Source organism: Streptomyces sp. NPDC053069, from assembly GCF_044546895.1.
GTDB lineage: Bacteria > Actinomycetota > Actinomycetes > Streptomycetales > Streptomycetaceae > Streptomyces.
Window position 1 is genome coordinate 109,863 of sequence record NZ_JBITZN010000020.1, and the last position, 55,956, is coordinate 165,818.

Consider the following 55,956-nt stretch of genomic DNA (forward strand, 5'->3'; position numbering starts at 1 on the left):
GCGCGGTGGCGGCACTGGTGGCATCCCCGGCCTTGCCTGTCCAGTAGGCGAGGCTGTGCCGGGCCGCGAGCACCTCAGGGTGGTCACGCCCCAGAACCCGAATCCGATCCAGCAGGAGTGTGGTGAGGGCGGCTGCAGCGTCAGACGGATGCCCCGTTTCTCCTTGCCAGCGTGCGAGATCGTGGCGGGTGTTCAGGGTGTGGGGGTGGTCGGGTCCCAGGATTCGGACACGGTCGGGTAGGAGCTGGGCGAGCGCGGTGGCGGCACTGGTGGCATCCCCGGCCTTGCCTGTCCAGTAGGCGAGGCTGTGCCGGGCCGCAAGGACGTCAGGATGGTCTTGGCCCAGATACCGGCTGATGGTATCCGCCAGGTGCTTGAAGTAGGCGGTAGCAGCGGCGACCTGTCCCGTGCCGCCTAGACTATGTCCGGCTCGGAACAGCACTGGGTGAGCATCGGGTTGGTGGAGAGCATCCTCTGCGCGGTTGATCAGCGCAGTGGTGTTAGCGCGCAGTGCCGCAGCCAGAACGGTGTCGCGCTCGGGTTCGGGCCATGCGGCGAGGAGCCCGTCGGCGGCAGCACGCGCCGCTTGCTCCGTTTCAGCTGCTGTGAGGGTGTCGCGGACGGCACGCTGGATCAGCTGGTGGACGCGCACCTCCTGATGGGAGTTGCTCAAACTGATCTCGATCAGGCTCAACCGGCGCAGTGCGCTCAGGGCAAGGCTCACATGCTCCGCTGTGAGGGCACCGGATCCGGTGATAGCCGTGAGGTGGGCCACGGCGGGCGCGCTGGTGAGGACCGTCTTCGGGATGCCATCAGCGGCGAGGAGGGCGGCGAGTTGCAGCAATGGGCGGGCCAGGCCGGAAGTACGGAGGGTGTCGGCGCGGTCGATGGAAAGGCTCCAGGCGGCGGCGACGGTGTGAGGCTGGTCGTCGGGGAGGCTCTCAGGGGCAGCGTCGGCGAGAGTGCGGGTACGGTCGGCCAGGAGATTCCGGTAGGCGGCGCAGCCGATACCGGTGTCGATCAAGTACGCGGCGGCCTGGGAGAGAGCGAGGGGCAGGTGTCCGAGGTCGTCGGCGAGAGCGGCAAGCTGGTCCTCGGGTTCGGTCAGGTGGTGGGCGGCCAGGGCGCGTGTGAGGTAGGCCAGTGCTTGGTCGGGGGTAAATAGGCCGACCGTGATCAGCCGCCGGCCATCGCCGGTCAGGGCGGCGTCCTTGCGGCGGGTGGTGGCCAGCGTGGTCCCGGTGCGGCTGGCCGGCGGCCACCATCCCGTCATGTCGGCGGGGTCGGCGACGTCGTCCAGCACGATCAGCCACCTGCACCGCTGCTTGTCCGGCTTCGGTTCCAGCCAGGCCAAAAACTCCCGTGCGGCGGTCTCGGCGTCGTTCGCGTCGCAGGCGAGGAGTTCGGCGGCGGCCTGGGCGTAGCCGGCGACGACCGCGCTGCGGGAATTGGCGGTGACCCACACCAGTACGTCTAGCTCGCCTTTACTCCAGGCGGTACGGGCGTGGGCGGCCGCGAGTTGGGTCTTGCCGACTCCGCCCATCCCCGCCAGCACCCCGCCCGCCGGGGCAGGCTGGGCGGATTCCACCACGACGGTCCCGCCGCCGGCTACAAACCCGGCCAGCCGCGTCGTCTCCGTCCGGTCCTGGAACCACTGCGCGCGTGGCGGGATCACCCCGACCTGATGCGGCCAAGAGGCTTTCACCCGTGGGGCAGCGTAGAAGCGGACCTCATCGGCGTGACCGACGGCAATACTGCCGCGGTCAGCGGAGACACCCCCAGCCGTGGGTGGGGATGCGTGTGTATCCGGGCAGGGGATGCCGGGCCCGCTCAGCTCCGCTGCGGGCCCGGCTGCTGAGGGCCCGGCGGCGTCCCGAAAGCCACATCGCCCATGGTCCACGCCGCCGCCGAACTACGGTCTGCGCGAATGGAGACGCTGCCACCGACCGCGCTCGCCCCGCCCCTGGCGGCCGCGCCGCCCTGCTGCTTGAGTTCTTCCAGCCGGTCGACAACGTTCTGCAGGACCTGGGCGAAGTCGGGGTCGTCATCGGCAGCGTCCTCAAGGGCGAGTCGGACACGCTGGCGGGCCCGCTCCGAGGTCTCCCCGGACTGGCCCTCCAGGGCCATCCGCTCCAGCGCGGGATCGCCGCCGAGCTTGCCCGCTACCACCTCATGGAGGCGGTTCATACCCGCATCCAGTACCTGGTCGACCTCCTCGTCGGCCCGGCCAGCCACCCGGCGGCCCTTACGCACTGCCCATGCGGCCAAGTACCCAACCACCAGCTCGATCCCCGTCACACGCCCCCCTCGAACCCGCACTGGCCCTGCAACAAACCGTAGCGCCCCCCACCACGTCGCAGAAGGAGAATAAGAAGCCCCACACGACGGCAGATCCGTGACTGGTAAGTGGAGGACGCCGACGCCTCGTCGGCACGGCCGTCGGGATGCGCGGGCCGTTGACCGGTAACCACCTTGGTCAAGGTGACAGATGGGCCGACCAACGCGAGCGAGTGCCAACGATGATGACCACACGGTGCCAACTATCGCGACCGCCACGGCGCATCCTGCCTGTCCGGCCTGCTCCGTCGGTGCCACGGAGCAGGTCAGGGACCAGGAGAGCGCCGAAGCCTTGGCGCCATGGAGCTCCCCGTCCGTAGCACACGAGAGGCTACGGTGCTCATTGGCCCGGATGCCCCATCCCCCGTGTGTGGCATCCGGCTTCGCAGACTGTGCCGGGGCGGTCACCGTCGTCCGCGAGCGGTGTTTTCGCAGCGTCCCGATGGTGCGTTCGGAGATCATGGTCCTGGCCAGGGTTCCGGTGCCCTTGGTACCTCTGGGGTTCGTCGTGCCGAGGCGGCGATGGATACGGGGGATCGGGAGCGTCCCGATGGTGCAGAGTTCCACGCAGACCACGCTTCTGTGGTTACTCCTGTCGTTCGTCTGCAGCTCTCTGGTGGTTTTTCCGGCGAAGGCCGTGGGGCTGAAGGCCGTCGGCCGGAGCGCGCGTGCGTGCGCGAGGACCAGGCTGCCGACGGCGAGGACTCCGCTGCTGAGCGGACGTTGCCGGTGGCGGAGGTTGGCCCGCTCCGCGGGGAAAAGCCTGGCAAGTCCGCGGTCGATGAGCAGTGTGGGCAGCGTGCTGCCGGGGCCCGGGCCGGTGGCCGGCCGAAGGCCGTGCGGGGTGGAAAGACGCGGCAGCAGGGGAGGGTGGACCTTCCCGATGATCTTCGTCTGCGGGTGGCGCTGGGGCCGGTCGCGTGGCTGTGGGCGAGGCTGAACCGTTGGCAGCAGAACCACGTCGCGGGCCGGAGGCAGAGCTGGAGCGGCTGAAAAGCCTGCTGATGGAGCCGGAGCGCGCGCCGCGGCTGCTGGCCAACCGGCTCGCTGACCGCCTTGAGGAGGTCGGCGGCGAGGCTCGGGTCAACAGCCCGTTCGGCTGGATTACGCCGGCGAGGTCTGGTGCAGCGGCCGGCCTGCTCGGCCCTGCGCTGCGACGACGGGATCCGGCTGGACACCTGCGGCAACGTGATCCACCTCCGTCGTGCCCTGCGAGCGCGGATCGCGGCCGACATCGACCGGGAGCTGCCCGGGCTCGGTGCGGCGCGGCGCCGCCAGGTCCTCGAGGAGCGGCTGCGCGAGTACGCCGTAGCCGAGGCAGAGGACTTCGTGGCGCGCCGTGAGCAGGCCCGTGCGGAGCAGGCCCGGCGGGATGAGGCCCGTGCGGCGGCCCGGAAGCGGGCGGAGCGCGAGCGCCAGGAAGCGGCGGACGCCGATGCGGTGCGGCAGGCACTGCCGTGCGAGGACTGCGGGCAGCAGCGGTCGGCCGGGCTGTGCGAGGCGTGCGGTTTTAGGCGTCGGACCGAGGCGGCGATCACGGAGGGCGGGCTGCTCGCGGCCACCTGGGCAGCCGACCTGACCGACCCGGGCGATGTCGCCGCCGTCACCGCTCACGTCCGCACGACGCTGGGAGCCGACATCGAGGCCGCCCACCAGCATTTCCTGGAGCTGATGGAGCCGGGCGAGCTGGAGGCGAATCCGGTCGCTGCGGCGTCCGTGCTGGCCTTCAACGCCCTCCAGGTCGTGCAGCAGGCACTGTCGGAGTACCGCAGCAGCGCTCTCGGGCGGCTGGGCCGAACTCCGGAGGCCGACGCGGAAGCCCGCCGGGCGTACAAGGCCGAGCAGAACCGCCGGTGGTTCCGCGCGAACCCCACCGGCGCGGACGCGGTCGCCGCCGCGACGAAGGCCGCCTACGCCGCCCCGGGAGCGCACAGCCGAGTACCTGCTCAAGGTGCGGCTGGAGCAGCTGCGCGAGCAGACAGCGGACCGCACCGAGACGGCCGCGCCCGCGCGGTGGTCTGCCCGGCTGTCCGAGCTCTCGGCCCGGCCCCTGGATGGTGACCAGGCCGGGGTGGTGATTGCGTGAGCAGCGAGCTGAGCGGGGTCGACCTCGCCCGCCAGGCCCCGGACGCGGCTCGGGAGGCGGCGAAGAAGAACGGCGGCCGCCGCCAGGAGAAGCCGAAGCGGACCCGGACACAGATAGTGCGACGCGACGGCCGCGAGCCGCTCGGGCTCGGCACGGCGATCAAGCTGCAACAAGCACGAGAGCGATCGCAACCTGGATCTGGTCCTGGCCGAGTTCCGCAACTACCAGCAGGGCATCCTGCCGGCCGGCCCGGGAGCTCGGAGCCTCACCGAGTTCTTCGCCAGCATCGACGAGAAGCTCTACCCGGCAGCAGCGTCGGCGCCCAAGACGCAGCGCAGTGACCGCGACGTGCTCAACCTGCTGACCAAACGCGCCAAGGTCCTCCACCTCGGACCGGCGAACTACTGCTGGTCACCGACCCCGCCCGGGCGCTCTGCCTCAGGCTCGCCGGCACCCCGCCGCGGACCGGCCGCTGATCGGGATGTGTGACTCCGCCCGCTGTCCGCAGGCCACCCACCACCCCCGCCACCGGCCCGTCTGGGCCGAGCACGCCGACAGAACAAAGATCTTCATCGGCCAGCTCGGCACCGCTCGCAAGACCGAACGCACCCGGCTCCAGGCCGACTTCGACCGGGCCCGCCGTGTCGTCGCCGAGATTGAAGCCACCAGCGCGACCAAGGACGAGGAGTCCGCATGAGAATCTCCCAAGCCCAGCGCACCGAGAACGAGAACCGCATCCGGGCCGCCATGGACCGGATCCTACGCGGCGAGATCCCACCCGGCGGAAGGTGCGACATCAAGACCCTCGCCCGCGAAGCGGGCGTCGACCGCACCGCCTTCTATGGCAACCGCCCCTACGCGCACCTTCGCGCCGAGTTCGAGCGGCGCCTTCAGGCTCTGCAGCAGGCTGGAGAGATCCCCGACCCCCGCGAAGCCCAGATCAGCCGACTCAAGACGGAGATCACCAAACTCAAGGAACGGCTGGCCCGGTCCGAGCAGACGATCGACGAGTTCACGGACTTCCGCGCCCAGGCCCTGGCCCGGCTCGCCGCACAGCACGAGGAGATCGCCCGGCTCCGCGAAGCCGCCGCCGGAACAACACGGGTCAGCCGCCTTCCCGCACCGCGAACCACCGTGATCGGGACCTGCAGCTGACCTGGGCAGAGGCAGAGAGGATGCAGCCGTGGTCTTGCCAGGCGCCGTTGTGGAGGACGAGTAGATAGCACCAGAACAGCAATGCGAATGCTGCATCCGGGCAGCAGCACCGCGGCCTCCCAGTGGATCTCAAGCAGGGGCATGGCCGAACGAATCGCCCCCCTGTCCCCCAGGAACAACTTACCCTGACTGGGACTTCAGTCCTCTGGGCGAGAGCGGGACGATCCCTGATGGTGGTAGGCCCCGAAGCAACAGTCGTCGCCAAGGCAGCAGGAAGCGTGCTGCAAAAGGTGTCAGATCGAGCCACGAGCACACCGACATGGCCGAACATGCACGAAGCGCTGCTGGAGTTGCACGAGATCCTGAGCGACTGGTGCGAGGCCGCGAGGAAGACCGGTGAGGCCCTTGAACGCCTCAGATCCCAGCACCTCACCCGCGTCACAGTGACAAGGGACATCGCGTCGGTGAGCAACGCCGCACCGCCCAGAAGGAAAGTGCTCGGGATCCCGTTGAAGCCGGGATACATTGAGTTGGCGCAGCGGGACATTGATGCGGTCATGGCCCCATCCGTCCCCCTGGTCCAGCGTTGGAGCGTCACAAAACGCCGTCAGGCAGCACGTCGCACGTTGCGCGGCCTGATGCGCATCTACTGTGCCGACCTACTTGATGAGTTCGAGACCGCCGTGGAGGCTCGTGTCGAGTGGGTCACAGGTCATCGTGACAAGATCGACCACGCTCTCAAGCAGGGGATCGACGCCCGGGAGCTGCAGGTCATGATCCAGGAGACGACCGACACCACCTCCCAGTTGGACACGGTACGGGAGAGCCTGAATCGTCTGATTCAAGAGCGCTACCCAATGGGCAGCCGTGATGGACAGGCCGGGTGATACGCGTCACAGTGTCGTCGCCAGAATGCAACACGCGCTGCTCTCTCCGTCGCAAACGCGGCGTCGAGAGTGGCCCAGCTCAATGACCACGCGAACCCAACCGCACACGGTCTCTGCGAACACAAGCCATACCTACGCCACCTGGCTGCTCCGCAAAGGTGCCGGCATGGAGAGCGTGAAGGAACTCCTCGGACATGTCTCGATCACCGCCACGATCGACACGTACGGGCACCTCACCGTCGAGGACGCCCGCCAGACACGGGAAGCAGCGGGCTGGTTCACCGGCCGGGAGGTACGGCTGTGACCGTCACACCCCTGCCCACGGGCCCGCTCGGCCGGTCCGGGCTGCTGGAGAAACTGCTGGCCGCGATCCGTCCGGAGTTCCGCGTCGATGTCCTGGTCCCCGACGCCGACGACCCGGTGCTGGGCTGGAAGTGCTGCCCGGTCCTGGGCTGCAACCGCGCCGCTCACGAACAGGGCATGTGCACCGGCCATGCCCAGCGCTGGCGCCGGGTCGGGCGCCCTGACCTCTCGGTGTTCCTCACCGATCCCGGCCCTCCGCTCCGGGGCCTGGGCGAGCTCACGCACTGCACCGTCCCCAGCTGCCGCTTCGGCGCCGCCGGCAAGGGATTGTGCTCGCGGCACCGCGACAAGTGGTCCCGCTCCGACAGTGGCTCCGGCGTGCGCGCCCGCGCCGCTGATACGGCGGGTGGCGGTCGAGGGCTGGGGACGGCCGCGCTGGTCGCGGTGGTGGTCGGCTCCGGTAATCAGGCTACCGAGCTGGCCCGCGACGTCGGTATGCACCTGCTGGCCAACTCTCTGGCCACCCTGTTCGGTCTCGGCGTGCTGATCGCCCTGCTCGACCCGGTGTCCGGGGCGCACTTCAACCCTGCGGTCACCCTCGCTGCCTGCTTCACTGGCCGCCGCACCGGGGGAGGCCTGGCCCTGCGCGACGTCGCCGCGTACGTGCCCGCTCAGGTTGCTGGCGCGATCGCCAGCGCGGTGCTTAGCCTCGTAGTCCCTTGCGCTACTGACAGGACTAGCAAGGCGTGGGCGGCCCCACGCCTCGCGCTCTGGTCAAGGGGCCGCCCCTCGCCTCAGCTCCATCGCGGCCGGCTTTGTCAACTCGACACGGAGCCAACAGGGCGGTTGGCAGCGGGGCAGTGGGAGAGTGGCTGCATGTGCGGTCGATACGTCTCCACCCGCAGACCCCAGGACCTCGTACAGCTCTTCCACGTCACCGACTGGCGTGCCGAAGAGAGCCTCGCGCCGAACTGGAATGTGGCCCCGACCAACGATGTGTGGGCCGTTCTCCAGCGCCCCCCGCGCGAGCGCGACGACGCCGGGGAGGTGGGCAGGCAGCTGCGGCCGTTGCGCTGGGGCCTGGTGCCGTCGTGGGCGAAGGACCTCAAGATCGGCGGACGGATGATCAACGCGCGGGTAGAGACCGTGCACGAAAAACCCGCCTTCCGCCGCGCGTTCCTCAAGCGTCGCTGCCTGCTGCCGGCCGACGGCTTCTACGAGTGGCAGCAGGCCAAGGACCCCGCAACAGGCAAGAGCCGCAAGCAGCCGTACTTCATCCACCCCGAGGACGACCAGGGGATGGCGCTCGCCGGGCTGTACGAGTACTGGCGCAACCCAGAGGTCAAACACGACGACGACCCCACGGCCTGGCTGATGACCTGCACCATCATCACCACCGAGGCCACCGACGCCGCCGGCCGCGTGCACCCCCGCATGCCGCTCGCACTCACCCCCGACCACTACAACACCTGGCTCGACCCCGGCCACCAGGACCCCGACGACCTGCGCTCCAGGCTCGATCAGCCCGCAGGGGGCGACCTGGACGCCTGGCCCGTTTCCGCGGCCTTCAACAACGTCCGCAACTACGGCCCCCAGCTACTCGAAGAGGTCACTCAAAAGCGAACACCGAACGGCCATGCCGATTCACGGGACGAGCCGACGGCTCACGCCCGACGGCGTGTGGCCCGCCCGGGACGACGTGCGATGGGTCCCGGACAGGCTCCGCTCCCACTCTGCAGGGAAAAGCGTCTCGGCGCTCGGAGGTGCGTTCATGTGGCGTAGCTGTGCCGGCGGGCGTCGCGCGGTCCGACCCCGCTCGACGACTCGAGGCCAAGCAACTGTTGGGGCTGTTGTGCTCGGCCTGCGCAAGGGCGCCGCCGAGCGGCTGGAAGCGGTCCCCAGCGAGATCTGCGGTACCAAGCGGCACCGTGAGCGGCTGCACCGCTGGATGTGGCGGTGTGGCACGAGCCGCGCATCCACACCGACAAGGAGCTGCGCGACGCGGTCCGGTTGCTGAAGTCGCACCGGGACCCGCTGCACGGGGCGCCCGCGGGCCGCGGCGGACTGGAGGACCGCGCCGCGTAGCCCGCGGAAGCCGGCCGTAGTGCCCGAGAAGCGGTCTCCTGAGGCCGAATCACCTGCCGGGCAAACAGGCGAGTGCTGCTGGGACACACCGACGAGGAATGACCGGGCCTGGGCGCCGAGGCCTACGACTGGTCGGACACCGGAGCCCGATTCCGTCAGCACCGGGCCGCACCGCCCGGTTGGCCTGACCGGCTCCGCAGGGCCGGCCAGGCCGTAGCGCCTCGCCAGGCAAGTACTGCGGCTCTCCGGTCAGATCGTGCAGTGACCGCAGTCGGCCGGTGCCATCTGGCCGGCGTCGTGCACCATCCACAGGCCCGGCCCCCAGGCGGTCGCGTGCCCGGTGGCGCTGCCGTGTGCCGTGGTGGTCACCGCCGTGACCGGCAGTCCTACGGCCAGCGCCGCCGCGCCGACGGCCAGCGCCACACGCGCCCACCCTGCGGTCAGGTGCTTCCTCATGATTTCTCCTCGTGTGCAGGCCGGCTCCGCTGGACGCCGGGTCCGTGGTCCATCGGGCCCGGCCGCCGCATTCCGGCGGTCTGGATCGTTCGCCGTCGACCAGGACGGTGCCCGGCAATCCTGGGCCTCGGGCCGCCCCAGCCGCCACGACCGTGCGTGAATCCGGGACGCTGGAACGGCAACGGGGGCGGCGGCTCACATGGCCGCACTCGACCCCCCGGTGGCGGTGCTGCTCGCCGCCTGGCTGGAGACCACAGCGTCGCTGGAGGACCGGGCAGAGGAGCTCGGAGACATCAAGGGTGCGGCACCACTCGTCAATCCGGCGACCCGCTTCGCCCAGTCCTACCTGCGTGCTCCGGAGACGTAGCCCACGACAACGGGGTCTCGGCCCACCGACCACGTCAACAGCCTCGCCTGAGCATCACAGACGGCTACTTTGCGGCCGGTGTCTGAGCTAGGACACCGGGGCCGTACGGTCCGCGACAACGGCCGCCGCGAGCGCGTCGTCTTGCTCGGTTACCCGGTGGTCAACGGGCACGGCACCGCCTAATTACCCTTGCGGGGTGTAAGTCACCTTGATCACGCCTGGCCAGCCCTTCATCCCGGAGGTGGCGGTAACTTGCCCCGTTTGCTGCCCGCCGATGGCGCCGGCCCCGTGGCCCCCATGGCGCCGCGGCCGCCGTAGTCGTCCCAGTCATCGGGGTTCAGTTTCCCGCCGTAGCCGCCCCGTCCGTAGTTGTTGCGGAAGCCCTCACCGCCGGGATCACCGTTTACCGAAGGTCGGGAAGGGAGGGTCGTGGCGTAGGCGGCGCAGGCGGCGGCGCTGCCGGGCACGGCTGTGCCAGCTGCGCCGCCGTAGCTGGAGCTGAAGAAGCCTGAGCCTTCCCCTGCGCCTCCGCCGCTCGCGGTAGCGAAGTCATGGCCGCCATAGCGGACGGCGCTGCGGGTGCCGGGCTGGCCTTGTCCGCCGTTGGCCTTGGTGCCCCCGCCGGTTCCGCCGGCGCCGCCCTCGCCGACAGTGAGGGTGAGCTGCTCCATGGGGCGGACCGAGAAGGCGCAGGTGACCTCGCTGCCGCTGGCGCCGCCGCCTCCGCCGGTGAGTGCCCCGTTGTTGCCCTTCGGCGTACGCACCCCGACCACAACCCGGGCATCGGTCCGATCCCCCACCGCGAAGTCATTGCGGCTGCCGAGGTCCTGCGGCGGTTCGGCAAGCAGTAGACCCGTGCCCGACGGCCGCACTCCGCATGATCTAGCTTGATTTCATGCCTTTGCGCAGATACGAAGCCCGCGCCCAAAAACGTGCGAAGCCCGTGCTCCCTTCAGGTAGTGGACGGCCCCACGACCGCCCTGATGTCGGGCGGCAGCACCGTCTTCGCATCGATGCGCGCCGACCTGACTTGCTTCGGCGTCAATCCCTGGACCTCCGAGAGGTCCACCCCGAATAGCCAGGCGGCCGTGAGGTTTGCCCCGTGCAGGTCGGCGCGAGTGAGGTTCGCCTCGATCAGGTCGGCGTGGGTGAGGTTCGCCTCACGCAGGTACGCGTCGGTGAGATCCGCCCAAAGCAGGTGGGCACCAGCAAGGTGAAGAGTTCCGAGGGAGAGCCTTTTGCTTTCGCTGACGTGCGTGCGCGATCTTGGACGCGTTAGAGAGGTCAAGGCCACCTGGACGTCTGCTTCCGGAGACGTGGGTAGCGAGGTGTCCGTCGTGGGCTCGCCGTCCGGGGCACTCGGTGCGCTTGGGCGGGTCGGAGCGCGGTCGCGCACAAAGTGGCCCAGCACCTGGGCGGCGTGGGTGGCCTGTTCCGGGGCATCCTGGACGATCTGTTCCAGCGCCAACACTCCGCCGATGCGTACATACCTGCGCTCGGACCCGAGGCGCTCCAGCGCTTTGGTGAACCGCTCGGTGACCTGCCCGCGCCGAGTCAGCCGGTAGTTGCGGATCGTGTACACCGGCCAGGGCAGACCGATCACCAGGGCCAGTATGCCGCCCAGGACGAGCACCCAGGAACCAATCCGACGCAGGCGCCGTATGTGGCGAGCCCGGGCCCGCCGTCGATAGAGAGTGCTCGTCCGCCACAGATAGAGCGCAGAAGCCTTCACATTCCCTGCCTAGGGGAAGCAGCCGCGAGATGGTGGCGCCACTCCGGGCTGCGGGTGGCGGTACACCCCGGAGGAGGCGCCCAAAGTCGAGCGCGCCCTTGCCACCTGATCCGCAGCTCACGGGTCGGTCAGCCACCTTTTGTGGGCTGGTGGCACGGTTCTTACCGACACCCCGTCTCCCGGACCCCAGAGGTGCTGGGGTCGTTCCGGCCTCGCATATGCCGGTAACAGTGGCAGCCGGTTCACGCTGGGGGAGACCAGCCCGTCCGGTAGGGGTGAACCATTACCCGCGTGCGCTGGTTGCGGTGCACACTCCGCAGAAGGCCCTGCACCGCCGGGCAACGCGGGGACTCTCCGCAGATCGAGGAGGCCCTCGGCCGCGTCAGGGTCCCCGGGCTGGGGCCGGGCCGTGGCTCTTCTCGGACTTGCCGCAGCCCCTTGCTGCTACAAGCGACTCCTCAAATCACCATGCGGGACATGATCTTCTACCGAATCCCAGTTCACTGAGCGCTAAGGGCGCTGTGTACGCAGTGCTCACGACACACGAGGGGAGCAAGGGCATGATCGGTCGGGCGGGCCGACGTCGTCGGTCCGCCCGACCCAAGGGGGAGACATGAGGATCAAACACGCATTGGCTGTTACCGCGGCCGTGGGGGCCGTGCTGGGATCGACCGTGGCCGCTGCGCCCGCTGCGCCCGCTGCGCCCGCCGCGAACTTCACACCGGACGGCTGTGGAGACACCAGCAACGGGGGGCAACTGTGCATCAGGGGCGGCCACGTGGGTACAGCGGGCACGTACAAGTTCACGGTCTCTTACTGGAATTCCGCGCACCCCGAGGATCCAGAGATCACCGTCGGACTCGGTATGGAGCACTACAACGAGTGGACGAGTAAAAGCGTAGGCGTTGAGTTCGGCCACAAGAAGACCCAAAACGGATACGCGAAACTCTCTAAGGGGGTTCACATTCAGGCGCCAGAGTGCGTGCGAGGCGTCATGACGTACAAGGGGAAGTTTTATATCACCAAGTGGGTCTGTCCCTGAGCGCCTGTTTTCGATCCCCGGTCTTGAGTAGCTTTGAGTCCTAGGCTTGCTGGGTGTCCGAGGACGCCGGGAGGCCGGGGAACGGGTATGCGGGGGCTGCGATGAACGGCTGCGGCCGGATGCACGGCCCGCTGCCGTGTACTGCTCGGCGGCCTGTCGTGCCAGGCAGTGGCGCCGGGACCGCCGGTTGCGCAAGCGGCTGCTGCTGAGTTGAGCGGCGCCGGCCGGGCCAAGTGTCCCGAGTGCGGGGCGACTTGGGTGGTTGGGGTGGACCGCCGTTCGAACGCGGTCTACTCGCGGCGGTGCGTCACGAGGGCCTGGAGGGCCCGGAAGGAAACGTTCGGCGAACGGTCACAGTGACCGCATCGCGAACGCTTCCGGATCCCGCCCGAGGCGGCTTCGTGAGCGTTCGAGCGTTCCGTGAGCATCCCCGAGACGCCCCACCGCGCCGCCGAGACGGCCGCTCCCTTCCCCGAGACTCACCCCTGCATGCCCGAGGGCGACGACATGCGCGAGACCTATGTGACTCGCCTGCGCGAGTCACGGGGAGAGTTCCGGCCAGGCTTCCCGGATTCGGTCCATCGCGTCGCCGTCCCGCTCCACCTGGTCGAGCGCTGCTTCCATGATGTGGGCCAGCGACGCGCCCGGAGATTCGGATAGCAGATAGAACTCTGCCTCGGCCACTGCGCGGGCAGCAGCGACATCCAGTCCATCGGTCATGACTGGCTAAGGACCGCTCCACGTCATCGATACACAACCGCGGACTGGCCTCGGCCGTGATGGGCACGAAGGGCAGGGACCGCTGCGCAGCCGCAGCCCAGGCCCGTGCCGATAGCGTCACGTACAGGCGTCACCCCGTGACGCTTGCTGAACGCGAACGCTGTCGGCGGCGCCAGGCCCGCATCCGGCATCGAGGCGAACAGACACGGCTGTCCGACCGCTTCCGCACGCCCATAAGGCTGTCGCTGGCGTACCAGGTGTCCCCGCACTCCAGACAGCGGAACCGGGGCCACGGGTGCGGCCGCCCCTCCAGCAGGGCCCGGTACGCCTCGCCTCCGGCATCAATCGCCGCCCAACGAGCCCGTCGCTCGCGCCACGCCCGCGTACGGCACCGGGCAGAGCAGTACTGCCGCGACCGCCGACAACCCACCGGCAGTTCGGCACCGCACCCGGCGCACCGCCGTGCCGTCCGCCAAGCGGCGTTTGCCCTCCCAGTCAACTTGATCAGCGCAACTCCCATAGCTAGCCCTATAAGTTCGCCAACGCCTCGTTGGACACACCACACCCAGAGAAGGAACCGCGTGATCCAGAACCGCCGCCTCAAGCGAGTAAGCGCCGTCGCAGGAACCCTCTGCGCTGCCCTTCTCCTCACCGTCACGCAGGCAAACGCCGCCGCCCGTGAAGTCGACCGCGCGACCGTCACTACTCATGACGGCGAGTGGGTGAAGTGCGCTTCTAAGGGCGACAACATATACGTTGGCTGCTACGACCCCGAAGGCGACTGGTTCCTAATCCAGGACGAGAAGGCGGATGGCTACTCCGCGGTCGTGACCTGGGAAGTGGGGGACCGCTGGGGCGACATTTTCAACGCTGACGGCGCCGCTGCCAAACGCTATATGAACAAGAACTTCCCCGAGGGAGCCACAGTCCGCTTCCGTATCTGCCTGGGTCACTGGGATACCAAGCTGGTCACTTCGGGTACATGCTCCGGATGGGTGAGCAACCCGACCTGACGAGACCCTCGGTGAGCCGGGCGCGATGCGGACGTCTTCCCCTTCCGGGGCGCGGGCGTCGAACGGCGGGCCTCACGTGCCCTGAGCCCCGCCGCACGCGTCGGGGCCGGGCGTCGACTGATCAGCGAATTAGGTCAACGAGCTGTTCGGGGAGACCAACCGCACGTCGGCCGGCGCGCGACTTGGCACGGGTTCCCGCACCCTGGTGATCATTAAAAGGAAACCTATGCTTTAATAACTGTTGGCACGTGCACGTCAATTGCGCGTCACAGGTTCCGAGGCAGATAGATAGAGGGGGAAATTCATGTCGGTTAAGAGGCGGATTTCGATGCTCTTGGCGGTCACAGCCCTGTCCACGGTGCTAGGCACCGCTGGCGGGGCGGGTACTGCCAGCGCGGCAGATGACTGCAGCTACCTCTGGAGCGTAAAAAACAACTCCGACGCCGTATACAGGTTCTCAGGAAATCACGCTAGGCCCAGGCCGGTTTCCACGCAGCTGCGAATGGCCTCGATCGCATCGACTCGCGTCAAACGAGGCTTCCCCTCTGCCAGCAGATATTGCTCGACGCGGTCCCCGTAGGTGCATCCCTTCTCGAACAGGAAGAACCCTTCTTGGGCGAGATTTGCCCACTCTGGTTGCCCCAAGGAGTAGCCAGCGGGAGCAATCACAAGTGTGGGAATCGGCTCCCTGTCGATACGTCGGATTGCAACCTCTGGCATTTCTTCTGCTTGTGGTTCCAAGAGGATGCCAAGGTCGACATCGCCGCAGCGAAGGGCACCGAGAACAGCGGCCCGGTGCGGCATAGGGACGACTGCGCGAGGAGACGCTCTTGCGGCCGAACGACGGGACTGGGGCGCCCTTCGACCCGGTCGGTGAACGTGCTTTCAGGATGCCGCCGGTACGTCGTGAGCGCAGAGTGCACAACCGAGTTGGCGTTGAGTTTACTCGTGCCGCTGGAGAGCCTGGTGCCGGTGGTCCTTGGGGGTCGTGCCGTATGCGGCGCGGTAGGCGCGGCTGAAGTCGGTCGCGCGGGGGAATCCCCAGCGGGTGGCGATGACGTGGATGGGGGTGGCGTGCAGCGCCGGGTCGGTGAGGTCGCGGCGGGCCGCCTCCAGGCGCAGGCGGCGGATCCACGCGGCGACCGTGGCCTCCTCGTCCCGGAAGAGGCGGTGCAGATAGCTGGTGGAGATGTGGTGCGCGGCGGCGATCGTGGCTGGGGTGAGGCGTGGGTCGTGCAGGTGCTCTCGGATGAACGCCTGGATGCGCAAGGTGAGGGCCTGCTGGTGGGTCTCCGGGGGCAAGCAGTCGTCGGCTTCGAGCAGATGGGCGAAGAGTGCGGCGACCAGAGGGGTCACGACGGTGGCCAGACGCGGCCGGTCGGAGGGTTGGTACGCGGCCGGGTCCGCGATCAGCCGGGTGAGGAACTGCGCCAGCAGGGCACCCATGCCTTCCCGGGCCGACACCCGCGCGCCGACGATCCGGCCGGCCATGTCGCGAGGTAGCGGCAGCAGGGCTTTGGGAACCTCCAGCGCCACGGTCTGGACCGGGTCCCCGGTGCTGTAGACGTCGTTGGGCAGCGAGGACGAGTTGATGAACACGTCACACGGCTTGTACGCGGTCTCCCGGTGCCGCCACACGCCCGCCCCGCTCCCGCGTACGACGAGCGATAGGTGGTACGTCTCAGGGTCGGACTGCCGGATCAGCTTCGGCGTGCGCCGGAATACCAGCGGCTGGAACGTGGCAGACCACACGGTGACGGCACCGAGGCCCAGCACGCGCTGGGAGGCACGGAAGTCGTCGACGTGGTCGCTGCGCAGCTCCATCGGCGCATGGGTACGGCCCAACAGCTCGGTCCAGTAATCGAACCGGTCTGCCGCGGGCACATCCTCGCTACGGAACACCATCTCGTCCAACAACAGTCGATTCACCGTTTCCGTAACCGCTGGTCAAAGGCTCTCCCAGGGGATGACGGGCACCTGAACGCTCCGGTTCCCCTTCGCGCCGGCCGGGTGCCGAAGGAGCGCTCACTCACACCACCTACCGGACACGGCCTAATTACTGAGTGTAAGCGCGTTGTCGTCAGGGTGAGTTCGGTGCCGGTGAGGCATCCGTTGCTGAGATCGCTGCGGTACTGGAGTCGGCGAAGGCCATGGCGGAGTGCGGCGATGAGGTGTTCGGGATCGGTGAAAGCGGTGTTGGCCTGGCTGCTGCAACGCAGCAGAGACCAGATGCCTTCGACGGGGTTGAGGTCGGGTGCGTCGGGCGGCAGGTGATATGCGGTGATCCAGTCATGTGCGTCGATGAAGGCCCGCAGGCGTCTGTCTTTGTGGACGTTGAGGTTGTCCCACACCAGCACGATCGAGCCGCCGAGCTGCAGGTGGGCTGTGATGAGGAGGTCGCGGTAATCGGTCCAGGCGAAGCTGCGTCGTCCGCCGCTCTTGTGGTCGTTGTGTCTTCGGGGACGGTAGATCAAACGGGAGCGTTCGCCGGGCTTATAGCAGGTCAGGGTGGCGATGGAATAGCGGCGCTGGGACCGTCCGCGGACCCGGACGACCGGGGTGCGGCCGCGCTTGGCCCAGGTGCGGCGGGCAGGCGACGTCATCGAGAACCCGGCCTCGTCTTCGAAGACGATCCAGGCCCCGAGCGCCGCCGCGGTGCTTCCACGCGCGGCCACACGTCCTTCACCCAGCCGGCCACAGCGTCCTCGTTGCGTTCGACTGCGCGGCGGGCGGGCACCTGGTGGCTGAAGCCGTGCCGCCTCAGCATCTGCGCGATGCCGGAGAGCGTCATGGTCTTGTGGAACCTGCGGCCGATCAGCGTCTTGATGCGGGCCAGAGTCCAGGTCTGATCTGGCCAGCCGTGAGCGACCGGGCCTCTGGACAGCTCCTCCTCCAGCACGGCGAACAGGGCATCGTTCAGCTTCAGGTGGGAGACGGGCCCCTGTGAGCGCAGCCCATCAGGGCCTCGCGAGATCGCGATGCGGGCGGGTGCGCCGGGGCGGGATGTTCCTGCTCAGGTCGTCGGCTGCTCAGGGGTGAGCACGATCTTCTTACCGCTGGCCCGTCCGGTAACCACCCGGGCTGGCGCAGCCGATCCCTAGCTCAGCGGCAGGGGGTTCCGGTGCGAGTCTCAAGGTTTCCGCGGCGGGGGTTGCATACGGAGGCCGGGAAGATCGCCCGACCCGTGGCGTAGATCACTTGCGCCACGGGATACTTCCGGTGCCCGCCGCACAACGTGTCCCACGGAGATGGAAGGACTCGAACCGCCTTGAAATACATACGTGTTCGACTTGGCATCCTTGGGCTTGCCCTGTTCACCGGCCTGTCCGTGCCCACGGCGGCCACTGCCGTTCCGACGACACCTTCGCCCACCGTCGAGGAACTGCGGCTCGACGGGGCCGTACCGCAGGAGATCCTCCGGCGCTCCGGATTCGACGACGCGGCACCGGAGTTCGCAAGTGAGCTGGCCAGCACCCACTCTTTCACACAAGCCCGGCGGATCGTCGTACGGGACGGGTCCGCGCTGTGGCGGCGGGCCGTGACGCGGGCGCGGGGGCAGGGGCCGGCGGGCGGTGATCTCAGCCGGGACGACGACCGGCCCTTGTACTGGGCCCGGTTGGGGATGACACGGGAGTTGCGCACCTGGGAGCCGGAGTTTGCAATCACGGACTCCCAGCGGGACACCTTGCTGGATCAGTTGGAGCGGACCTCGCGCGGGCAGACCGACATCCGGTATCCCGGGCATGCGCACGTGAAGCGCATCCTGCTCACCGGGTTCGATCCCTTCACCCTCGACCGGGACATCCGTATCTCCAACCCGTCCGGGGCGACCGCGCTCGCGCTCGACGGTACGGTCGTCGAGACCGCGGCGGGGCCCGCGCGGATCGAGACGGTCGTGTTTCCTGTGCGCTGGCAGGACTTTGCCGATGGCAGGGTGGAGCGGACGCTGCGGCCGTACCTGCCGAAGGTGGACCTGTTCACGACCGTGAGCCAGGGCCGGGCCGGCCGGTTCGACATCGAGCGCACCAACGGGGCCTGGCGAGGCGGCTTCCCGGACAACGACAACGTCTCTCGGACGGAGACTGTCCCGGTCACGGATCCGGCCAGCCAACCGCAGTGGACGACCACGACACTGCCCTACACCGCCATCGTGGCCGCACACACGGGCCGGTTCCCGGTGTACGACCACACGGAGGTGACCGAGATCCCGGCGGGCGGCACCGATCCCGTCGTACGACCGGACGGCCCAACCCCCGGCTCCACGGCCCGCGCCGGGGGCGGCGGCAACTACCTCTCCAACGAGATCGCCTACCGGGCCACGCTGCTCCGGGACCGGCTGGGCCTGCATGACACGCTTCCCGGCGGCCATGTGCACACCCCAGTCCTGCAGTTCGGCGCCGGCAACACCGACCCCGCGACCGGAACGGTCACCGACCCGGAGTTCGTGCGCAACCGGCTGGACATCATCGACCAGGTGCGAGCCATCGTGATGGTGGCGGCGGACGCCACACTCGTCAGAAAGTGATCTCCTTTGCGAGAGCGGGCGATCGTTGTCCGGCTGTCCGTACGGTGATCGTCGTGACGACCCGCCGCACTCTTGGCGCCTGTCCTCAGGCCGCGATCCGCGCCGCCCAGGCCGACCTCCTCGACGCCCTCCCCGGGGTCCGCCTGGTCGGCTTCGGGCACCTGAACCTCGGCTACGCCCCCGGGGGGGGGGGGGGTAGGCATGAGCGGCTGCGAGATGTCCAGCGCAGACCTGGCCCGGGTCGCGCCGCGGGTTGCGATGGGGCAGGCCGGAGAACGGACGGTGGCGGCCGTACGGCGAAGTGCAGCGGCGCTCCGTCCACGGCGCTGCGGGTACGGCTGTTGTGGTCTGGAACGCTAATTGTGCTGGTGGCAGGAGGAGTTGGGGGGAAGGGCGGGGATTTCTCGCAGGACGACAGGCGGCAGATTCAGATGGCGGTGCTGGGCAGTGCGGACTCGGAGGTGCCGCTGATGCTGCCGTTGGAGGCGATCGAGCTGGACGCTTTCCGTCGTCTTCATACGGACGACACGTTCTTGGTGCGGTCTGCTGCTGGGCGGCTGCGGCGGCCCGTTGACCACGAAGCTCTCCACCGATCGGGCCTGCCACTCTGCCCACCACCCGGACCCGGACGGCCCACATCTGCCGGCGCCGTGCCCGAGGTGTGGCCAGCGCCGACCATCTGTACATGAAGTCCGCAGCCGCCACTTGGATCCGTGAGCGGGGCGAGCAGGCCCGCTTCGACTTCGCTCGACCCGGCGGTGCGCCAGTCGGCTCCGTCGTGGACATCCAGTTCAAGGACCGGGGCTGCGGGTGCACCTGGACCAGGCGGTGGCCCCCGAGTGGGACGGCGAGAGCAGCCGGTGCCGCAGGCGGGGGCCCACGAACGCCCTGTTCGCACAAGGACGACTCCCGCCCCGGGTAATTGAACCAACGTCGGGACCGACGGTTGCAGAACCGTGAAATTTCTCGGTTTATTGGATCTCTTCTTGCTGGAAAAATTCCATCGGTGCCTCATTCGGGGGGTATCGGTGCGACGGAACACCAGGGGGAAGTGTGACAGGGGCGACCAATCGGAACGGATGGAAAGCCAAACAGGGTGGCGATTCATGGACCGTTCCCGGCTACATCGACCTGAAGAAACTCGGTAAAGGCGGCAGTGGCCGGGTGGTGATCGCCCGTCATACCGCGACCGGCCGGAATGTCGCGATCAAGTACCTGAATGAGGAACTGTGTTCGAGGGAGGAATTCCGCACCGCCTTGCGCAGGGAGGCCCGGCTCCTCAGTGACCTGACATCGCCCCATGTGACCCGGTTGTACGAGTACGTCGAAGCCGAGCACGGCGCGGCCATCGTCATGGAACTGGTGTATGGGGCCGCGCTCCGCGCGCTGCTGAAGCAGGAGGGGCACACACACCCGGAGGCCGCCCTCGTCGTGCTGAAAGGATCCCTTCTCGGGCTGGCCGCCGCGCACGGCGTCGGTGTGGTGCACCGCGACTACAAGCCCGAAAACGTGCTGGTGAACTGGGACGGCCGGACCAAGCTGGTGGACTTCGGAATTTCCACGCGCACCGGCCGCCACCGGAACCTGAGTGGCACGTGTGCGTACATGCCCCCGGAGCAGTGGAAATCGGAGGCTGCCACCCCGGCCGGTGACGTGTACGCGGCGACCGCCACCCTCTACGAGTGCCTGACCGGCGTGCCCCCGTTCCCTGGTCCGGAAGTGTGGGACTTCCAGCGCCAGCACGTCGGGGACCCCGTGCCGGTGGACCAGGTGCCGGAAGAGGTACGCGGGCTGGTCCTGCGCGGCATGGCCAAGGACCCGGCGCTGCGGCCCCCGAGCGCCCTCGACTTCCTGCGGGAACTGGAGTGGGTGGCCGAGAGCGCGTACGGAGCCGACTGGGAGGAACGCGGCCAGAACCGACTGGCCGCGGTGGCGGCGGCCCTGGTGCCGCTGGCCATCTCACGCCTGGACGCTCGTCTGGTGGGCTCCTCGGCCGAACTGGCGCAGACCGTGCTGACCGCACGGCGCCGCAGTCGGCTACGCGGACGAGGCGATGTGCTCACCGGGGCGGCCGCCGTGGCGGTGGCGGGACTGCTGAGCCTGGTGCCCAGCGGCTGGGCGGGCGGGGCCGAAGCGCACGCCGGTGCCAACACCCAGGCCGTCACCAGGCTCGACGCGCCGAAGGACACAGGTTCGGCGAAGGGGACGCGGGGCACCGGGCGGAGCCACCCGGCCGCGTCGGCCTCGGACTCCGACAGGGCTGCGTCCGGCGCCCAGGACGGCGACGGCCGCACAGACAGCGGCGCCGGCATCGCGCCCGCCGATGGCGACACCGGTTCCGGCTCGGGTTCCGGCGGTGCGGCCGGGGACGGCGGCACGGACTCCAGGACACACACGGGTGTTACCGGCTCCGGCACGGACAAGGACAAGGACAGCGGGCACGGCGACACCGGGACGAAGACCGACGGCGGCACCGGCCCACAGGACGGGACCCGCAGCGGCGACACCGACACTCAAGGCCACAAGGACACCGGCACCCGGACCGACACCGACCACACCCACGAGAACACCACCACGGAGAAGGGGACCGACCACAGCGACACGGACTCCCACGACGACGGGAACGGCGGCGACGGGAACACCGACGTGGGGAACACCGGTGACGGGCACACTGGCGAGGGGAACGGCGGGACGGACACCACGGGCACCGGCCACACCGGCGGTGGCGGAGGCGTGGACTCCCGCACAGGGACCACAGGTCACGCCGGATCCGAGGAGGGTGGCACCACCGAAGGAAACGCGGCCGGGGGCACAGGTCACGGCCACTCAGGGGTGGGGACCGGCGGCGATCCCGGGTCGGCGGGAGGCGCGGGGTCCGGCAAGGACGGGGGCACCGGCAGTGGCACCAGCGCCGGTGCCGGTTCGCCCGGCGGCTCGGGCCTCGTCTCCGGAACGCTGTCGCTCAGCACCACCACCCAGAACGGCACCACCACCCAGAACGGCACCACCACCCAGAGCGGCACCGGCTCCGGCGACTCCGCCGGAGGCACCGGCACCGGTGCGACCTCGCCGTCGGCTGTGACCCCGCGGCAAGGGGTTCCGGTGGTCGTGAAGGGCGAGCCCCTGTGATGCCGGTCCACCGGGGTCTGTGAGAGCGAGCCGAACGGAGGGGCGAGGATGACGGACCGGGGCGAGCGCCCGGTGAGGCCATGGAAGTTACCGGATCCCGACGTGAAGCCGACCCTGCAGGACCCGGACGTGCAACAGACCATCAGGGACGTCGACGACGCCACCTACGTTCCGACCGTCCTCGACGCCCACTGGAGCAGCGCCGAGCCCGAGCCCGAGCCAGAGCCCGAGTTCGAGTCCGCTCCCGAGCCCAAGCCCAAGCCCGCGCCCGAGTCCGACGTCCTGCACTTCGGACCGGGCGTCCCGCCTCTGGGACTGACGGACACCGCCGTCGACGTCTGGCACCGCCCGGCGAAGCACAGGAGCCCGCAGGAGGCCCGCGGCCTCCTGCACAGGCTCCGCAGATACCGCCTGGCGGCGGCCGTCCTGGCCATCGTGCTGGCCTGGTTGTTCTGGCAACGGCACACGGCGGACCTGCGGATCACCCAGGTGACGGCGCGGACGGGCAGTGTTCTCGGATGCGGTGGAACAGCCGAGGTGGTGGCGGTGGTGAGAACCAACGGGGCGGCCGGCACGTTCACCTACGAGTGGAACCGCAGCGACGGCACCTCCTCGGGCCCACGCGAGGAACGGCTGGCCAGGGGGGAGGACGAGACGAGCCTCCGCCTGCTGTGGACCTTCCACGGCAGGGGAACCGGCAAGGCGACCGCGCGGCTGGTCATCGAGTCCCCCGGCCGGCACACGGCGTCCGCGTCCTTCGCCTACACCTGCCGCTGATCCCGCACGGCCGGCGGTCGCAGCGCCGGACGGCGCGGGGCCCGGCCCCGCCGGCCGCGCGGGTGGTACTCCCCGGAGCACGCGCTGGGGGCGCCCTTCGTAGGCGCCGATGTCACCCGCCCAGATGGGATCACCCCGTGGCACCGTGGACGCAGGCGGGTCCGCCACTCCCCCCGTGGTGGCGGACCACGCCTTTCTACGTGGCCGTCGACTCCGGCTCCGTCGGGGCGCCCTCCTTGATGACCTGCCGCAGATCGGTGTACATCCGCAGCCGAACACCGGACTGGCCGACGTCCCGGGTGGTGTGCTCGGCGGTCGAGGTGCCCCACAGGCGGGCGATCGCGGTCTGGAAGGCAAAGACGGTGGCATCGTCACGCAGTAGGACCAGTTCGCCGAACCCCTCTGACCGCGCATGGGTATTGGAGGCCACCATCCGGACAGAGCCGGCCGCCGATCCTCAATAGCAGGAACAGCTCGACAGGCTCCGCCAAATCGCCTCGTACGACCCGGAGCCCCAGACGTGGCATGCCCGTCTCGGTGCGCTCGACCTGGCGGGCATGCAGCTGCTGCAGACCCTCTTCGACGCCGCGCGCGTCCACGGCACCGAGGTGTGCCTCACGCCCGTGGCAGTCCCGGCGTACTGGGACGGCCCTACCTCGGCGCACCGGGCGGCAGCAGGCTGTTTAGCCTGATCAGGTCCTGCGCCGACGCCCCGTACGGGGCACCTTCCCACCCGCTGCGGTACGCCGCGCCTTCTCCCGGGAACCTCTCCTGCGCACCTGACCGACGGAGATAGGAGGTCCCATGTCGCAGGAGGCTGCCGAGGCGGTCGATCCGAAAACCGATGCGGACGAAGAGGCACTGGAGCGTGCCATCGCAGCGGGCCGGTCCGGCGCTCAGCCCGGCGGGACGGACAATTCGAGCCCGAAGAACGCTCTGACCCGGTCCGACGGAAGCCCGGCTGCCCGCAGGCAGCCGAGCGGGGAGTAGGAGGCGCGGCGTGGCGCTGAGGTTCAAGAACAACTACGAGCGTGAAATCTGGACGATGGTCGAGCGGTACCAGCCCAACTGCTCGGCCAGCAGCAACTGGCTGAAGGAGGGCTGGTGGAAGATCGGCCCCGGGGGGACCGCCGTCGTCTACGGCGGTGACGCAAAAGCCGTCAACCCGATCTGGTACTGCTACGCCTACGCGGGCGACGGCACCGAGTGGCGGGACAAATTCCAGGAGACGGTCCCGAACACGGTCTTCGAGTGGTGTTCGAACGTCTCGGACGCGAACTCACGGACGATCCTCATGCTGGAGTTCACCGTGACCACCTCGGACTTCACGTTCAACTTCAACCCGTAGCCGGCAGACCCGGGCGACCGATCGACCCGGGCCACCCGCCCCGCCCCAGGCGGGGCGGGGCGGACGGTCTGGCCGGGCTCGAGTGCGAAGGGGAACGCCGTCGGGAACACGTCAGCCGATGACCGTCCGTGGTGGAAGGGTGTCCGTTTCGTAGCATGAGCAAATGATCAGATCCGTCGAACAGTGTCCCCAGCAGCGGCGCGAGCGGCAGAAGCCCGTGCGCCGTCACCGCCTATTCGCCCTCGGTCTGGTCGGGACCGGCGTGGCGGTTGTCGCGGTGTTCGCATTCCGCGCCGGCTCCGAGGACGCAGCCTCCAGCGGCTCCGCCCAAGCCCACGTGCGGAAGCCCGGGACCACGACGTCCGGTGCGCCGGCGCCGCCGCGCCCTGTCGGCAACGTGCGGATCGCCGCCGTGGGAGACATCGTGATGGGCTCGCTGCCGGACGACCTGCCGCCGGATGGCGGCGCCTCGTTCTTTGACCCCGTCGACGACCTGCTCGCCGGCGATGTGGTGCTGGGGAACCTGGAGGGCACACTCACCACCGGCGGGTCCAGCAAGTGCGACGACAACGACAGCCCGAACTGCTTCGCGTTCCACGCCCCGCCGTCCTACGCCCGCTGGTTCAAGAAGGCCGGGTTCACGGTCCTGAACACGGCGAACAATCACATCGACGACTTCGGGGCCGACGGGCGGCGCGAGACGTTCGCCGCCCTGCGCTCCGTGAACCTGCCGTTCACCGGCCGCCTGGGCCAGATCACCGTCCAGCGGCCACACGGCATCCGGGTCGCGGTGATCGGGTTCGCTCCCGACCAAGGGGCGAACGACCTCACGGACATCCCCGCCGCAAAGCGGCTCACCGCCCGCGCCGCAACGATGGCGGACATCGTGATCGTCATGATGCACGCCGGCGCGGAAGGCTCCGACCGCACCCACGTGGAACCCGGCACCGAGTACTTCCTTGGGGAGGACCGCGGCGACAGCTACCGCTTCAGCCGTGCGGTGATCGACGCCGGCGCCGACCTCGTCGTGGGCAGCGGCCCGCACGTGATGCGGGGAATGGAGTTCTACAAGGGCCGACTGATCGCCTACAGCCTGGGGAACTTCTCCGGCTACAAGGTGCTCGCCCTCGGTGGCACACTCTCCACCAGCGGCGTGCTGCAACTGACCCTCCGCTCCGACGGCACTTATGTGTCCGGGCGCCTGCGCCCGACCCGGATCGTGGAGGCCGGCACACCGGAGCCGGGCGGTGAGGCGATCGATCTCGTCTCCAGCGTGTCGGAGGAGGATTTCGGCTCCCAGGCCGCCCACATCTCGGCCGACGGGACGATCCAGCGCCCATAACCGGGCGCCGGCGCCGGCCCGGCCGTTCCCGGACCAGGGTGTTGGCCGTGGGTGTTGGCCGTACACCTCTGTGAGGTGCCGCCTCTCCGGCGTTTCACCGGGCAGGCCGAGGGAGCGGGTTTCGGCCGGTGTCCGGTTGTGGATCACCTGATGTGGTGGCGATGGGGAGGGCAGATCGTTTCTTTGCGCTTTCATAGCGTTACGTTCCGTGATCGCACGCTGGCTGCCGAAGCCGCCGGTGACGACGGAGGTACCGAGATGAAGAAGGCGTTGACGGGCTTGGCGGCGGCCGGTCTCATCCTTACGGCTGCGGGGACGGCTGCTGCGGCTGGGGGCTCACCGATCCGGACGCTCAAGTTCTAGAGCGCACCCCGCGCGAGCGCGACGACGCCGGGGAGGCGGGCAGGGAACTGCGGCTGCTGCGCTGGGGCCTGGTGCCGTCGTGGGCCAAGGACCTCAAGATCGGCGCACGGATGATCAACGCCCGCGTGGAGACCGTGCACGAAAAACCCGCCTTCCGCCGCGCGTTCCTCAAGCGCCGCTGCCTGCCGCCGGCCGACGGCTTCTACGAGTGGCAGCAGGCCAAGGACCCCGCAAGAGGTATGAGCCGCAAGCAGCCGTTCTTCATCCACCCCGAGGACGACCAGGGGATGGCGCTCGCCGGGCTGTACGAGTACTGGCGCAACCCGGAGGTCAAAGAGGACGACGACCCCACGGCCTGGCTGATGACCTGCACCATCATCACCACCGAAGCCACCGACGCCGCCGGCCGCGTGCACCCCCGCATGCCGCTCGCACTCACCCCCGACCACTACGACACCTGGCTCGACCCCGGCCACCAGGTCCTGCCCCGCCGACCTGACGGCAGGTGCCGACGGCTCACGCCCAACGGCTTGTGGCCCGCCCGGGACGACGTGCGATGGGTCCCGGACAGGCTCCGCTCCCACTCTGCAAGGAAAAGCATCTCGGTGCCCGGAGGTGCGTTCATGTGGCGTAGCGGAGAAGCTCAGCCGTCACTCAGCGTGGCCGCGTCACAGAAGTTGAGCCAGAACCTGAGAAATGCCAGCGGCCGTGGGGCGACCGGTCCTGTAGTCGCATCCACCAGTCGAGGACTGGGCTCGATCACAGCCGGGTGGTCAGCCAGATGGCCACGGCCGCAGTAACGGTGAGCCCGGCGTTGAGTGCGATCCGGCGGTCTTCGCCAGTCAGGTGGACGGCGATCGCGCCGGTCTGCAGGAGTACGAAGCCGATGGCCGCGGCCGTCGCCAGCGAGGGAGCGATACCGGTCAGCGGCGGCAGGATCAGGCCGGTCGCGCCAAGTATTTCGACCGCCCCCAGCGCCCTGAGGGCAGGCAGGGGTATGCGGTCGACCCAGGCCATCATCGGTCGGAGTTGATCGCGGCTGCGGATCACCTTCAGCGTGCCGGCGTAGACGTAGAAGACGGCGAGCAGTCCCGCGACGATCCAATAGGTGATGTCCATGATTCCCGTTCATGGGCCACCGGCTCACGGAGACCCGTTGATTGCGTCGCTTACCAGAAGAGCCACTGGTCAAGGCCCGGGCCGTCATCCGAGGGACCCGGATACCGAAAGGTGGCAACACCACTGTCCTGCCGGTCGAAAGGAGGGTGGCCGTGCCGTGCTGTGCCGTTGGTTTCAGGCGTGGTCTGTGGCGGGCTCGGTCGCGTAGCGGCTCATCGCGTCGATGTTGGCCTGTGGCGTCAGCGGCCGGCCGTCGGCGAGTGCTTCCTGGAGGTCCCGGAAATACTGCACGTACAGATCGGGGGTGAATGTGCTGAGCATGACGGCGGGTTGGTCGGTCAGGTTGGCGAAGGTGTGCGGGGTACCGGGCGGAACCATCACGAGTGTGCCCGTGGCGGCGTCGTGATCCTCGTCCCCCACGGTGAACCGCACGGTGCCGGACAGGACGTAGAAGCCCTCGTCGTGTCGGGCGTGGCGGTGCTGCGGCGGTCCCTGCGTGTGCGGGGCGAGGACGGACTCGGCGATCGCGAGGCGGTGCCCGGTGTGGCTGCCGTCCTCCAGAACCCGCATGCGCGTAGTACCCAGAATGATCATCTCGCCATCGCCGGGACCCATCACCGATACAGCGGGATGGGTCTGCGGCTCGCTGGTCTTCGCTTCTTCGGTCATGCTCACGAGTTCACCGCCGGGTCCCCAGGGCTGTCCAAGACCTGTCCCGCATCGCCGATACCTCGTGGGTATCGTTGCAGCGTGGAGCTACGTACCCTGCGCTACTTCGTAGCGGTCGCCGAGGAACTCCACTTCGGCCGGGCCGCCACCCGGCTGCACATGAGTCAGCCGCCGCTGAGCCGGGCGATCAAGCAGTTGGAGGCCGATGTCGGGGCCTTGCTCTTCGCCCGCTCGCCTGCCGGCGTCACGCTCACTCCGGTGGGCACAGTGCTGCTCGACGAGGCGCGGGCCCTACTCGACCGTGCCGACCGCGTCCGGGTACGCGTGAGCGCGGCGGCTGGCGTCGCGACCATCACCATCGGCATCCTGGGCGACGGCACCGACCCGGGAGTGGCCAGGCTGGCCGCCGCCTACCGCCGACACCACCCCGGCATCGACATCCGCATCCGCGACACCGATTTGACCGACCCAACCTGCGGGCTGCGCGCCGGACTGGTTGACGTCGCGCTGACTCGGGCGCCGTTCGACGTGACTGCCCTGACGGTGCGTGCGCTGCGGACCGATCCGATCGGCGCGGTGCTGCGCGCCGACGATCCGCTGGCCCGCCGCGACGAGCTGCGGCTGGCCGAACTGAGCGACCGCCGCTGGTTCCAGTTCCCGCAGGGCACCGACCCCATCTGGCAGTCGTACTGGAACGGTGGCAGACCGCGCCAGGGACCAGTGGTGCGCGCCGTCCAGGAATGCCTGCAGGCCGTGCTGTGGAACGGCACGGTCGGCCTGGCCCCGCTCGGACACGACCTGCCCGCGGAGCTGGCCGTGGTGCCGCTGATCGACATGCCGCCGAGCCGAGTGGCGGCGGTGTGGAACGAGGGTGACACCAACCCGTTGATCCGATCCTTCATCGAGATCGCGACAACCGCGTACCGCCACTGAGCACCGGCAACCAGTGCTGCCGTAACTCGTGAACAATTCGAACGCCGCAGCCCCAGGGACCACCTCCCCAAGTGGTGAACATTTGCTGTTCCTTCTCGCGTACGGAGCCAGTTCAGCAGAGACAGGCTTTCAAAACCCATCTCTGAACCTCAAACTGTTCACGTATTGCCGTCTGATCAGTCGTGCTCGGTCTCAGGCGGAGTGACCCACGTCGTAGCGTCCTGCTGCGTATCGAGGTCGATGAGCAACCCTTCTTCGGAGACGTTGCTGCCGAGGGCGTTGTTCATGAACACCGACCATTCACGGTCGTTCATCTGCATGCTCATGGCTCCATCCTTCTATGCTGCTCAGGTTCAGAGATGGGTTCTCGAGGTTCCTGACCCTGGTGATCGTCGAAACCTGCGAGGACGACGTGACGGTCGATCACGCGGGCGGTGCCGTAGGCGGAGGCGTTGAGGTAGCTGCCGGCTCGTACGAGGTAGCGGATGTCATGGCCCGGGCGGCCCACAGGAGTATCTGAGCTGCTTCGACAGCCCGGTACGCGGCGTCGACGAGCGCCCCGGAGGAGGGTTCGGCCTACGCATCAGGGGAGGAAGCGGGGTCGGCCGCGCCGGGTGTACGGGGGAGGCCCGGTGAGTGGTCAGCAGCCCGACCCGTGGGCGGATCAGGCGGTGCGCGATGACCTGGCCGCTGTACTGCCGACCACATTCGTCGCGTTCTACAGCAGGCAGCACAAGGCGTATCTGCGGTACGCGCATGTGCAGCTGGACAGCCGTGAGGGTGCCGAGCAGGTCGTCGAAGACGTCTTCGTTCAGTTGGCGCGGGCGTGGGCGCATGTGCTGCAGCAGCCGAATGTCGATGCGTACGCTTGGGCTGCCCTGAAAGAGGAAGTCGGCCGCCGTCTGGAGATACGGGGCCGGACCCTGGCCTTGGTGGAGACGGCCGCGTTCGCCGCCGTGCGCCATGCATCCCGGCCCCGGTTCACCGTCCTGGAGTCCAAGCTGGGGCTGTACGCGGCGATCGCCCGGCTGCCGGAACGTCAGTACGACGTGATTCTGCTGTGCTTCGTGCTCGGCCACCCCATGCGGCGGGTGGCGGAGCTGATGGGCATCTCCTACGGGACGGTCCGAAGTCACCTGCGCGGCGCGCGGCGGCGTCTGTCCCGCGAACTGGGGATCGCATGGGCAGCGGAAGACATGGAAGAGGAGGAAGGATGAGCCGGGGGAGTACCAGGCGCTCGCGTACCGATGAGCGCCACCGACCTCGAAGACCGTGCCCGATGGATCCGTACCGCCAACGGCGCGGCCGACCGCGCCTCGGACGGCATTCGCTGTGCGGTGCCGGCAGCCCTGCATGAGCGCGCCGCACACGAACTGCAGGCCCTGTGCTCGCATGTCGTCCGCGATCCGGCAGCGATCGCCGCGATGGCCCTGCTGGGCGACGACCGGGCCACCATCGAACCCGCCGGCGCTCTGGCATTTGCCTGTCTGCTGTACCTCGCCGACCGGCATGAGGCCGCACAGTTCTGGTGGCAGTTCGCCGTCGGCGCCGACTCCTCCACCGCCGCCCACTGCCTGTACTTGCACCACCTGCAGCACAGTGAACTCCGCGACGCCACGCTCTGGTACGACCAGACGCAGGAACTGCGCCGACTGGACAAGAACCCGATACTGCAGGTCACGCCATTGCAACGGCAGGACAACGAGTGGCCGTGGTCCCCGCGGACCGTGACCTTCCTGACCGTGTACGAAGTCGACGACGCGGCAGCGGGCCTCGATGACGCCGGCACGCCGCTGCTGGTGGTGCCGCTGTCCGAGTCCCTTGCCGAGGCCGTACGGCGGCTGGAGGTCGACAGTGATGTCGACTACGGCACCATCCCCAAACTGGATCCCGATCTAGCAGCAGAACTGGAGGACTGCGTCGTCTCAGGAAGCTGACGAAGCCAGCGTGGCGGACCCAGGGGAGAGGGCGTTGCTTCGCTACGCTGTTGTGCGATGGCCGCTGCTGCGTCGGCCCGTGTGAGCCTCTGACCGGTCCCGTGGTCCACCAGGGGCGTTGAACCCCAGGTGCCTGCGCATCAATGCCAGCGTTTTCCCGGCATGGTCACTCGTTGAGCGACGGCGCGTACGGGACCACGGGCCTGACGCGTCGGAACGGAAGACGCCGTGGTTCGTAACCACGCCCGCAAGGCCGATGCCCGCCGCAGCACCCTGCATCCCGGCGCCGGCCCGCGCTGGCGAAGGTCGGATTCCCGCACTCCGGGCAGGTCAGCTGTCGGAGCGTGCGGCGGTCGCCTCGCATGTAGGCAGCGCCGAGGATGCCCAGCAGCGCGTAGCGCCGCTCCTCGACCCGCCGGTCCCTGTACGCCTGGGCACGGCAAGTGTCGTCGCAGTACCGGAGCTGCGGCTGCGCGCTCCTGGGAAGCCGGGCACCGCAGCACGCACAGAAGCGGGCACGGGTCATGTCTTCGGGATCGCTCCGTGCCCGGCGAGCCGACGGAGCACCGTTGGCGCCTTCAAAACCAAGGAGCTTCCGACCTGGGAGACGGTCGAAGGCCTTCGCCGTTCCGCTGGTCCCCGGCGCCTTCGGATCGAAGGGCCAGGACCGAAACCTACTGACGGGTTACTTGTTCTCTGGTGCCCGAGCTAGGACTCCGGGGCCGAGACGTAGAGAACTTGCTGATCAAGCCCGTGATCGTTCTCACCGGGATTTCCTGTACCTCAACTACTCACACCCGGGTCCGCTCATCGATGATCCAGATCATTTCCTCACTCACGCAAAGGGGCGCCCCCTGGTTCTCGGGGGCGGGCTCGGCATCGTGCCCTGTCAGCCATGCAGCGCGGGAGCCACACGTCGAACCATTCGTCACCGTTTCCTGGCGCGGTCGTTGGGAGAGCGGTGGTCTTTGTCCGTGTGCGCAGGAGTGATCATGGTGTCGCAGGGCGATCTTGCGGGGTGGGATCAGGGTGGGGCGGGTTACGAATTCGTGGCGCCGGGCCGCGATTGCGGCGTCCCTGGCGGGGTCCTTGGCGCTGAGCGGGATGAGCGAAGGTGCGGGCCTGGCCACGGCGGCGGACCCGACGGTGACCGTGTTCAAGAACGTTCTGTCGTCGAAGGGATACCAGGACATCCCGGGCGCGAGCGTGCGGATCACGGCCGAGCCCGGGCAGCGGTTCGTCGTATCCGCCAACCGGTTCTCCATGAGCCTCGACCAGCGGTTGCCCACCGGTAAGAACCTGGGGACGACCACGGGGCTGTTCTGCCCAGAAGGCCCTCGTCCGAACGGGACCCACTACGGCACCAACTTCGCTCCCGGCATCAACGACCGCATCGCTCCCGTCGTCCGGTGGGTCTTCGAGGCTCCGCACCGGTCGGGGACGCGCGCCTACACCTGTCGGGTGGCTGTCAGTTTCTACACGGGTCCCAGTCTCGTGGGTCGGTACGACGCACGAGTCACCTCGCCTACTGGGTCGGTGCGGCCGCACGCCGTGGGCGTGTATGCGGGGGCGGAGCAGTGGGTTCTGCCAGCTCCTCGGGATCCGCGGCAGAACGTGTGGGGGACGGTGCGGCGCGGTGCGGTGGCCTCAGTGCTCGAGCACCGCCTCGGGCCAGTCTCTTCCCGGCCTCGGATCGCAATCCGCCTGGATGCACAGCTGACCACGTGCAAACCGCAGAGCAGTTACCACGTGTGCCGAGGACTGGGGAGCGCGTACTACAGCGATGTGTCCACGTGGGTTGAGGCACAGCCCCTGCACTCGAGCGGCGGGGTCTGCGGCGCTCCGCTGCGCGGGCCGGGGAGCTTGGTGCGGATCTCCACGCATGAGCATCACCGGACCATGCCGAATTCCCTTGAACTGGAAAAGGCCGCTCTGCCGCGTGGCTGTGGTCGGCTCCTTGTGTCGCTCAAGGTGCGTGTAGGTGGGGGCAGCGCTGTGGTGGTGCATGGCGGCTCCGCGTCGGCGGGGGGCGTCTCGACGGCGTACTCCCACGGGTACGCGTACGAGTACAGCCCTGGCGACCCCACTCCGGGCGATCGCTGAGGCTGTGGAAGGTAGCGGGATGTCCCCGCTGGGAGCGGTTCGGGAGGGAGAACCGCTCCCAGCCGGACGGGCGCGCCGGAGCCGGGAGAGCAGCCGCGGCGCGCTGTCACGGGGTTCCGCCAGGGCAGCTACAGCGGCGGATTGTCAGGCGATGAGCTTGCCCTTGAGCCGGACATCGACGTAGTGCGGCGCAACATCGCCGTAGACCCGCACGGTCACCGTGTTACTGGTCTGGTTGGTCCAGACGGTCTGCTCCTTCGCGCCCGGGTTCACCGAGCCGGAGTCGCCGAGACGGTTGCTGTTGCCGTCGTAGGCGACGAAGGTCGTCTTGTACCCGCCCGAGGAGTCAAGAGTGACCCGCAGTGTCTGGTTGGGCGCGACCTGCATCCAGCCGACGGTCGCGCCATCCTCCCACTTGCTCACTTCCACGTTGAAGGAAGCGACGGCGGCCGGGGCGAGAACGGCGTGTCGTGCCTGTTGGGGGCGCGCGGCGTCAGGTACGGCCGAGGCGCTGCCGACCTGGACCAGTCCGAGGCTGGCGGCGGCGGTGAGAAGAGCTGCCAGGCAGCTTGGGATTGCTCGCATGAGTCTCTCCTGTGCTGGGAGCGCGAAGTGCGCCGAGTGATCGGTGAGGGGCGGGTGGCACGGCCCGCCGGTGGCCGGCAGGTGGCGTTGTCCGCTGCGACCGATGTTTCGGCCAGTGGCATCCGGGCCGGAAGCGGTTGCCCGTTTCCTGCTGGTCGAGATACCTGGAAACCCACTACGACCTGCGGTTCTTGTTGATGGAGGGGTGACAGGAAGGTCGTCACCATCCAGCACGGACCTCGTTGAATGCAGCAAGCAGGACGGATGTACGGGGCGGGTGAACGGGAGGGCCTGTGGGGGAGGCACGGAGCGACGGCGCCACCTTTGGAACGGAGCTGCGGCGGCTACGTACGGCGGCAGGGATGTCGCTGGCAGAGCTCGCCAGGGAACTGGGCACGGGCAAGGGCTACCTGAGCCGACTGGAGCGCGGGCTTCAGCGGCCGAGTGAGCCGTTCGCCCGAGCCTGTGACAAGGCGCTCGGCGCCGACGGGGCTCTGCTGGAGCTGGCGGCGGGCCCCGGTGCCGGGGTGTGCCCGTATCCCGGCCTGACGTCGTTTCGAACCGAGGACGCCGCGTGGTTCTTCGGACGTGACCGGGCGGTTGCCGATCTGCTGGGGCTGCTGGCCGACCCGAGTACAGCCGGTCACCCGGCGATCGTGCTCGGCCCGTCCGGGATCGGCAAGTCGTCGCTACTGCGGGCTGGACTGGCTCGCGCTGTCCTCGACGGCGGGCTGCCCGCCCGGGTGCCAGGCGCACCGGACGTGCTGTATCTGACGCCCACGCAACGGCCGATGACTGAGCTGACGACTCGTGAAAATACGCGACCGCTCGACTCGTACGCCCTGGTGATCGTGGACCAGTTCGAGGAACTGTTCACTCTCTGTGAAGACCTGGCGGAGCGAGAGGCATTCATCGCCGACGTGTGCCAACGGTCCGCCGCCGGGCTGCCTGTGGCACTCGGGCTCCGTGCCGATTTCTATGGGCATTGCCTGGCCCACCCGCCCCTGCTCGCCGCGCTCCAGGCACGGGCACTGCCGCTGGGGCCGATGACCACGGCGGGGCTACGCCGGGCGATCACCGAGCCGGCCGCCGCCGAGGGCCTCACTCTGGAGCCGGGGTTGGCCGAGGTGCTGCTGCGCGATCTGGGCACCGCTCCAGGCTCCGGGACCGATCCATGCGCGGCCGGTGCGCTGCCCCTGCTCTCCCACGCTCTGCGCACCACCTGGCAGCACCGCACGGACGGCGTGCTCACAGTCGGTGGTTATGAACGCGCCGGTGGCATCCACGGCGCCGTGGCCACCACCGCCGAACGCGCCTACGCACGTCTGTCACCAGCCCAGCAGGAAGCCGCTCGCAGGGTGTTGCTGGGCCTGGTCCGGGTAGGCGAGGGTACCGACGACACCCGTCGTCGTATGGACCGCAGCTCGCTGGCGGCCGAGCCGGTGGTGGAGGAGTTCACCCGGGCCCGGCTGCTGACCGCCGACGCAGAGCACGTGGAGATCAGCCATGAGGCCCTGCTGCACGCGTGGCCACGACTACGGGGGTGGATCGACGCCGACCGTGCCGGGCTCATCGTGCGCCAGCAGCTCATGGACGCGGCCACGGCCTGGGAAGCCGAGAACCGCGACGACAGCCTGCTGTACCGGGGCAGCCGACTGGCAGGCGCAGACGCATGGGCGGCCTGCCACCCCGAACAGACGGGGCACCTGATGGCTGCCTTTCTCAGCGCGAGCCGCCACCATCAGCAGCGCGGCGCGCGCCGATTGCACCGTCTGGTCGCCGCCCTCGCCGCGCTCTCCCTCGCCGCCACGGCCGCGCTGGTCTTCGCCGTGTTCAAGGAGCGCGAGGCCACGCATGAGCGCAACGCGGCCACATCGGCCCGACTGGCCACCCAGGCCGACTCTGTCCGACCGTACGACCCGGCCCTGTCCATGCAACTCTCCCTCGCCGCCTACCGCACCGCGGACACTGTGGAGGCCCGCGGCGCGGTGCTCAGCTCCTCGTCAGGCCCCTACGCCACCCGGTACCTCGGTGGCGGAACGCAGACCACGGCATCGGGCATGAGTTCCGACGAAACTGTGCTGGCCGCTGCGACGAAGGACGGGCAGATCACCCTGTGGAACGCAGCGCGACCGAACGAACACGTCACCTTCCAGGCGGGATACCGACCGCGTCGGGCGAGCTGCCCAACCCTCTCGAACTGCCCGCTCCTGCGGCCCGTGGTCACCGGGCTCGCCTTCCATCCGCGCACCGTCCTCGCTGTCGTCACCGAGACCGCCCCCCTACGACTGTGGGACGTCCGGGACCCGTGGCACCGCGGAGCGCCCGTCGATCTGCCAGGCTCCACAGGCACGACGGCCATCGCCTTCAGCGCGGACGGCACCCGTCTCCTCACCGGAGACGCACAGGGATACGTCACGCTCTGGGACGCAACTCACCCCCAGGCCCCCGCCCGTCTCAATCGGTGGCGCGGCCACAGCGGCAGGATCCTCGATGTCGCCCTGAGCCGCGACGGGCGCACAGCGGCCACCGTCGGCGGGGACCGGACGGCCCTCGTCTGGGACCTTCGCGACACGACACATCAAGAACACCCGGATGAACCGGATCGACACAAGGTGCCGCTACCACGCTCGGAGTTCGACGCGGTCGCCCTGAGTCCCGACGCCCGCACACTCGGCGTGACAGCCTACGAGGGCACCTCCTCCCCGCTGTGGCTGGCGGATGTGACGTCTGACGGGCATGTGGGACCTCCGAAGAAGGCAGGCGCGCTGAACGCCACGTTCCTTCAGCTGGCCTTCGGCCCCGACGGGAAGACACTGGCCACGGCAACGAACGAGCGGGAAGTGGTGCTCTGGGACGTTGCTGACCGCCGTCGCGCGACGACACTGCCACAGACCGCACCGATCTCCGGCATCGCCATCGCTGCCAACGGAACAACGCTGGCAGTCGGCACCGATGACGGATCCGTCCACCTCTGGCAGCCATTGCCCAACCTCACCGGCCACAAGGAGCTGATCAGCCGGCTCTCCGCCAGCCGTGATCACGGACTGTTGATCACCGCCAGCATGGACACCACGGCACGACTGTGGGACGCTTCCGGGCCCGGCACCCCGGTGCCTCTGGGGCGCGTGGCCTGTCGGGGCCGCCCGCTGAAGAGCGCGGCCTTCAGCCCGGACGGCCGCACGGTCGCTGTCGGCGCCTACGGCAGAGGAGACCCCCACAAGGAGACACCGTTCTGTCTCTGGGACATCAGCAACCCCCGACAGCCCGAACTCCTCGGTGGCGAGGAGGGACACGGACTCAACAGCATCGTGGCCATGGCGTTCAGCAACGACGGCGGCATCCTGGCCACCGGAGGCAACGACGGCCGAGTTCTCCTCTGGGACGTCACGCGTCCCGAAAATCCGTCCAAACGCAACAGCATCGGCAGCAACGCGGAATTCGAGGACGTCATCAGCCTCACCTTCCTCGACGGCCGGGAGACCATCGTGATCGGTACTGTGAGCGCCGGCGCCCAGCTCTGGAACCTCTCCAGCCGCTCCCCTCACCGCATCACCCGACTTCCGGGTCCCACCGGCGCCGTAGGTGATCTGGCCGTCACCAAGTCACCTACGACAGGAAGGACGCTTCTCGCCGCGGCGGGCCACGACCGCAACGCCTACCTCTGGGATGCCACCGAAGTCCGCCGACCCGCGCTCCTGCACACAATCTCAGGCCACGCGAGGCCCGTTCTGCGCGTCGACTTCAGCCCGGACAGCCGTCGCCTGCTCACCTCCACCGGCGAGGAAGGTGGTGCCGTGCGCCTTTGGAACGTAGATCGTCCGCAAGGCCCCACGCTGATCGCCACATTGAAAGGACCGATCACCGAGGCGGCGTTCACCGGCCGCGGCATGATCGCTGCCGTCACAGACGACCAGACCGTACGCACCTGGCGAACCGACGCGAAGACCTTCGCTGCCGAGATCTGCCGACTTGCCGGAGCGGCACTCTCCACACGGGAGCGTCAGCTCTACCTCGCTCCACGTCATGGAGCACCATGCGGCCGATGATCTACGCCAGCGATGGGGGGCTCCACACTCTTGATCCGTTCATGTATCGGTCCCGTGCTGAACGCCGACGGCGGGCTGGAGATCCACTGCGGTGCGGGTGAGCCGACGCCGCTCGTGACCGGCCTGCGCCCCCCTGGTGCCTGATCTGTTCGAGGTAGCCGCAGAATCGCCGCTACGAGAAACGCCCCCTAATGGGCCAATATCATCAAGAATCCTTCCATAGCGGTACAAGATTCCCGTGTCAGAGCGCTACAACTGGGACGGGTCCCTCAAAGAGGAGTACCGCGGCGGCACGCTGGGGTTCAGCGCCGCGCGGACCATGTGGCTGCACCGGGAAAACCACACCGCGACGCTGCGGCGCGATGCCCTGACCCGATGTCGGTACTGCGGGCTCCTGATGGAGTACTTCACCTGTTACGACCAGAAGCGCCTTCCTGTGGTGCCCAAGCTCATCCGGGCCGCTGCCGTTCCCGCCTGGATGCGGTGGCACGTCATGAGCGGCGTCGCGTTTCTTCCGGAGACGGCGGGAGCAGCCACTGCTATGTACCGCACCCCGCGTTCTGCCCGAGGGTTGAGCACGAGGATGACGATCTGTCGCTCGCAGAGGCGCGAGCGGCCTTCCGCAAGAAGTCCGACGAGCTCATCACGTCCGGCCAGTTCATCCCCGACCTCGCGCCCGCCCGCTGCGAGGACGAGGTGGCCGAACAGTACGTCCAGGACGTCGGGGACGTCCGGCACGTGATCGCCTACGGCCGCACGCTGTGGCTGGCACCCTCCAGCATCGACACCCTCCAGTGTGTGGCGCGCGCGGACAGCACGGGGGAGAGGTGCCGCAACCTCGTGTGGACGCAGGACGGCTCCTGGGAGGAGATGGAGATCCCTACGCGCCGGGGCGCGCCGGGCAGCAGGTGCTGTGGGCAGGGCTGACGATGTGGGTGTTCGCCCTGCACACGCTCTACCCAGACGAGTTCAGCCGGTGGATGAAGCAGCGCTGCCCATCGCACGACCCCGGCTACATCCCTGACGCTGTGCCACCGCAGTGGGTGCACTTTGATCCGCTGCGGCATGACGCGCACATCGTGCGGCAGCGGCCCCCTGGCGTTGAGGTGCGGGACACGGAAAGCGTGGTGGCCGGCCTGCGCCTGGGCCCGAGGCGGACAGAGTGCGCCACGCCGGGGTGCGGCAACGGGAACGTCTCGCAGGTCCCCGAGGGGTGGGTCTGCTCCTTCTGCCAGCGTAGGCGGGAGCGCCCGCGACCGTACGCATCAGAAGTGGGTCTGACCCCCAAGATGGGAACACTCCGTAATTTGCCGCTACTCTACGCGTCGACACTGAGTGAGATCACGAGGGTGGTATGGCCCGTTCCTCCTCACACCGGCGCGAATCTCCCACGCCGGACGACCAGATGGCGCTGTTCGCCTCGGCTACCCCACCGCCAGCCCCGGCGACGCAGCTGCCACCGAACGCCGCGCTGCGGGCAGTTGATCACGCTGATCGCGTCGCGCTCAGGTCTCGGATTCAAGGAGACCAACAACCGGCTGAACCAGCGACTGGGGGTGGTCACACGTCAGGGCGCGCCGTCGGAGGTCATCGAGCGCGCGGTTGTCTTGGCACGCGAGTGGCTCGCCGTGCTGGAGACTCCCCAACTGCCCGACCAGCCGCAGCCGCGCCGCTCCCCGGCACGCCGCCCGCGCCCCAGCAGGTCCGGGCCGGCTCGCCCGGCGGATGTTACGCCCGCGCCCACACCGGAGCAGGAACACGCGCTCACGGCCAAGCGCACCGGTTCCCATCTCGTCGTCCAGGCCGGTGCCGGCACGGGCAAGACGACGCTGCTGACCATGCTGGCCCGCTCCGTACCCCGCGAGCGCGGCCTCTTCCTCGCTTACAACCGGTCCGTCGTGGACGACGCCGCCAAGAAGTTCCCTCCAAACGTGCGGTGCATGACCGGGCACGGCCTGGCCGTGCGCGAGATCGGCCACCGCTACGCCGCTCGGCTGAACGCTCCCCGCGAACCCAGCTGGCGCATCGGCGAGCGCATCGGCATCACCCCCGGCACGAAAATCGTGCTCGCCGGTCGGCTGATCACGCACAAGACGATCTCCTACAGCGTGCTGCAGACGGTGCGCCGCTTCTGCCACTCCGCCGACACCGAGATCCTGCCCAAACACGTGCCGAAGCTGCGCGGCCTGCCCGACGACTACCGGCCCGACCTGGCCCGCCTCGTCCTGCCTTACGCAGGGCGTGCCTGCGATGACCTGCAGAACCCCCAGTGCGGTGCAGTCCGCTTCGAACCCGACCACTACCTGAAGATCTGGGCCCTGACCGAACCGGTGATCCCGGCCGACTTCCTGCTGCTGGACGAAGCCAGGACACCAACCGCGTGTTGGAGAAGGTGTTCACCGCCCAGCGCGGCCACGCCCAGCTGATCATGGTGGGCGACTCCGCGCAGGCGATCTACGGCTGGCGCGGCGCCTACGACGTCATGACCGACTCCGACGGCGTCCAGCTGACCCTCACCCAGTCCTTCCGGTTCGGCCAGGCCGTTGCCGACGAGGCCAACCGCTGGCTGGCCATCCTCGAAATCCCACTTCGTCTGAAGGGCGCCCCCGCCCTGCACACCACCGTCGGGCTCGTCGCTCATCCCAACGCCGTGCTGTGCCGCTCCAACTCCGGTGCCATCTACGAAGTCCTGCGCCTGCTGGAAAACAACAAACGTGTTGCGATGGCCGGCGGCGGAGAGGCCCTGGAGAAGCTCGCGGCCGCCGCCGGGCAGCTCAAGGCGGGACGCCGCACCAGCCACCCCAACTGTCCGCCCCGGGCTCGTCGTCGCCGCTGTGCAGAACCTGCATCCCGAGCATGCGGCCGACGTCGTCGTCTCCACCGGCCACAAGGCCAACGGCCGCGAATGGCCCACCGTCGTGATCGGCACGGACTTCAAGCCCCGGGCCGGCAGCACGAACAACACCGCTGATGGCAATGGCCAGCCGGACATCGACCTCGACGAAGCACGCCTTGCCTACGTCGCCGTTACCCGCGCCCGGGAGCGCCTCGACCTCGGTGGCCTGTCCTGGTTCAACCAATGCCCCAGCGCTCCCAGCACGATGGGCGATCCTCGGCCCACGGACGCGGGCCCGTCACCTTGGGACCGGCTCGGCCCGCCGCCCGGCTAGCGTGCATGCGTATGAGTGAACGCTTCATAGAGATCAAGCGCGTTGACGAGTACGCGGCCGCGTTCGGGGAGTCTTGGCCGGGGCGGCAGGCCTTGGAGACTGTGAACGCGCCCTATCCCACGATCGTGGTCGACGGCTGGAGCCAAGAGGGCTGGGTCTACTTCCTTCCCGGAGGCCAGGAGGGCCCTCTCGACGAGGTCGGGCGGATCGTGGTCGTGGGGGCGAGCGGGTCGCTTCCCGTCCGTGTATGCCGAGACGGCGTGGCGCGAGGCGAGTGGAACGTCATCCAGGAGCCGTTCAGGTACGGGCAGGAGATGGACTTCGAGCACTTCATACGCGTGATCCACGGTGCCTGATCGAGCGGGACTTGCCGGTCCGACGGCTTCCGAGCGGGGCTTCTGATGGAGATCCTTGAAAACGGCTCTGGCCGCAGTCCCGTGAATCCGCAGGTCAGGGGTGGGAACGCGGGATCGTTTCGGCAGCGTACTTCCTGCCGTGGCGAGCAAGACGGTTGAGGATGTGCTGTTCCCCGGGATCGCTGTGCGAGTTGAGAGTGTCAGCGACTGCTCCGGCACCCTGGTGGTGGAGGCAGTGTCCACCGGTCGGCCGGGCCGCTGTCCGGGCTGCCAGAAGCAGGCGAGACCAGTGCACAGTTCGTACCAACGCAGCCTAGCTGAGCGGCCGTTGGCCCTCGCCAGGTCATCGTCCGGCTGCGGGTACGCCGGTACTTCTGCGACCGGAAGAACTGTTCCCGTAAGACGTTCGTCGAGCAGGTTCCGGGCCTGTCCGAGCGGCGCCGCCGCTCCAGCACCGGGCTGACGGGCTGGCTGCGGTCGATCGCGATCGAGCTCGGCGGCCGTCCGGCCGCCCGATTGTGCCGGCGTCTGCGGATGACCGCGGGCCGGACCCGGCTGCTCAGGCTGCTCAAGGCGCCGGCGGTGCCGGACCGCGCCCCGCGAGTGCTGGGGGCGGACGAGTTCGCCTTCCGCAGGGGCTGCACCTACGGCACCGTGCTCGTCGACGTTGAGGCCGGCCGGGTCGTGGACGTGCTGCCCGACCGCACCTCCGACCCGTTCACGGCCTGGCTGGCCGAGCATCCCGGAGCCGAGATCATCTGCCGGGACCGGGCCAGCGCCTACACCAAGGCGGTCAAGGAGGCCGCCCCGGACGCTCTGGAGGTCGCGGACAGCTGGCATTTGCTTCAGAGCCTGGCGGCCGCAGTGGAGAAGACCTGCCACCAGCATCGCGACTGCCTGCGCAAACGTGCCGAGGAGGAGACGGGGACCGAAGCGCCCGAGGTGGCCCCGATGCTGCTACCGCCCGCCGAACTGCCCCGCACCCAGATCATCGAGCGGACCCGTCACCGTTACGAGGACATCCAGCGCCTGCCGGAGAAACGCTGGACGATCAGTGCCATCGCTCGCCGGCTAAATCTTGACCGCAAGACCGTGCGCCGCTTCCGCGACACCGACCTCGACCGCCTGTTCTTGGAGATCCAGGACCGCGGCGACCGGGGCAGCCGCCAAGTCGTCCGCAAACACCTCGCCGCCCTCCGCGAGGGCACCGCCGAACCGGTCCGGGCCGACATTCCGAGCCCTCGCAAAATCACCTCGTGGATCATGCGTCCCCTTGAGACGCTCACCGACAGCCAAAACGAACGACTCCTCCAAGTCCGGCAGGCCGAGCAGGACGCGCCGAAGCCCGTTCGCTGGCTTTCTCCATCAGGACCTCGACGCCATCACTGCGGGACTGACCCTGCCGTGGAGTTCCGGGGTGGTCGAAGGACACGTGAATCGGGTGAAAACGCTCAAGAGGGCGATGTATGGCCGGGCCTCGTTCGAACTTCTGCGGACCCGTATCCTCACCCAGCACTGACCATCACGGAACTGCGGACAGCTCCTCGGACCTCTCTACCCTCGCACTTTGGGCATGCCCGATTCCGCAGTTCACAGAGCACGTCGGAGCTTGGGCCGCTCAGCGCCGACGCGGGATTCCCAGAGTCTGTATGAGCTGGGCGAGTTCCTCCCGGAAGAGCTTCTCCGGGCTGGTGGTCTGGGTGCCCATATGGCCGTAGACCTCCAGTGACACCAGTCCATGCAGGTGCCCCCAGATGCGCAGGGCGAGGGCGACGGCTGCGGGCGGCAGGTCGGGGAAGGCGGGACGCACCTTCTCAAGGAGACCAGGGTCGAAGTCGGACCAATGGAAGGCACTGTCCTGGTAGAGGTGCCGGGCGTGGGGCCAGGCGGCTGCCGCGAGGGCGGTGAGCCCGGTGCAGACCCGGCGTGCGGCATCCGGGGCGGGGCCTCCCTCGGGGGCCTGGTAGCCGGGCACGGGGTCGCCGTAGATGAGACGGAACCCCTGGGGGTTGACCAAGGCCCAGGTCCGGAAGGCGTGGGCCCATGCCTCGATCCGGACGGCAGGCTCGGCGGAGGGCGTGGCTTCCCAGGCCGTGTCCACAGCATCGGCCAAGGCGGTGTACACGTCGTTAATCAGCGTGGTGACCAGGTCGTCCCTGGTCGGGAAGTATCCGTAGATGGCGTTGGCGGTCATGCCCATGTCGCGGGCGATGGCCCGCAGGGTGATGGCATCCGGCCCGCCCGCGGCCATCAAGGCCAGTGCCACCTTCTTGATTTCGGCTGTGGTCTCGGCCCGTAGCCGCTCGCGCCTTCCCCCGGTTCCCCTGACTGTCACAACAGGAACTCTACAGCGTCGACTTGCTTAGCCTCGTATAAAAACTTCACGGCGTATAGTTTCTTAACGGCGTCACCCTCAGTGGCGTCTCGCTTCTGCATGCACAGGGGAGAACCATGCACATCGGAGTCATCGGAGCCACGGGCACCATCGGCAGCCGGGTCGTCGCCGAGGCCCTCGACCGCGGGCACAGCGTCAAGGCGTTCAGTCGGGACGCCGTTCAGGCGCAGCGCGAGGAGCGTCGGGACAACATCACCTGGACGAGCGTCGACGTCCTGGACCCGAAGAGCATCGCTGGCATCCTGCCCGGACTCGACGTCCTGATCAGCGGGTTCCAGCCGGGCAATGCCGCCAAGGACTTCGCGGACACCGTCCGGCGCTCGATCGCCGACCCGACCGTCTATGCGACGGCGGCGCGGGCCCTGCTGAAGGCGCTGGAGAGCCGCCCACGGACCCGGCTCATCGTGATCGGTGGCGCCGGCAGCCTCGAAATCGAACCGGGAGTGGTGCGAGCAGACTCCGACGAACTGCTGCACGCCGCCCTCGACCAGCTTGGGCTGCCCCGCGAATACGCCGCAGCGGTACGCGGTCACCGCGACGCCCTGGCCGTCCTGCGGACATCGAACCGGCTGTGGACCTACTTCAGCCCCGCGGAGGAGATCGGCCCCGGCGAGCGCACCGGCCGCTTTCGGGTCGGTGGCGACCAGCCGGTCCTGGACGCCGATGGCCGCAGCCGCATCTCGGTGGAGGACGCGGCTATCGCCTTGATCGATGAGGCGGAACTGCCGCGCTTCGTGCAGCGCCGCTTCACCATCGGCTACTGACAGCCACAGCCCACGACCCCGTGGGGGATCTCATGAACTCCCCCACGGGGCAGGGCGACGCCCGTCTGAGCCAACCCTGCTGGCCTTCCGGTGTGGGAAGCCCAGACATGACCCCACAGAGAAGTGTTGCCAGTCCAGCTGCGCGGCAGATCCGCACTTGGCCGTAGCCATCACGCAACCGCGGACAGAGCCAAATTCACGAAGCCTCATCAACGGCACCTCGGCCACCGCCACGACCGTGATGGAAGGCCTCCGGTTCACCCAGGCACCCGACGGCGAGCTCACAGTTGACGGACCGCGGCGCCAGCTGAGGCACGACGCATCGACGCAGCTGTCCGTTTTCGCCCCCAAGCGTTATGGATCCGGGGTCAGCCAGACTGAGGGAAGGAGAACTACTGAAGAGGCCGGAGTACCAGCTGCGGCGAGAAGCCCCCCGGGAGCCGAACCCGTCACACCGTCGAAGTCCACCGTGCCGCTGGAGAACGCCGCATCGCGGAAGACACTCCCGGAACGGCACCCTGCTGTACTTGGGGCTGCTACCAACGAATTGGGTGAGCTGGCGGCGCAGCGTCACCGCGGGTGCGGGGACTCACTGAGGGGCGATGAAGATCTGCGAGGAGCGGGAGGGACCATCCCCGCGGGTGCGGGAATGGCCGGCCGTCCGGTGCCGACGAATGAGGATAGGACGGAGGCCACTTTGCCTGGTATGCCAGATTCAGTGAAAGTCACGAGAAAGGGATTGGCGACGCGGTAGAAATACAGGTCAGTGAGCCTTTGCCAACCTGGCTGATGAGCAGGTTGGCGAGCTCCTTGGTCAGGGTGCGGGCCACTGAAGAAAGTCCTGCACGAGCGGATCAGGCTCGCCCGTCTCGGGATCAAGGCCCGCAAGCCAGCGGCGCTGCTGCTCACGCCAGTGTACGAAAGGAGCAGTCGCACCCCAGAGGGAGGCGTCACCAAGAGGGCATACGTCGAACTCGGCTCGCATCATCTTGACCAGGAAGTCGACCATGCCGCAGTCGAAGAGTGCCCATCTGGAGTCGCCGTAACGGATCTGTCGACGCCAGGCCACCACCGGCCACTTGGCGGGGTCCGGGTCAAGCATCAGCCAGCCCAGCTCGTTGGCATTGCAGCCAGAGCCCCAGGGCAGAACGGCACTGCTGGCCGCCGTGATGCCGGGGACACCGCCATCCCTGTCCCACAGGTCCTGAAACGTAGGCTTGCTGTCCAGAATGCTTCCAGGATCCCACTGCAGGTAGTCGACGGGCACAGGTCCCAGGATCCCGAGTTCTCCGATATCACCCGCCCCATAGACGGACATGAAAGCTCGGTAATCGCTCGGGAGACGGGTACCCAGTACCTGCTCCGCTGCTGGCCAGTCCACTTGCTCATCAGCCCCGTGCTGCGGGGAGACAAGACTGAGCAGCGCCTGCAAAGAGTTCTGGACGGACACGGCACTCCCTTGATCGGGGTCGGAGGCTCACCGTAGCTGCAGGCACTGACAAGTCCACCTCGTCGGGAAGGATCTCGTCGAGGAGCACGGTGTCGACCAGCATCCAGTCGATGGAATGCCTGTAGTCGATGGAGAAGTGCGTCACTCCCGAATAGCTGATACGCAGTCCGGCATCGTGCTTCCATTGATTGGAGGCAAACTCCAGGGTTAGCTCCCCGCTTTTGTCAGTAGCCACCTGGGCACCGGAAAATTCCAGGTCCTTGACGCAGTGACTGTTGCCGTGCCCCATATCGCAATGCGCCGGATCGGAAGCAAATTCCCGTGCGCCGGGCGGCAGATGTTCGCGAAACTTGGGAAGTTCGGTGAGATAGGGCCTGGGGTCCAACCAGAACCCGTGCTGCTCAGGCTTCCAGACAGCCGTGACGAACTTCATTTGCAACCTTCTGCATTGAGAGGCGCACGCCTCCACTTGTCGTCCGAAATACCTTCGGTCCCCTTGGGGCCGATACGGCCAATCTTCCGCAGCTCGTAGATCATCCGCCCCTTGATGGCGTTCTCCACACTGGGCGGGACCTGGACTTCCGAGGCTTTGATGCCATGTTTATTGAACCATCCCTGGCTGTTGAACAGCCCCACCTCGCGGTTCGCCTTATCGTAGACGTGGCTTTCCACGTCTACGATAAGGCACACAGGGTACGGCCCACCGTCGACTGCGCGCCGCAACAGGCCGCAGCAAGTGGAGGCACGCGCTACGACGGCCAGCAACTCCATATCCTGCAGCAATCTTTCCCTAACACAGCAGGGTGGACCGCAGGTCCCGCCCATGCACGCACGTCACGACCGTGTGCCCCGGGCGCGTCGGTGTGATCAGTTGCAGCCGTGTGTCTGTTCCCAGGCCTGTCGGACAGCGGCGGGAATGCGTCCACGCATCGGTACGTCGTATCCGTTTGCTCGCGCCCATTCTCGGATGGCCTCAGGGTCGGAGGTCGGAACATCTGCCGGTGGGAGCGGTGGGGACCATTCATCCAGGCGTGAGGGCTTGAAGTCGAGGCCGGCTTGCAGAAGGCCGTTCGGGAATTGGGGAACGGCTGTGCTGCCGCTCAGGACGGCGACGAGGAACTGGGTGAGGTTCCCGTCGAAGGTGAACCAGCGTGGTCCGCGTGCTTCGTTGACGGCGATCGTCCACGCATCCGGATCCTCGCGGGGGGCGGTGACCCAGAACAGGTACTCGCCGTTGTCGGTCGCGCCGCACGGGAGGAGGAGATCTGGATCGACAGGCGACGGGTAGATTCCCCGAGCGTGATCTGAGCGCATTTGTTCGCGAATACGCTCGGATACAGGTCCGGTGAGGTTGACGTGCACCGATGTGTGTCGGGGGTCGTAGATCCAGAGGTAGTTTGCGAAGCAGCCGGGGTCGTACGTTGCGGTCAGCCTCTTGTAGTCCTCGGGAAGGCGCAAGCCGAGTGCGGATTCGACGCTCGGCCAGTCCGCTGGAGGCTGTTCGGTGGGGGGTGGGGGGCAGAGTTCAGTGAGGCGCTCAAGGGGGCTCATTCGATTCCGTTCCTGCGTCGGATCTGTTGTGCTGCGTGGTCTGGGTTCACGAAGTCCGCTGCGAGGTGGAAGCCGCGGTGGCCATCCGCTTCCATAGTGATCCACTTGGGCACAGAGGTCTTCTTGTCGTCCGTGTACTCAAGATGAACGCTGTACTGCACGACCTCTCCCTTGCGGAGGCCCTTGCCCAGAACCGCGTCGCGGATCTCCAGTTCCAGATCCCTCATGTGCGGCGAGTTGGCCGGGTTCTGCGTGATAGTGAAGAGGTTGTCCAGGGTGTCTCCGGAGCCGCCGAGTACTGCGCCAGCATGTGTCCGCGCGCCTGGTTGTGCTTGGTGCCATGGACGAAGCCGGGCGGCCGCAGGCTGGAGTTGGCGTCGGTTCCCTCTCCGATCATGTCGCGGGTGATGGTGGCGTGCATCTCACAGGGACGTGTCGCCGTACTCCGCCCCGGCAAAACCGGGCCGGCGCCCACCCATCTGGGGGGCATGGCCGACCAACTCGCCCAGGGGGTACGCCAGCAGTGGGAAGCCGAGGCCCGGCTACGCCGCCTCGACGACGCCTTCCCGCTGCCGGTCGCATGGGAGGCGGCCGACCCGGACCTCGTCGAATTCGGCGAGCCCGGTGCCGGCAAAACCATGCTGCTCATTTGTTTGCTGCTGTGGTCGGTCTGCGCCGCCTCTCGTCCTCGTCCGTGTTCCGGATCCGCGTTCCAGGCTCGTTCATTATCCGAGGTCAGAGTCACCAGATCCGTTCCAGCGTTCCCCCTTCCCCGGCGGGGCCCCGGTGGGATGAAAACGGCTGCAGGGTTGCCTCATCGGCCGGCCAGCCGGGCTGGTCGGCTCGGCAGCCACCCTCGTCTGCTGATCGTGGGCGAGTGGGTGCTGACTTTCCCAACGGCAAGAGAAGGAACGATGATTCACATTCCCCAAGGCAGCCCTGCGGGCCTGGCCCGCCGCGGTCTGTACGCGTGCGGTGCCCTCCTGCTGGCGCTGATCGCACTGATCACTTCGCCGGGCACCTCATCCGCCATCGGCTGGGAGTACCCGGTCCGAAACGGCGACATCTACGAAATCCGGCAGGATTGGCTGGTGATGGATGTGTACGGCAGCTCGCACGACGACGAGGCCTCGGTCATCGCCTTCGACTACTGGCCGAACCACGCCAACCAGCTGTGGCGGGCGGAGCGCGGAGGCCAGGACGCAGGCGGCACGTACTGGTACTTCCGCAATCTCAACAGCGGCAGGGTCTTGGACGTGCGGAGGGGCGAGCGGAACGCCGGCCTCGACCAGTTCCGCTTCCAGAGCAGCATGAACCAGCAGTGGTACGTGCGCCAACTGGGCACCACAGCCGTCCTCATCAACCGCCAGACCAATCAAATGATCACCCTCACCGACAGGGAACAGGAACTGCGCATGGCCGACGTGCAGGTCTCTTCCTGGTCGCGAGGGAACTGGATTCTGACGGACAAGGGCCCTCTGCGGCCCCGCGAGCTATAGGGACGCAGGACGCTTCCTACCGTGGGCCCGCCGTTCAACGGCGGGCCCACGGGCTGGCGTGTCAGACCTCTGAGACCGCGGCGAGCGCGGCATGGTGGCCCCGGCCGCCGGCGGCAGCGTTCTCGCTGAGTTCGACGACATCCTCGCCGCGGCCGCGCCGGAGCTCGCCGGTCACGTCCAGGCCGTGGCGTTCGACGCGGACACCGGCCGCGTGGACGTCGCCCCCGACGCCCCCGCGTACGGCACGAAGCTGCGCTGGAGCGCGCCGAAGCTGGTCGCGGCCGCCAACGAGAAGGTGCGCGGCGCGAACGTCCGCACGCTGCAGGTCCTGGCGCCCGCCCCCGTGAAGACCGGCCCCGCCGCGGCGGCCGCCGACCCCACTCCGCCGACCGTGCCCGCCGCTCCGGTGCAGCGACGGACCACGCCAGACGGCTACCGCCATGCCATCGAGGCGCACCGCCAGGCCGTCCGGCCCTCCCGAGTTGACCCGGCCATCGCCGAAGCGGTGGAGCGGCAGACCGCCGCGATGCGGGAGCTGAGCCGCCGCGCGTTCGCCGAGCTGGACGTCGTCGCGGACGACGCGCCGGCCTCGATCGAGGCGACCCGGGCACAGCGCCGCCGCCAGGACGCGGCCACCGAGGTTATCTCGGGTCGCAGCGAAGCGTGAGGCATGTAGGCCGTGTGCCGAGATGGCTGTTGGGGGTGGTCAGCGTTTGATGCGGCCGCGTACGGCGAGGGCGGCGAGCGCGAGCAGGGTGGGTTCGAGGAGGCGGGAGGTCATCTCGATGTAGGTGCCGGCGGTAGTGAGGTTCTGCCCGCTGGAGCGGAAGACGACGGAGTTGACGGCGACGCGGGTGGCCTTTTCCCCGCGGGCCCAAGTGATGCGCTTGGTCCATCCGCCGTGCAGGGCTGGGTCGGGGGTGTCGGTGATGAGGCTGACGTTGCTGCCGTGGAGGGCTCCGCTGGTGGCGGGGTGGGGATCGTGGGTCGGCAGTCCGAAGCCCATGGGTAACAGGACTGTGAGGGACATGGCGGTTAGCAGCCAGCCGACGGCGCGGGAGGCGCGCAGGCCGTAACCGGACAGTAGCCAGTACCCCCACAGCAGGCGCCGTTCGCCCTTGGGGGTGCCGGTTGAGTCGTGGCGGTGCATCTCGCACTCGCCGTAGTAGAAGTCGGCGGCGCCGGGTTCGTTCTTGCCGTCCTCGAAGGCGGTGCGTCACTGCCGGTAGAGAGCGGCGACGTCCACGGGATCGTGGGTGTGGCAGTGATCGGGGTGGTGCGGGCCGGGCCGTCACCGGTGGGGCGAAAGCACGTGGTCTGGGGGTGGGGTGGGCTGGCCTCGTGTGTTCGCGGGCCGCAGCCGTTTGCGTGCTGCTCAGGCCGTCACTGGATGCGGTTTGGTGGTGGCGTCGATGCGTTGCCCGGCAACCAAGGCGACTGACCAGTTGCCTCGGCCTCATTGCTCCGGGGAAGTTGTCCTGAAACACCACAGCCTGCCTGTTGGCCAGTGAATCGGCCACTGCACCAGAATCGCTCTGTTTGAGTCAACCCCGCCTATTACGAGCCACTACACATATGACTGTGCGTTGCCGAACATGAGCGTTCCAAGAGTCTAAGCTGGGGGTTCCGTCAGGCATGCTTACGGCCTGTAGCAAGCGGAAGTAAAATTACCGATTTGTGTCGCGAAAAAGGCTGTCGTGTCGAGGGCCAGAAGCTCCATAGCTTCAACCTCGGCCCGAGACAAATGAGTCACGGGAAAACATCTTGTCCTGGGGGCAATGCGAAACTCGGTAAGGGGAATGGCCGTGGCATCCATGCTGTCGGCTTCCATTGCACTGACCGGCACAAACGTCGATTCTGCTGCTCCTTCGGTGTCCAAAGAGCGCGAGGTGATTGTCGTGACGCCGATGAAGGTGGTCGGATTCGATGCGGCAGTAGCAGAAGAGCACGGCTACAAAATCGTCACGTTACCGAACGGGGAGCAGACCTCCGTGCCGAAGGGCGGGCGCGTCGTCCCGAACACAACCGTGCACGGCGACTGTGGAGACTCGTACCTCCACTTCCATGCTGTCGTTCGCTACGGCTGGAGCGTAGACGTCACAGACAGATTCGGTGTCGGTAGGCTTCACGACAGCGGGTGGGCCACCGGGCCGAATCATGAGATGCATTTCCTCACGCATTCGGGAGGCGCGGGAGATGCCCACGCACAGGTGGAAGACGGGAGCTACACCATCCTGATCGACGGTGAGGAGTGCCACTCCGGATCCCCGTGGGACTCAACGTACTACTTCAAGGACTGACCGCACACTTCGATGAGTGAGGGAAAATGAACATCACCCCGCCAAGCCGCCGCCAGGCCATGGAGGAAGAAATCGCAGTGGCTGCGAGGGATTTTGACGGGGTGATGTTCGGCCTCCGCGGGAAGGACCCCGCAGGAACGCTCGGTCAACAGGAAAATGGAATATACGAAACCTTCTTCATCAAGTATGATCTCGATGGCCGCGGAATGGGAGTCGGCACAACAACTCTGCATGTCGACCCTCTCTTCGCTTACCGTTGGATCGCTACTTTTGTTAAGAATCGGCAACCGTAGGATCCGACGCCGCGGCGCGTAGACTTAAAGGTCGGACACGATGAAGTTGGTCTTCCTGGCGACATTCCGAGCAGATTGCAGGCGTACCGGCTGGGATCGGTCAGTGCACTCCGTGCTGAAGTGGATTACCTAGCCTGGATCGCAATTGGCGATCTCGACTTGATCTGTGCCCAGTGGACCGAAATCAGGTCCCTTGCAGGAACAGACAGTTGAGCTGCTGAACCGGCTGAGGGTGGCGGAATCCCAATGCCAGCTGATCTTCCTACAGCTGTGGCCCGCGAACACCTGGTGTTCGCGGGCCACAGCCGCATGCATGACCGTTAACAACGGCTAACAAAATGAGGTGGATCGGCGTTGGTTGCCGTGTCCGAGGCGGGAGTTGAACGTTCGGCTCGGTGTGGGGACATCGCCGTGGATCGTGTCGGATGAGCTGTGGGATCGCCTGGAGCCGCTGCTGCCGCAGCGCGAACGGCGCTTCCGATACCCGGGCCGCAAGGCGTTACCGGACCGGGAGGTGCTGTGCGGGATCCTGTACGTGCTGCACACCGGCATCCAGTGGGAGTACCTCCCGAAGGAGCTGGGCTTCGGCTCGGGCATGACCTGCTGGGACGGCTGCGGGACTGGAACGAGGCCGGCGTGTGGCAACGGCTCCATGAGGTCCTGCTGGCCGAACTGAACGCAGCCTCGCGGCTGGACTGGTCCCGCTGCGTGGTCGACTCTTCCCATGTCAGGGCGCTAAAAGGGGGAGCCACACGGGCCCCTCGCCGGTCGACCAGGGCCGGGCAGGATCGAAACACCACCTCATCACCGACGGACACGGCACCCCGCTCGCCGTCCTGCTGACCGGCGGCAACCGCAACGACGTCACCCAGCTCCTGCCCTTGCTCGATGCGATCCCGCCGGTCCGCGGCCGGGTCGGACGACCGCGCCGCAAACCCGACTCGCTCTTCGCCGACCGCGGCTACGACCACGACATCTACCGAGACCAGGTCCGCGCTCCGGCATAGTGCCGGCCATCGCCCGCCGCAGAACACGACACGGCACCGGACTGGGCACCTACCGCTGGGTGATCGAGAGAAGCTTCGCGTGGCTGCACGGCTTCCGGCGTCTGCGGATCCGACGGGAACGCAGAGCCGACATCCACGAAGCGTTCCTCAAACTCGCCTGCTGCCTGATCACACACCGACAACTCAGCTCAGTGCGTCAGCCGTTGCAAAGGAGAAGGGAGCGGCTACCCCGGAGGCAGCGCGCGCTCCCTGCGGTTGCGCTTCTCCATAGCCGCGCCCACCCAGATGCACCAGGCGACGCAGCTGGCCAGGAGGAGGAAATAGGTCATGAATCCGTTGGTGTCGCCGAAGAGCCACAGCACCAGTGCGGGGGGCCCGAAAACGATCAGCGGGCCGATGACCCACCAGGTCAGATATGTGCGCAGTATCTCCCCGCCGACGAGCGGCGTCTCCTCGTGCACCGCGTAGTGGGTGACCGAGGTACTGCCGTTCCCGTACTGTGTGTAGGACGAGTCGCCGACGGTCAGGCGATGCCGACGCAAGGGGATCACCGGCAGAAAAAGCAGCACGGCCCACTGGGTGGCGTGGTGGCTGCCGTCACGATTCGGGTAGCTGAAGCCCCGATACGTGGTGCCGAATCCGTTCCACGTCGACATTCTTCGCATCCTCCTCGTCGTCTCCGGCCTGAACTGTCTCACGTCTGGTGGGATTGGGGGTCGGATCAGCCGTGATCCGTACGTCGTAGGGCCTGTCCAAGCAGCCGAACCCTCTGGAGACCCAGCGCAAGGCCAAGTACGCCGGCGGGATCGCGTCGAGCAGGGGCAGCAGTTGGGTGCCGTCGTTGCAGTTGCCGCCGGTCAGCAAGATCGCGAACGGGGTGCGTCCGGCAACGGCTCACGGCCCGGACAACGGAAGCAGCGCTCACACTGCCGCAGCAGCGGCTCCAGGCGGTCCCACAGCTCATCCGACACGATCCACGGTGACGCCCCCACGCCAGACCGAACACCCAACTCTCGCCCGCCCACGGGCGTCAGGAGCGATCCACCTCATTTTGTTAGTCGTTGTAAACGGTGGATGGCGCGGATTTTATCCACTTGGCGCTACTGGTTGTGGTCAAGGCGGTGCTGGCGAGTGGTGACAATGTTTCGCACGCCATCGGGTGCGGGTGGCCTGTTCGCCATCCAGCCACTGCGGCGCCGTGTGGTCGACGGGGAGAGGGAGGTCGGCCATGAAGGAGGCGATGTCGATGTAGTAGGCGTAGTCGCCGTTCTGGGTCTGTTCGCGCAGCCGGGAGAGGGTGGCGGCGAGTGCGTCGTGGTCGTCGAGGACGGCCTGGTGGAACGCCGCGGCGAGTTCGAGGGTGGGGGTCATGGAGGTGAGGCCGGCAATGTCGAGCTCGGTGCGCAGGGTGTGAATGCGGTCGTCGAGCGCGGGATCGCCGGCGTCGCGGATCAGGGCGGCGGTGGCCGCGTTGATCGTGGTGGCGCGCAGGTCGAGGTTGGCGAGGAGCTGGTGGGCCAGGTCGATTTCGTCGTCGGCCCGGTGGGGGTCGTAGAAGGCGACGGCGAGGGCGCGCAGGGCTTGGTTGTGTGCGGCTTCGCCGGCTTTGGCGTGTTGTTCGGCTTCGGTGCGTCCGGCGAGGTAGGCGGCGGCCGCGCGTTCCGGTTCTCCTTGCAGCCACCACAGGTCGCCCAGGACGCGCTGGTGGCGTCCTTCCCATCCCAGGGTTTGTGCGGCGGCGTGTGCGGTGGGGAAGTCTCCGGCGAGCCCGGCCTTGGCCCGGTAGTACAGGGCCATCTCGTCGAGTTCGGTGGGCAGGAGGCGGGTGTCGAGCACGGCGGTCAGCCGGTCCACGGTGCGGGCGCGGTGTTCGTCCTGGCGGCGGGTGAGGGCGCTGAGGAGTTCGACCAGGGCGTCGGCGGCCGTGTCCAGTCCGGTGTGGTCGCCGGTGTCGGGCGGGCGAGGGGTTCCCAGACGGAGTCGCTGATGTAGGCCCAGGCCGCGTCGGTGGCTGTCGCGCTGCACCGCCAGGCGCCGGTCCTCACCCGCCACTTCGGTGTGTACACGCCGGTCGGTGCGGGCGAGGTCGCGGCGGAAGACGGCGGTCTCGGACGCGGTCCACGGCCGCGCCCGCTCCGCCCGCACCACCCGCTCGGCAGCCGGACGGCGCCGCCAGCCCCCGCCGGGGGTGAGCTCGTTGGTGTAGAGGGCGGAGCCGTCGCGCCGTACGACGGTGACGCGGTCGGCGAGCTGCTCGGTCTCGATGACGGCCAGTGTGGCGAGCAGGCCCTTCGCGCAGGTGTCGTGGTTCTCCACGACACGTACCGACCCCCGCCGTCGGCGGCCTCGGTGAGGAAGCGGTCCACGATGCCGAGCTGGCTCAGGGCCTCCGAAATGGCCAGCACCACCACCTCGATCCGGTGGCCGGCCGCCCGGTAGGCGCGGGAGGAGGCGTGGAAGTCGTCCGGGTCGGCGAGTGCCGACTCCACCACGGCGTCGAAGCCCATCTCGCGGACGTGGTGCGCCTGCGGACCACCCGGTCGTCAAGCAGGTAGCGAAGGCGAAGTGGCAGCTCACGCAGCGCGGCTTCGGGCCGTGGGCGCGGATCTACCGCAAAGCGCAGGGACGCGAACGGCAGTGCGTGCGGCTGGCGATCCTGTCCTGGGACGCCGTCGATGAGCGGTCCTGGCCGGGCGTCGCCGACATGGAGCCGGCCGACATCGCCCGCGTTCTCGGCGTGTACGCGCAGCGGGTCAGCACCCCGCGCGGCTCCACGGCCGTGTCCGGGCTGGAGCTGATGACGGCGCTGCGCCCGCCGACGAGGGCCGTGCAGGACCCGGCGACCGGGAACTGGGTCAGTGGCCACAACCTCGGCTCGCTGGGCACGGAGCCGATGGACCCGGCGCCGCCGGAGGCCACCCAGGAGCACCCCGTGTTCGTCAACTCCGGCTGGAAGGGGGGCTTCCTGAATGAGGAGGCCTACCAGTGGGTGCGGCCGGTGGACCTGCCGACCGATGAGGAGTGCACGCTGCCCTTCGCGGTCGGCCTGGAACCTCAATACGGCGTTCCTTGCGGCCGCGGCCCGCCTGGTCGTCGGCCTGTCGGAGCCCGTGCACTTCGTGAACCGCCGTTCAACCCGAAGATCTCCGGCTCCTGGCTGGTCGACCTGAGCCACATCGAGCTGGACCCGCGTCTGCCCAGCCCGTTCACGCCGACCGGGGAGCGCCCGACTGGCCCGGCCCGGTACCAGACGCACACCGTCGCCTATGCCCAGGAGCTCGGCTACAACGTCCAGCCGATCGAGGCGTACCTGCGCCGCGAGACCGGCGCCTACCTGGACCCGTGGCACGACCGGCTCAAGAACGCCTACGTCGACACCCTGGCAGACCTCGGCGTCACCAAGGACCTGGACGACCGGGCCTTCCTCACGGCGATGGAGCAGCACAAGCAGGTCGACCCGGCCCTGGCCACCGTCCTCTCCGCCATCAAGGCCACGGTCAAGGGCGGCGTCGGCACGCTGCGCGAACGTCCGCAGGGCCGCCACTACAAGGACGGCGAGAGGTGGTCGGCCCTGGAGCGCCCGACCTGGCGCCCCGACATCCGCGCCGCCGTCATCTCCAAGGCACGGGTCAACATGCACCGCAAGCTCAACAACATGGCCAAGATGACGGGCCTGTACCCGCTGGCCGTACTGTCCGACTGTGTCGTCTACCCCAGCCCCGGCCCCTCCCCGCTGGACTTCCTGCCGTACGCAGCCTCCGGCAAGCCGCAACCCGGCGGCTTCCGCCTCGGGCCCACCCCGGGCCTGGCGAAGCTGGAAGGCGTCCAGGAGATGCTCTGGGCGGTCGACCTGATGGAGAAGGGCTACAACCCCGCCCGGCACATCAAGGGCGGCGACGCCGTCCTGGACGAAGGCGAGTAGACCTGGCCACCCACACCGACGGCACGACATCGCCGCTGGAGGCCGACGCGGAACTGGAGCGGACACTCGGCCGGCTTGAGGCGCGCATGGAGGCCCTGCAGCACTCCATGCCCACCCGCCACGGATCGCCGCGGGTGGAGCTGTGGCGGCATGACCTGCACGAGACGCGCGAGACCTGGTTCCGGCT

51 protein-coding genes and 12 pseudogenes (2 of these 63 running past the window's edge) are annotated in these 55,956 nt (G+C 68.2%); 36 read left to right on the forward strand and 27 right to left on the reverse strand.

The window, feature by feature from the left end; all coding sequences use genetic code 11:
* Both ACIGXP_RS35380 and ACIGXP_RS35385 read right to left on the reverse strand, forming a co-directional pair.
* A protein-coding gene (locus tag ACIGXP_RS35380; protein WP_399775456.1) for a tetratricopeptide repeat protein crosses the window boundary here: on the reverse strand, window positions 1-1,675 show its 5' portion. The gene continues 140 nt to the left of window position 1, outside the view; only the first 1,675 of its 1,815 coding nucleotides appear in the window; it begins with the start codon at window positions 1,673-1,675; its stop codon lies off the left edge, out of view.
* A gap of 155 nt (window positions 1,676-1,830) precedes the next feature.
* The gene (locus ACIGXP_RS35385) at window positions 1,831-2,298 is read right to left on the reverse strand and encodes a hypothetical protein (RefSeq protein WP_399775458.1); all 468 of its coding nucleotides are present in this window, start codon (window positions 2,296-2,298) and stop codon (window positions 1,831-1,833) included.
* Window positions 2,299-3,009: 711 nt separating this feature from the next.
* Here ACIGXP_RS35385 and ACIGXP_RS35390 point away from each other — a divergent pair.
* The 8 genes and pseudogenes from ACIGXP_RS35390 (at window position 3,010) to ACIGXP_RS35425 (ending at window position 8,853) form a co-directional block, all read left to right on the forward strand.
* Entirely contained in the window at window positions 3,010-3,330 is a 321-nt protein-coding gene (locus tag ACIGXP_RS35390) for a hypothetical protein (protein ID WP_399775460.1), read from the forward strand.
* Window positions 3,331-3,459: 129 nt separating this feature from the next.
* Window positions 3,460-4,398 carry a hypothetical protein gene (locus tag ACIGXP_RS35395; protein WP_399775462.1) on the forward strand — a complete coding sequence of 313 codons (939 nt, stop codon included), beginning with the start codon at window positions 3,460-3,462 and terminating at the stop codon, window positions 4,396-4,398.
* A gap of 506 nt (window positions 4,399-4,904) precedes the next feature.
* The gene (locus ACIGXP_RS35400) at window positions 4,905-5,120 is read left to right on the forward strand and encodes a hypothetical protein (RefSeq protein ID WP_399775464.1); all 216 of its coding nucleotides are present in this window, start codon (window positions 4,905-4,907) and stop codon (window positions 5,118-5,120) included.
* A complete protein-coding gene (locus ACIGXP_RS35405) occupies window positions 5,117-5,578 on the forward strand; it encodes a hypothetical protein (RefSeq protein ID WP_399775466.1) in 462 nt (153 codons plus the stop codon). Before ACIGXP_RS35400 ends, ACIGXP_RS35405 begins: the two co-directional genes overlap by 4 nt.
* A gap of 329 nt (window positions 5,579-5,907) precedes the next feature.
* The gene (locus tag ACIGXP_RS35410; protein ID WP_399775468.1) at window positions 5,908-6,465 is read left to right on the forward strand and encodes a hypothetical protein; all 558 of its coding nucleotides are present in this window, start codon (window positions 5,908-5,910) and stop codon (window positions 6,463-6,465) included.
* Between the two features lie 82 nt (window positions 6,466-6,547).
* The gene (locus ACIGXP_RS35415; protein ID WP_399775469.1) at window positions 6,548-6,769 is read left to right on the forward strand and encodes a tyrosine-type recombinase/integrase; all 222 of its coding nucleotides are present in this window, start codon (window positions 6,548-6,550) and stop codon (window positions 6,767-6,769) included.
* 176 nt (window positions 6,770-6,945) lie between these two features.
* Window positions 6,946-8,379: pseudogene (locus tag ACIGXP_RS35420) on the forward strand (SOS response-associated peptidase family protein); the annotation flags it as partial.
* Window positions 8,380-8,724: 345 nt separating this feature from the next.
* Complete coding sequence (locus ACIGXP_RS35425) at window positions 8,725-8,853, forward strand: hypothetical protein (protein WP_399775471.1); 129 nt, start codon at window positions 8,725-8,727, stop codon at window positions 8,851-8,853.
* A gap of 249 nt (window positions 8,854-9,102) precedes the next feature.
* On the opposite strand, the gene ACIGXP_RS35430 is transcribed toward ACIGXP_RS35425, so the two are convergent.
* A complete protein-coding gene (locus ACIGXP_RS35430; protein ID WP_399775473.1) occupies window positions 9,103-9,309 on the reverse strand; it encodes a hypothetical protein in 207 nt (68 codons plus the stop codon).
* Window positions 9,310-9,508: 199 nt separating this feature from the next.
* Between ACIGXP_RS35430 and ACIGXP_RS35435 the strand changes: the two genes are divergently transcribed.
* Window positions 9,509-9,676: a hypothetical protein gene (locus ACIGXP_RS35435; RefSeq protein ID WP_399775475.1), complete on the forward strand. Its 168-nt coding sequence runs from the start codon at window positions 9,509-9,511 to the stop codon at window positions 9,674-9,676.
* Between the two features lie 230 nt (window positions 9,677-9,906).
* Here ACIGXP_RS35435 and ACIGXP_RS35440 read toward each other — a convergent pair whose 3' ends face one another.
* On the reverse strand, window positions 9,907-10,548 hold the full coding sequence (locus tag ACIGXP_RS35440) for a hypothetical protein (protein ID WP_399775477.1): 642 nt from the start codon (window positions 10,546-10,548) through the stop codon (window positions 9,907-9,909).
* 80 nt (window positions 10,549-10,628) lie between these two features.
* Window positions 10,629-11,279: a pentapeptide repeat-containing protein gene (locus ACIGXP_RS35445; protein WP_399775479.1), complete on the reverse strand. Its 651-nt coding sequence runs from the start codon at window positions 11,277-11,279 to the stop codon at window positions 10,629-10,631.
* Between the two features lie 742 nt (window positions 11,280-12,021).
* Between ACIGXP_RS35445 and ACIGXP_RS35450 the strand changes: the two genes are divergently transcribed.
* Entirely contained in the window at window positions 12,022-12,450 is a 429-nt protein-coding gene (locus tag ACIGXP_RS35450; protein ID WP_399775481.1) for a hypothetical protein, read from the forward strand.
* Window positions 12,451-12,990: 540 nt separating this feature from the next.
* Here the strand turns inward: ACIGXP_RS35450 and ACIGXP_RS35455 are convergent.
* Window positions 12,991-13,170 carry a hypothetical protein gene (locus ACIGXP_RS35455; protein ID WP_399775483.1) on the reverse strand — a complete coding sequence of 60 codons (180 nt, stop codon included), beginning with the start codon at window positions 13,168-13,170 and terminating at the stop codon, window positions 12,991-12,993.
* A 581-nt stretch (window positions 13,171-13,751) separates the two neighbouring features.
* Between ACIGXP_RS35455 and ACIGXP_RS35460 the strand changes: the two genes are divergently transcribed.
* Window positions 13,752-14,183: a hypothetical protein gene (locus ACIGXP_RS35460; protein ID WP_399775485.1), complete on the forward strand. Its 432-nt coding sequence runs from the start codon at window positions 13,752-13,754 to the stop codon at window positions 14,181-14,183.
* Between the two features lie 465 nt (window positions 14,184-14,648).
* Here the strand turns inward: ACIGXP_RS35460 and ACIGXP_RS35465 are convergent, their stop codons facing one another.
* The 4 genes and pseudogenes from ACIGXP_RS35465 to ACIGXP_RS35480 all read right to left on the reverse strand — a co-directional run.
* Complete coding sequence (locus ACIGXP_RS35465; protein ID WP_399775487.1) at window positions 14,649-14,987, reverse strand: LysR family transcriptional regulator substrate-binding protein; 339 nt, start codon at window positions 14,985-14,987, stop codon at window positions 14,649-14,651.
* 138 nt (window positions 14,988-15,125) lie between these two features.
* The gene (locus ACIGXP_RS35470) at window positions 15,126-16,100 is read right to left on the reverse strand and encodes a helix-turn-helix domain-containing protein (RefSeq protein WP_399775564.1); all 975 of its coding nucleotides are present in this window, start codon (window positions 16,098-16,100) and stop codon (window positions 15,126-15,128) included.
* Between the two features lie 164 nt (window positions 16,101-16,264).
* A pseudogene (locus ACIGXP_RS35475) lies at window positions 16,265-16,786 on the reverse strand (transposase); the annotation flags it as partial.
* Window positions 16,783-17,148: pseudogene (locus tag ACIGXP_RS35480) on the reverse strand (winged helix-turn-helix domain-containing protein); the annotation flags it as partial. The pseudogenes ACIGXP_RS35475 and ACIGXP_RS35480, both read right to left, overlap by 4 nt.
* 303 nt (window positions 17,149-17,451) lie before the next feature.
* Here ACIGXP_RS35480 and ACIGXP_RS35485 point away from each other — a divergent pair.
* The 3 genes from ACIGXP_RS35485 to ACIGXP_RS35495 all read left to right on the forward strand — a co-directional run bounded on the left by ACIGXP_RS35485 (window position 17,452) and on the right by ACIGXP_RS35495 (window position 22,614).
* Window positions 17,452-18,708, forward strand: coding sequence for a pyroglutamyl peptidase (locus ACIGXP_RS35485; protein WP_399775489.1), 1,257 nt, complete (start codon window positions 17,452-17,454; stop codon window positions 18,706-18,708).
* A 1,053-nt stretch (window positions 18,709-19,761) separates the two neighbouring features.
* On the forward strand, window positions 19,762-21,837 hold the full coding sequence (locus ACIGXP_RS35490; protein WP_399775491.1) for a serine/threonine-protein kinase: 2,076 nt from the start codon (window positions 19,762-19,764) through the stop codon (window positions 21,835-21,837).
* A 102-nt stretch (window positions 21,838-21,939) separates the two neighbouring features.
* Complete coding sequence (locus ACIGXP_RS35495; protein WP_399775493.1) at window positions 21,940-22,614, forward strand: hypothetical protein; 675 nt, start codon at window positions 21,940-21,942, stop codon at window positions 22,612-22,614.
* A gap of 196 nt (window positions 22,615-22,810) precedes the next feature.
* Here ACIGXP_RS35495 and ACIGXP_RS35500 read toward each other — a convergent pair whose 3' ends face one another.
* Window positions 22,811-23,047 carry a DUF6207 family protein gene (locus tag ACIGXP_RS35500; protein ID WP_399775495.1) on the reverse strand — a complete coding sequence of 79 codons (237 nt, stop codon included), beginning with the start codon at window positions 23,045-23,047 and terminating at the stop codon, window positions 22,811-22,813.
* 567 nt (window positions 23,048-23,614) lie between these two features.
* Between ACIGXP_RS35500 and ACIGXP_RS35505 the strand changes: the two genes are divergently transcribed.
* The 3 genes and pseudogenes from ACIGXP_RS35505 to ACIGXP_RS35515 form a co-directional block, all read left to right on the forward strand.
* Complete coding sequence (locus ACIGXP_RS35505) at window positions 23,615-23,962, forward strand: hypothetical protein (RefSeq protein ID WP_399775497.1); 348 nt, start codon at window positions 23,615-23,617, stop codon at window positions 23,960-23,962.
* 163 nt (window positions 23,963-24,125) lie between these two features.
* On the forward strand, window positions 24,126-25,304 hold the full coding sequence (locus tag ACIGXP_RS35510; protein ID WP_399775499.1) for a CapA family protein: 1,179 nt from the start codon (window positions 24,126-24,128) through the stop codon (window positions 25,302-25,304).
* A gap of 338 nt (window positions 25,305-25,642) precedes the next feature.
* Window positions 25,643-26,146 (forward strand): annotated as a pseudogene (locus ACIGXP_RS35515) (SOS response-associated peptidase); the annotation flags it as partial.
* A gap of 280 nt (window positions 26,147-26,426) precedes the next feature.
* Here the strand turns inward: ACIGXP_RS35515 and ACIGXP_RS35520 are convergent.
* Both ACIGXP_RS35520 and ACIGXP_RS35525 read right to left on the reverse strand, forming a co-directional pair.
* Window positions 26,427-26,786, reverse strand: a complete 360-nt coding sequence (locus tag ACIGXP_RS35520) for a DoxX family protein (protein WP_399775501.1) — start codon at window positions 26,784-26,786, stop codon at window positions 26,427-26,429.
* A 174-nt stretch (window positions 26,787-26,960) separates the two neighbouring features.
* Window positions 26,961-27,455 carry a cupin domain-containing protein gene (locus tag ACIGXP_RS35525; RefSeq protein ID WP_399775503.1) on the reverse strand — a complete coding sequence of 165 codons (495 nt, stop codon included), beginning with the start codon at window positions 27,453-27,455 and terminating at the stop codon, window positions 26,961-26,963.
* Between the two features lie 96 nt (window positions 27,456-27,551).
* Here ACIGXP_RS35525 and ACIGXP_RS35530 point away from each other — a divergent pair, with 96 nt between their 5' ends.
* Window positions 27,552-28,388, forward strand: coding sequence for a LysR family transcriptional regulator (locus ACIGXP_RS35530; protein WP_399775566.1), 837 nt, complete (start codon window positions 27,552-27,554; stop codon window positions 28,386-28,388).
* A gap of 176 nt (window positions 28,389-28,564) precedes the next feature.
* On the opposite strand, the gene ACIGXP_RS35535 is transcribed toward ACIGXP_RS35530, so the two are convergent.
* Entirely contained in the window at window positions 28,565-28,714 is a 150-nt protein-coding gene (locus tag ACIGXP_RS35535) for a hypothetical protein (protein ID WP_399775505.1), read from the reverse strand.
* 14 nt (window positions 28,715-28,728) lie between these two features.
* On the opposite strand from ACIGXP_RS35535, the gene ACIGXP_RS35540 reads away from it, so the two are divergent.
* The 4 genes from ACIGXP_RS35540 (at window position 28,729) to ACIGXP_RS35555 (ending at window position 32,428) form a co-directional block, all read left to right on the forward strand.
* The gene (locus ACIGXP_RS35540) at window positions 28,729-28,908 is read left to right on the forward strand and encodes a hypothetical protein (RefSeq protein WP_399775507.1); all 180 of its coding nucleotides are present in this window, start codon (window positions 28,729-28,731) and stop codon (window positions 28,906-28,908) included.
* Window positions 28,909-29,059: 151 nt separating this feature from the next.
* Window positions 29,060-29,605, forward strand: coding sequence for an RNA polymerase sigma factor (locus ACIGXP_RS35545; protein ID WP_399775509.1), 546 nt, complete (start codon window positions 29,060-29,062; stop codon window positions 29,603-29,605).
* A 30-nt stretch (window positions 29,606-29,635) separates the two neighbouring features.
* Complete coding sequence (locus ACIGXP_RS35550) at window positions 29,636-30,325, forward strand: hypothetical protein (protein ID WP_399775511.1); 690 nt, start codon at window positions 29,636-29,638, stop codon at window positions 30,323-30,325.
* 1,146 nt (window positions 30,326-31,471) lie between these two features.
* Window positions 31,472-32,428: a hypothetical protein gene (locus tag ACIGXP_RS35555; RefSeq protein ID WP_399775512.1), complete on the forward strand. Its 957-nt coding sequence runs from the start codon at window positions 31,472-31,474 to the stop codon at window positions 32,426-32,428.
* Window positions 32,429-32,572: 144 nt separating this feature from the next.
* Here ACIGXP_RS35555 and ACIGXP_RS35560 read toward each other — a convergent pair whose 3' ends face one another.
* The gene (locus tag ACIGXP_RS35560) at window positions 32,573-33,013 is read right to left on the reverse strand and encodes a hypothetical protein (RefSeq protein WP_399775514.1); all 441 of its coding nucleotides are present in this window, start codon (window positions 33,011-33,013) and stop codon (window positions 32,573-32,575) included.
* 293 nt (window positions 33,014-33,306) lie between these two features.
* On the opposite strand from ACIGXP_RS35560, the gene ACIGXP_RS35565 reads away from it, so the two are divergent.
* The 6 genes and pseudogenes from ACIGXP_RS35565 to ACIGXP_RS35590 all read left to right on the forward strand — a co-directional run.
* On the forward strand, window positions 33,307-37,062 hold the full coding sequence (locus tag ACIGXP_RS35565) for a helix-turn-helix domain-containing protein (RefSeq protein WP_399775515.1): 3,756 nt from the start codon (window positions 33,307-33,309) through the stop codon (window positions 37,060-37,062).
* 319 nt (window positions 37,063-37,381) lie between these two features.
* Window positions 37,382-37,516, forward strand: a pseudogene (locus ACIGXP_RS35570) (hypothetical protein); the annotation flags it as partial.
* Window positions 37,517-37,545: 29 nt separating this feature from the next.
* Window positions 37,546-37,989 (forward strand): hypothetical protein, encoded by a 444-nt coding sequence (locus tag ACIGXP_RS35575; protein ID WP_399775574.1) that lies wholly within the window; start codon window positions 37,546-37,548, stop codon window positions 37,987-37,989.
* An 812-nt stretch (window positions 37,990-38,801) separates the two neighbouring features.
* Window positions 38,802-40,232 (forward strand): annotated as a pseudogene (locus tag ACIGXP_RS35580) (UvrD-helicase domain-containing protein); the annotation flags it as partial.
* 11 nt (window positions 40,233-40,243) lie between these two features.
* Entirely contained in the window at window positions 40,244-40,588 is a 345-nt protein-coding gene (locus tag ACIGXP_RS35585) for a hypothetical protein (protein ID WP_399775517.1), read from the forward strand.
* Window positions 40,589-40,930: 342 nt separating this feature from the next.
* Window positions 40,931-42,241 (forward strand): annotated as a pseudogene (locus ACIGXP_RS35590) (ISL3 family transposase); the annotation flags it as partial.
* Here ACIGXP_RS35590 and ACIGXP_RS35595 read toward each other — a convergent pair.
* Window positions 42,207-42,923, reverse strand: coding sequence for a TetR/AcrR family transcriptional regulator (locus ACIGXP_RS35595; protein WP_399775519.1), 717 nt, complete (start codon window positions 42,921-42,923; stop codon window positions 42,207-42,209). The pseudogene ACIGXP_RS35590 and the gene ACIGXP_RS35595 overlap by 35 nt on opposite strands.
* A 116-nt stretch (window positions 42,924-43,039) precedes the next feature.
* On the opposite strand from ACIGXP_RS35595, the gene ACIGXP_RS35600 reads away from it, so the two are divergent.
* Window positions 43,040-43,747, forward strand: coding sequence for an NAD(P)-dependent oxidoreductase (locus ACIGXP_RS35600; RefSeq protein ID WP_399775521.1), 708 nt, complete (start codon window positions 43,040-43,042; stop codon window positions 43,745-43,747).
* Between the two features lie 814 nt (window positions 43,748-44,561).
* On the opposite strand, the gene ACIGXP_RS35605 is transcribed toward ACIGXP_RS35600, so the two are convergent.
* From ACIGXP_RS35605 to ACIGXP_RS35625, 5 genes are all read right to left on the reverse strand, one after another.
* Window positions 44,562-45,197: a hypothetical protein gene (locus ACIGXP_RS35605; RefSeq protein WP_399775523.1), complete on the reverse strand. Its 636-nt coding sequence runs from the start codon at window positions 45,195-45,197 to the stop codon at window positions 44,562-44,564.
* Window positions 45,136-45,630 carry a hypothetical protein gene (locus ACIGXP_RS35610; protein ID WP_399775525.1) on the reverse strand — a complete coding sequence of 165 codons (495 nt, stop codon included), beginning with the start codon at window positions 45,628-45,630 and terminating at the stop codon, window positions 45,136-45,138. Before ACIGXP_RS35610 ends, ACIGXP_RS35605 begins: the two co-directional genes overlap by 62 nt.
* Window positions 45,627-45,869, reverse strand: a complete 243-nt coding sequence (locus ACIGXP_RS35615; protein WP_399775526.1) for a hypothetical protein — start codon at window positions 45,867-45,869, stop codon at window positions 45,627-45,629. Before ACIGXP_RS35615 ends, ACIGXP_RS35610 begins: the two co-directional genes overlap by 4 nt.
* 195 nt (window positions 45,870-46,064) lie before the next feature.
* Window positions 46,065-46,748 (reverse strand): histone-like nucleoid-structuring protein Lsr2, encoded by a 684-nt coding sequence (locus ACIGXP_RS35620; RefSeq protein ID WP_399775527.1) that lies wholly within the window; start codon window positions 46,746-46,748, stop codon window positions 46,065-46,067.
* Window positions 46,745-47,023: a hypothetical protein gene (locus ACIGXP_RS35625; protein WP_399775568.1), complete on the reverse strand. Its 279-nt coding sequence runs from the start codon at window positions 47,021-47,023 to the stop codon at window positions 46,745-46,747. Before ACIGXP_RS35625 ends, ACIGXP_RS35620 begins: the two co-directional genes overlap by 4 nt.
* A gap of 213 nt (window positions 47,024-47,236) precedes the next feature.
* Here ACIGXP_RS35625 and ACIGXP_RS35630 point away from each other — a divergent pair, with 213 nt between their 5' ends.
* Window positions 47,237-48,247 carry an RICIN domain-containing protein gene (locus tag ACIGXP_RS35630; protein WP_399775529.1) on the forward strand — a complete coding sequence of 337 codons (1,011 nt, stop codon included), beginning with the start codon at window positions 47,237-47,239 and terminating at the stop codon, window positions 48,245-48,247.
* Window positions 48,248-48,338: 91 nt separating this feature from the next.
* Window positions 48,339-48,914 carry a DUF721 domain-containing protein gene (locus ACIGXP_RS35635; protein ID WP_399775531.1) on the forward strand — a complete coding sequence of 192 codons (576 nt, stop codon included), beginning with the start codon at window positions 48,339-48,341 and terminating at the stop codon, window positions 48,912-48,914.
* A 39-nt stretch (window positions 48,915-48,953) separates the two neighbouring features.
* Here the strand turns inward: ACIGXP_RS35635 and ACIGXP_RS35640 are convergent.
* Window positions 48,954-49,463, reverse strand: a pseudogene (locus tag ACIGXP_RS35640) (pentapeptide repeat-containing protein); the annotation flags it as partial.
* Window positions 49,464-50,052: 589 nt separating this feature from the next.
* Here ACIGXP_RS35640 and ACIGXP_RS35645 point away from each other — a divergent pair.
* The 3 genes and pseudogenes from ACIGXP_RS35645 to ACIGXP_RS35655 form a co-directional block, all read left to right on the forward strand.
* Window positions 50,053-50,547 carry a hypothetical protein gene (locus ACIGXP_RS35645; protein WP_399775533.1) on the forward strand — a complete coding sequence of 165 codons (495 nt, stop codon included), beginning with the start codon at window positions 50,053-50,055 and terminating at the stop codon, window positions 50,545-50,547.
* 26 nt (window positions 50,548-50,573) lie between these two features.
* The gene (locus ACIGXP_RS35650; RefSeq protein WP_399775535.1) at window positions 50,574-50,840 is read left to right on the forward strand and encodes a hypothetical protein; all 267 of its coding nucleotides are present in this window, start codon (window positions 50,574-50,576) and stop codon (window positions 50,838-50,840) included.
* Between the two features lie 358 nt (window positions 50,841-51,198).
* Window positions 51,199-52,032: pseudogene (locus ACIGXP_RS35655) on the forward strand (IS5 family transposase); the annotation flags it as partial.
* 39 nt (window positions 52,033-52,071) lie between these two features.
* Here ACIGXP_RS35655 and ACIGXP_RS35660 read toward each other — a convergent pair.
* The 5 genes and pseudogenes from ACIGXP_RS35660 to ACIGXP_RS35680 form a co-directional block, all read right to left on the reverse strand.
* Window positions 52,072-52,503 (reverse strand): hypothetical protein, encoded by a 432-nt coding sequence (locus ACIGXP_RS35660; RefSeq protein WP_399775575.1) that lies wholly within the window; start codon window positions 52,501-52,503, stop codon window positions 52,072-52,074.
* A gap of 142 nt (window positions 52,504-52,645) precedes the next feature.
* A pseudogene (locus ACIGXP_RS35665) lies at window positions 52,646-52,735 on the reverse strand (IS5/IS1182 family transposase); the annotation flags it as partial.
* A pseudogene (locus ACIGXP_RS35670) lies at window positions 52,729-52,881 on the reverse strand (IS5/IS1182 family transposase); the annotation flags it as partial. The pseudogenes ACIGXP_RS35670 and ACIGXP_RS35665, both read right to left, overlap by 7 nt.
* Before the next feature lie 79 nt (window positions 52,882-52,960).
* Entirely contained in the window at window positions 52,961-54,163 is a 1,203-nt protein-coding gene (locus ACIGXP_RS35675; RefSeq protein ID WP_399775577.1) for a hypothetical protein, read from the reverse strand.
* Between the two features lie 41 nt (window positions 54,164-54,204).
* A pseudogene (locus ACIGXP_RS35680) lies at window positions 54,205-54,354 on the reverse strand (zeta toxin family protein); the annotation flags it as partial.
* Between ACIGXP_RS35680 and tap the strand changes: the two are divergent.
* Window positions 54,324-55,769 carry a telomere-associated protein Tap gene (gene tap, locus ACIGXP_RS35685; RefSeq protein WP_399775537.1) on the forward strand — a complete coding sequence of 482 codons (1,446 nt, stop codon included), beginning with the start codon at window positions 54,324-54,326 and terminating at the stop codon, window positions 55,767-55,769. The pseudogene ACIGXP_RS35680 and the gene tap overlap by 31 nt on opposite strands.
* 86 nt (window positions 55,770-55,855) lie before the next feature.
* Window positions 55,856-55,956 carry the 5' portion of a hypothetical protein gene (locus ACIGXP_RS35690; RefSeq protein WP_399775539.1) on the forward strand. It continues 43 nt past the right edge of the window, so 101 of the gene's 144 nt are visible here — the first part of the coding sequence; its start codon is at window positions 55,856-55,858; the stop codon falls past the right edge of the window.

What these genes read in the sequence shown, in the direction of transcription:
- ACIGXP_RS35400 (WP_399775464.1), top strand. Translation starts at nt 4,905, where the DNA reads ATGTGTGACTCCGCCCGCTGTCCGCAGGCCACCCACCACCCCCGCCAC.
- ACIGXP_RS35405 (WP_399775466.1), top strand. Translation starts at nt 5,117, where the DNA reads ATGAGAATCTCCCAAGCCCAGCGCACCGAGAACGAGAACCGCATCCGG.
- ACIGXP_RS35410 (WP_399775468.1), top strand. Translation starts at nt 5,908, where the DNA reads ATGCACGAAGCGCTGCTGGAGTTGCACGAGATCCTGAGCGACTGGTGC.
- ACIGXP_RS35415 (WP_399775469.1), top strand. Translation starts at nt 6,548, where the DNA reads ATGACCACGCGAACCCAACCGCACACGGTCTCTGCGAACACAAGCCAT.
- ACIGXP_RS35430 (WP_399775473.1), bottom strand. Translation starts at nt 9,309, where the DNA reads ATGAGGAAGCACCTGACCGCAGGGTGGGCGCGTGTGGCGCTGGCCGTC.
- ACIGXP_RS35435 (WP_399775475.1), top strand. Translation starts at nt 9,509, where the DNA reads ATGGCCGCACTCGACCCCCCGGTGGCGGTGCTGCTCGCCGCCTGGCTG.
- ACIGXP_RS35450 (WP_399775481.1), top strand. Translation starts at nt 12,022, where the DNA reads ATGAGGATCAAACACGCATTGGCTGTTACCGCGGCCGTGGGGGCCGTG.
- ACIGXP_RS35455 (WP_399775483.1), bottom strand. Translation starts at nt 13,170, where the DNA reads ATGACCGATGGACTGGATGTCGCTGCTGCCCGCGCAGTGGCCGAGGCA.
- ACIGXP_RS35465 (WP_399775487.1), bottom strand. Translation starts at nt 14,987, where the DNA reads ATGCCGCACCGGGCCGCTGTTCTCGGTGCCCTTCGCTGCGGCGATGTC.
- ACIGXP_RS35500 (WP_399775495.1), bottom strand. Translation starts at nt 23,047, where the DNA reads ATGGTGGCCTCCAATACCCATGCGCGGTCAGAGGGGTTCGGCGAACTG.
- ACIGXP_RS35510 (WP_399775499.1), top strand. Translation starts at nt 24,126, where the DNA reads ATGATCAGATCCGTCGAACAGTGTCCCCAGCAGCGGCGCGAGCGGCAG.
- ACIGXP_RS35520 (WP_399775501.1), bottom strand. Translation starts at nt 26,786, where the DNA reads ATGGACATCACCTATTGGATCGTCGCGGGACTGCTCGCCGTCTTCTAC.
- ACIGXP_RS35525 (WP_399775503.1), bottom strand. Translation starts at nt 27,455, where the DNA reads ATGACCGAAGAAGCGAAGACCAGCGAGCCGCAGACCCATCCCGCTGTA.
- ACIGXP_RS35535 (WP_399775505.1), bottom strand. Translation starts at nt 28,714, where the DNA reads ATGAGCATGCAGATGAACGACCGTGAATGGTCGGTGTTCATGAACAAC.
- ACIGXP_RS35540 (WP_399775507.1), top strand. Translation starts at nt 28,729, where the DNA reads ATGCTGCTCAGGTTCAGAGATGGGTTCTCGAGGTTCCTGACCCTGGTG.
- ACIGXP_RS35550 (WP_399775511.1), top strand. Translation starts at nt 29,636, where the DNA reads ATGAGCGCCACCGACCTCGAAGACCGTGCCCGATGGATCCGTACCGCC.
- ACIGXP_RS35560 (WP_399775514.1), bottom strand. Translation starts at nt 33,013, where the DNA reads ATGCGAGCAATCCCAAGCTGCCTGGCAGCTCTTCTCACCGCCGCCGCC.
- ACIGXP_RS35585 (WP_399775517.1), top strand. Translation starts at nt 40,244, where the DNA reads ATGAGTGAACGCTTCATAGAGATCAAGCGCGTTGACGAGTACGCGGCC.
- ACIGXP_RS35600 (WP_399775521.1), top strand. Translation starts at nt 43,040, where the DNA reads ATGCACATCGGAGTCATCGGAGCCACGGGCACCATCGGCAGCCGGGTC.
- ACIGXP_RS35610 (WP_399775525.1), bottom strand. Translation starts at nt 45,630, where the DNA reads ATGAAGTTCGTCACGGCTGTCTGGAAGCCTGAGCAGCACGGGTTCTGG.
- ACIGXP_RS35620 (WP_399775527.1), bottom strand. Translation starts at nt 46,748, where the DNA reads ATGAGCCCCCTTGAGCGCCTCACTGAACTCTGCCCCCCACCCCCCACC.
- ACIGXP_RS35630 (WP_399775529.1), top strand. Translation starts at nt 47,237, where the DNA reads ATGGCCGACCAACTCGCCCAGGGGGTACGCCAGCAGTGGGAAGCCGAG.
- ACIGXP_RS35635 (WP_399775531.1), top strand. Translation starts at nt 48,339, where the DNA reads ATGGTGGCCCCGGCCGCCGGCGGCAGCGTTCTCGCTGAGTTCGACGAC.
- ACIGXP_RS35650 (WP_399775535.1), top strand. Translation starts at nt 50,574, where the DNA reads ATGAACATCACCCCGCCAAGCCGCCGCCAGGCCATGGAGGAAGAAATC.
- ACIGXP_RS35660 (WP_399775575.1), bottom strand. Translation starts at nt 52,503, where the DNA reads ATGTCGACGTGGAACGGATTCGGCACCACGTATCGGGGCTTCAGCTAC.